The 57,671-nt window shown below is 52.9% G+C and carries 59 protein-coding genes, 1 tRNA gene and 1 pseudogene (2 of these 61 cut by a window edge); 22 read left to right on the forward strand and 39 right to left on the reverse strand.

The annotated features are described in order from the left end of the window. The 4 genes in view from G7K71_RS00680 to surE are tightly spaced (at most 29 nt apart) and all read left to right on the forward strand, a layout consistent with a single transcriptional unit that may run on beyond the window. Positions 1-65, forward strand: the end of a protein-coding gene (locus G7K71_RS00680) for a 7-carboxy-7-deazaguanine synthase QueE (protein WP_013822518.1). Its footprint begins 676 nt before the window's first position; only the last 65 of its 741 coding nucleotides appear in the window; its start codon lies beyond the left edge, outside the window; it ends in the stop codon at positions 63-65. Positions 66-83: 18 nt separating this feature from the next. Continuing rightward, positions 84-644 (forward strand): GTP cyclohydrolase I FolE, encoded by a 561-nt coding sequence (gene folE / locus G7K71_RS00685; protein WP_013822517.1) that lies wholly within the window; start codon positions 84-86, stop codon positions 642-644. Positions 645-673: 29 nt separating this feature from the next. Then, positions 674-850, forward strand: a complete 177-nt coding sequence (locus G7K71_RS00690; protein ID WP_013822516.1) for a YpmA family protein — start codon at positions 674-676, stop codon at positions 848-850. Between the two features lie 11 nt (positions 851-861). Next, positions 862-1,629, forward strand: coding sequence for a 5'/3'-nucleotidase SurE (gene surE / locus G7K71_RS00695; protein WP_013822515.1), 768 nt, complete (start codon positions 862-864; stop codon positions 1,627-1,629). Here surE and spoVB read toward each other — a convergent pair. Further along, positions 1,626-3,182 (reverse strand): stage V sporulation protein B, encoded by a 1,557-nt coding sequence (spoVB, locus tag G7K71_RS00700; RefSeq protein WP_013822514.1) that lies wholly within the window; start codon positions 3,180-3,182, stop codon positions 1,626-1,628. The two genes, surE and spoVB, sit on opposite strands and share 4 nt — an antisense overlap. 302 nt (positions 3,183-3,484) lie before the next feature. On the opposite strand from spoVB, the gene fusA reads away from it, so the two are divergent. The 3 genes from fusA (at position 3,485) to G7K71_RS00715 (ending at position 6,442) form a co-directional block, all read left to right on the forward strand. Then, positions 3,485-5,506 (forward strand): elongation factor G, encoded by a 2,022-nt coding sequence (fusA, locus tag G7K71_RS00705; protein WP_166342794.1) that lies wholly within the window; start codon positions 3,485-3,487, stop codon positions 5,504-5,506. Positions 5,507-5,802: 296 nt separating this feature from the next. Further along, positions 5,803-5,997: a type II toxin-antitoxin system HicA family toxin gene (locus tag G7K71_RS00710; RefSeq protein WP_313884855.1), complete on the forward strand. Its 195-nt coding sequence runs from the start codon at positions 5,803-5,805 to the stop codon at positions 5,995-5,997. Between the two features lie 31 nt (positions 5,998-6,028). Then, positions 6,029-6,442: a type II toxin-antitoxin system HicB family antitoxin gene (locus tag G7K71_RS00715; protein ID WP_013822511.1), complete on the forward strand. Its 414-nt coding sequence runs from the start codon at positions 6,029-6,031 to the stop codon at positions 6,440-6,442. A gap of 109 nt (positions 6,443-6,551) precedes the next feature. Here G7K71_RS00715 and G7K71_RS00720 read toward each other — a convergent pair. Further along, positions 6,552-6,627: transfer RNA gene (locus tag G7K71_RS00720), tRNA-Trp, on the reverse strand. Between the two features lie 308 nt (positions 6,628-6,935). Between G7K71_RS00720 and G7K71_RS00725 the strand changes: the two genes are divergently transcribed. From G7K71_RS00725 to G7K71_RS00775, 11 genes are all read left to right on the forward strand, one after another. After that, positions 6,936-7,961, forward strand: a complete 1,026-nt coding sequence (locus tag G7K71_RS00725; RefSeq protein WP_013822494.1) for a hypothetical protein — start codon at positions 6,936-6,938, stop codon at positions 7,959-7,961. A 402-nt stretch (positions 7,962-8,363) separates the two neighbouring features. Beyond that, positions 8,364-11,102: a UPF0182 family protein gene (locus G7K71_RS00730; RefSeq protein WP_166342796.1), complete on the forward strand. Its 2,739-nt coding sequence runs from the start codon at positions 8,364-8,366 to the stop codon at positions 11,100-11,102. A gap of 60 nt (positions 11,103-11,162) precedes the next feature. Then, complete coding sequence (locus tag G7K71_RS00735; protein ID WP_165613189.1) at positions 11,163-11,318, forward strand: hypothetical protein; 156 nt, start codon at positions 11,163-11,165, stop codon at positions 11,316-11,318. 83 nt (positions 11,319-11,401) lie between these two features. Continuing rightward, entirely contained in the window at positions 11,402-12,175 is a 774-nt protein-coding gene (locus G7K71_RS00740; RefSeq protein WP_166342798.1) for an alpha/beta fold hydrolase, read from the forward strand. Positions 12,176-12,258: 83 nt separating this feature from the next. Next, a complete protein-coding gene (locus G7K71_RS00745; RefSeq protein WP_166342800.1) occupies positions 12,259-13,359 on the forward strand; it encodes a 6-phosphofructokinase in 1,101 nt (366 codons plus the stop codon). A 47-nt stretch (positions 13,360-13,406) separates the two neighbouring features. Next, positions 13,407-13,868 carry an ATPase P gene (locus G7K71_RS00750; protein WP_313884917.1) on the forward strand — a complete coding sequence of 154 codons (462 nt, stop codon included), beginning with the start codon at positions 13,407-13,409 and terminating at the stop codon, positions 13,866-13,868. A 27-nt stretch (positions 13,869-13,895) separates the two neighbouring features. Continuing rightward, positions 13,896-14,183: a late competence development ComFB family protein gene (locus tag G7K71_RS00755; protein WP_013822487.1), complete on the forward strand. Its 288-nt coding sequence runs from the start codon at positions 13,896-13,898 to the stop codon at positions 14,181-14,183. A gap of 16 nt (positions 14,184-14,199) precedes the next feature. Beyond that, positions 14,200-15,075, forward strand: coding sequence for a radical SAM protein (locus G7K71_RS00760; protein WP_166342804.1), 876 nt, complete (start codon positions 14,200-14,202; stop codon positions 15,073-15,075). A gap of 156 nt (positions 15,076-15,231) precedes the next feature. Then, a complete protein-coding gene (locus G7K71_RS00765; RefSeq protein ID WP_166342806.1) occupies positions 15,232-15,693 on the forward strand; it encodes a hypothetical protein in 462 nt (153 codons plus the stop codon). 93 nt (positions 15,694-15,786) lie between these two features. After that, complete coding sequence (locus tag G7K71_RS00770; protein WP_166342808.1) at positions 15,787-16,953, forward strand: glycosyltransferase family 4 protein; 1,167 nt, start codon at positions 15,787-15,789, stop codon at positions 16,951-16,953. Positions 16,954-17,012: 59 nt separating this feature from the next. Next, positions 17,013-17,561 (forward strand): DUF2179 domain-containing protein, encoded by a 549-nt coding sequence (locus tag G7K71_RS00775; protein ID WP_013822483.1) that lies wholly within the window; start codon positions 17,013-17,015, stop codon positions 17,559-17,561. A gap of 25 nt (positions 17,562-17,586) precedes the next feature. On the opposite strand, the gene G7K71_RS00780 is transcribed toward G7K71_RS00775, so the two are convergent. Both G7K71_RS00780 and G7K71_RS00785 read right to left on the reverse strand, forming a co-directional pair. Continuing rightward, positions 17,587-17,919 carry a hypothetical protein gene (locus G7K71_RS00780; protein WP_013822482.1) on the reverse strand — a complete coding sequence of 111 codons (333 nt, stop codon included), beginning with the start codon at positions 17,917-17,919 and terminating at the stop codon, positions 17,587-17,589. Between the two features lie 434 nt (positions 17,920-18,353). Continuing rightward, positions 18,354-18,635: a hypothetical protein gene (locus tag G7K71_RS00785; protein ID WP_166342812.1), complete on the reverse strand. Its 282-nt coding sequence runs from the start codon at positions 18,633-18,635 to the stop codon at positions 18,354-18,356. Positions 18,636-19,003: 368 nt separating this feature from the next. On the opposite strand from G7K71_RS00785, the gene G7K71_RS00790 reads away from it, so the two are divergent. Both G7K71_RS00790 and G7K71_RS00795 read left to right on the forward strand, forming a co-directional pair. Then, positions 19,004-19,528: a cation:proton antiporter regulatory subunit gene (locus G7K71_RS00790; protein WP_013822479.1), complete on the forward strand. Its 525-nt coding sequence runs from the start codon at positions 19,004-19,006 to the stop codon at positions 19,526-19,528. Then, positions 19,518-20,687, forward strand: coding sequence for a cation:proton antiporter (locus G7K71_RS00795; protein WP_166342814.1), 1,170 nt, complete (start codon positions 19,518-19,520; stop codon positions 20,685-20,687). The genes G7K71_RS00790 and G7K71_RS00795 overlap by 11 nt, the downstream gene beginning before the upstream one ends. Positions 20,688-20,887: 200 nt before the next feature. Here G7K71_RS00795 and G7K71_RS00800 read toward each other — a convergent pair whose 3' ends face one another. The 3 genes from G7K71_RS00800 to G7K71_RS00810 are packed head-to-tail and all read right to left on the reverse strand — an operon-like array spanning position 20,888 to position 23,852. After that, positions 20,888-21,784: a glycine betaine ABC transporter substrate-binding protein gene (locus G7K71_RS00800; protein ID WP_166342816.1), complete on the reverse strand. Its 897-nt coding sequence runs from the start codon at positions 21,782-21,784 to the stop codon at positions 20,888-20,890. A 2-nt stretch (positions 21,785-21,786) separates the two neighbouring features. Further along, positions 21,787-22,626: a proline/glycine betaine ABC transporter permease gene (locus G7K71_RS00805; RefSeq protein ID WP_166342818.1), complete on the reverse strand. Its 840-nt coding sequence runs from the start codon at positions 22,624-22,626 to the stop codon at positions 21,787-21,789. Beyond that, on the reverse strand, positions 22,623-23,852 hold the full coding sequence (locus tag G7K71_RS00810; RefSeq protein WP_166342820.1) for a glycine betaine/L-proline ABC transporter ATP-binding protein: 1,230 nt from the start codon (positions 23,850-23,852) through the stop codon (positions 22,623-22,625). Before G7K71_RS00810 ends, G7K71_RS00805 begins: the two co-directional genes overlap by 4 nt. A gap of 174 nt (positions 23,853-24,026) precedes the next feature. Here G7K71_RS00810 and G7K71_RS00815 point away from each other — a divergent pair, with 174 nt between their 5' ends. Further along, positions 24,027-24,308: a DUF503 domain-containing protein gene (locus tag G7K71_RS00815; RefSeq protein WP_013822473.1), complete on the forward strand. Its 282-nt coding sequence runs from the start codon at positions 24,027-24,029 to the stop codon at positions 24,306-24,308. A gap of 74 nt (positions 24,309-24,382) precedes the next feature. Here the strand turns inward: G7K71_RS00815 and G7K71_RS00820 are convergent, their stop codons facing one another. The 18 genes and pseudogenes from G7K71_RS00820 to G7K71_RS00905 all read right to left on the reverse strand — a co-directional run bounded on the left by G7K71_RS00820 (position 24,383) and on the right by G7K71_RS00905 (position 41,351). Beyond that, a complete protein-coding gene (locus G7K71_RS00820) occupies positions 24,383-25,057 on the reverse strand; it encodes a zinc dependent phospholipase C family protein (protein WP_166342822.1) in 675 nt (224 codons plus the stop codon). A gap of 112 nt (positions 25,058-25,169) precedes the next feature. After that, the gene (locus G7K71_RS00825; RefSeq protein ID WP_166342824.1) at positions 25,170-25,481 is read right to left on the reverse strand and encodes an STAS domain-containing protein; all 312 of its coding nucleotides are present in this window, start codon (positions 25,479-25,481) and stop codon (positions 25,170-25,172) included. A 113-nt stretch (positions 25,482-25,594) separates the two neighbouring features. After that, positions 25,595-26,479, reverse strand: coding sequence for a phosphate ABC transporter permease PstA (gene pstA / locus G7K71_RS00830; protein ID WP_166342826.1), 885 nt, complete (start codon positions 26,477-26,479; stop codon positions 25,595-25,597). Beyond that, entirely contained in the window at positions 26,476-27,435 is a 960-nt protein-coding gene (gene pstC, locus G7K71_RS00835; RefSeq protein WP_207712565.1) for a phosphate ABC transporter permease subunit PstC, read from the reverse strand. The genes pstA and pstC overlap by 4 nt, the downstream gene beginning before the upstream one ends. Positions 27,436-27,532: 97 nt before the next feature. Next, a complete protein-coding gene (locus G7K71_RS00840; RefSeq protein WP_166342828.1) occupies positions 27,533-28,429 on the reverse strand; it encodes a phosphate ABC transporter substrate-binding protein in 897 nt (298 codons plus the stop codon). Positions 28,430-28,689: 260 nt separating this feature from the next. Then, positions 28,690-30,081, reverse strand: a complete 1,392-nt coding sequence (locus tag G7K71_RS00845; RefSeq protein ID WP_166342829.1) for an oxaloacetate decarboxylase subunit alpha — start codon at positions 30,079-30,081, stop codon at positions 28,690-28,692. A gap of 29 nt (positions 30,082-30,110) precedes the next feature. Next, on the reverse strand, positions 30,111-31,043 hold the full coding sequence (gene mdh / locus G7K71_RS00850) for a malate dehydrogenase (RefSeq protein ID WP_166342831.1): 933 nt from the start codon (positions 31,041-31,043) through the stop codon (positions 30,111-30,113). Between the two features lie 34 nt (positions 31,044-31,077). Then, the gene (locus G7K71_RS00855; protein ID WP_166342832.1) at positions 31,078-31,518 is read right to left on the reverse strand and encodes a biotin/lipoyl-containing protein; all 441 of its coding nucleotides are present in this window, start codon (positions 31,516-31,518) and stop codon (positions 31,078-31,080) included. A gap of 30 nt (positions 31,519-31,548) precedes the next feature. Further along, positions 31,549-31,743, reverse strand: a complete 195-nt coding sequence (locus G7K71_RS00860) for a hypothetical protein (RefSeq protein ID WP_166342834.1) — start codon at positions 31,741-31,743, stop codon at positions 31,549-31,551. Between the two features lie 23 nt (positions 31,744-31,766). Next, positions 31,767-33,302: an acyl-CoA carboxylase subunit beta gene (locus tag G7K71_RS00865; protein ID WP_207712566.1), complete on the reverse strand. Its 1,536-nt coding sequence runs from the start codon at positions 33,300-33,302 to the stop codon at positions 31,767-31,769. An 18-nt stretch (positions 33,303-33,320) separates the two neighbouring features. Beyond that, positions 33,321-33,731 (reverse strand): methylmalonyl-CoA epimerase, encoded by a 411-nt coding sequence (gene mce / locus G7K71_RS00870; protein ID WP_084061984.1) that lies wholly within the window; start codon positions 33,729-33,731, stop codon positions 33,321-33,323. Further along, on the reverse strand, positions 33,728-34,153 hold the full coding sequence (locus G7K71_RS00875) for a cobalamin B12-binding domain-containing protein (protein WP_166342835.1): 426 nt from the start codon (positions 34,151-34,153) through the stop codon (positions 33,728-33,730). The genes mce and G7K71_RS00875 overlap by 4 nt, the downstream gene beginning before the upstream one ends. Positions 34,154-34,171: 18 nt before the next feature. Beyond that, on the reverse strand, positions 34,172-35,842 hold the full coding sequence (locus G7K71_RS00880; protein WP_166342837.1) for a methylmalonyl-CoA mutase: 1,671 nt from the start codon (positions 35,840-35,842) through the stop codon (positions 34,172-34,174). Positions 35,843-35,862: 20 nt separating this feature from the next. Further along, positions 35,863-36,729, reverse strand: coding sequence for a succinate--CoA ligase subunit alpha (gene sucD / locus G7K71_RS00885; protein ID WP_013822459.1), 867 nt, complete (start codon positions 36,727-36,729; stop codon positions 35,863-35,865). 32 nt (positions 36,730-36,761) lie between these two features. Then, complete coding sequence (gene sucC, locus G7K71_RS00890; protein ID WP_013822458.1) at positions 36,762-37,877, reverse strand: ADP-forming succinate--CoA ligase subunit beta; 1,116 nt, start codon at positions 37,875-37,877, stop codon at positions 36,762-36,764. 78 nt (positions 37,878-37,955) lie between these two features. Further along, positions 37,956-38,510, reverse strand: a complete 555-nt coding sequence (locus tag G7K71_RS00895; protein ID WP_013822457.1) for a Fe-S-containing hydro-lyase — start codon at positions 38,508-38,510, stop codon at positions 37,956-37,958. Between the two features lie 29 nt (positions 38,511-38,539). After that, positions 38,540-39,382: a fumarate hydratase gene (locus G7K71_RS00900; protein ID WP_013822456.1), complete on the reverse strand. Its 843-nt coding sequence runs from the start codon at positions 39,380-39,382 to the stop codon at positions 38,540-38,542. Positions 39,383-39,645: 263 nt separating this feature from the next. Beyond that, positions 39,646-41,351, reverse strand: a pseudogene (locus G7K71_RS00905) (sigma 54-interacting transcriptional regulator). 155 nt (positions 41,352-41,506) lie between these two features. Between G7K71_RS00905 and lexA the strand changes: the two are divergent. Beyond that, positions 41,507-42,115 carry a transcriptional repressor LexA gene (lexA, locus tag G7K71_RS00910; protein ID WP_013822454.1) on the forward strand — a complete coding sequence of 203 codons (609 nt, stop codon included), beginning with the start codon at positions 41,507-41,509 and terminating at the stop codon, positions 42,113-42,115. A gap of 25 nt (positions 42,116-42,140) precedes the next feature. On the opposite strand, the gene G7K71_RS00915 is transcribed toward lexA, so the two are convergent. From G7K71_RS00915 to G7K71_RS00980, 14 genes are all read right to left on the reverse strand, one after another. After that, positions 42,141-42,779: a DUF1847 domain-containing protein gene (locus G7K71_RS00915; protein WP_166344947.1), complete on the reverse strand. Its 639-nt coding sequence runs from the start codon at positions 42,777-42,779 to the stop codon at positions 42,141-42,143. Between the two features lie 64 nt (positions 42,780-42,843). Next, positions 42,844-43,497 carry a succinate dehydrogenase/fumarate reductase iron-sulfur subunit gene (locus G7K71_RS00920; protein WP_166342838.1) on the reverse strand — a complete coding sequence of 218 codons (654 nt, stop codon included), beginning with the start codon at positions 43,495-43,497 and terminating at the stop codon, positions 42,844-42,846. A 2-nt stretch (positions 43,498-43,499) separates the two neighbouring features. Further along, positions 43,500-45,182 carry an FAD-dependent oxidoreductase gene (locus tag G7K71_RS00925; RefSeq protein ID WP_166342840.1) on the reverse strand — a complete coding sequence of 561 codons (1,683 nt, stop codon included), beginning with the start codon at positions 45,180-45,182 and terminating at the stop codon, positions 43,500-43,502. Positions 45,183-45,217: 35 nt separating this feature from the next. Then, entirely contained in the window at positions 45,218-46,435 is a 1,218-nt protein-coding gene (locus G7K71_RS00930) for a Coenzyme F420 hydrogenase/dehydrogenase, beta subunit C-terminal domain (RefSeq protein ID WP_166342842.1), read from the reverse strand. A gap of 36 nt (positions 46,436-46,471) precedes the next feature. Then, positions 46,472-47,878, reverse strand: a complete 1,407-nt coding sequence (locus tag G7K71_RS00935) for an MmgE/PrpD family protein (RefSeq protein ID WP_166342844.1) — start codon at positions 47,876-47,878, stop codon at positions 46,472-46,474. Positions 47,879-47,918: 40 nt separating this feature from the next. Beyond that, positions 47,919-48,815, reverse strand: coding sequence for a CoA-binding protein (locus tag G7K71_RS00940; RefSeq protein WP_166342846.1), 897 nt, complete (start codon positions 48,813-48,815; stop codon positions 47,919-47,921). After that, positions 48,816-50,042, reverse strand: a complete 1,227-nt coding sequence (locus tag G7K71_RS00945; protein ID WP_166342848.1) for an ATP-grasp domain-containing protein — start codon at positions 50,040-50,042, stop codon at positions 48,816-48,818. Positions 50,043-50,054: 12 nt separating this feature from the next. After that, on the reverse strand, positions 50,055-50,957 hold the full coding sequence (locus G7K71_RS00950) for a CoA ester lyase (RefSeq protein WP_013822446.1): 903 nt from the start codon (positions 50,955-50,957) through the stop codon (positions 50,055-50,057). A gap of 233 nt (positions 50,958-51,190) precedes the next feature. Then, positions 51,191-52,891: a sigma-54-dependent Fis family transcriptional regulator gene (locus G7K71_RS00955; RefSeq protein ID WP_166342850.1), complete on the reverse strand. Its 1,701-nt coding sequence runs from the start codon at positions 52,889-52,891 to the stop codon at positions 51,191-51,193. Between the two features lie 19 nt (positions 52,892-52,910). After that, positions 52,911-54,194: a TRAP transporter large permease gene (locus G7K71_RS00960; protein WP_166342852.1), complete on the reverse strand. Its 1,284-nt coding sequence runs from the start codon at positions 54,192-54,194 to the stop codon at positions 52,911-52,913. A gap of 30 nt (positions 54,195-54,224) precedes the next feature. Continuing rightward, complete coding sequence (locus G7K71_RS00965) at positions 54,225-54,734, reverse strand: TRAP transporter small permease (protein WP_166342854.1); 510 nt, start codon at positions 54,732-54,734, stop codon at positions 54,225-54,227. Positions 54,735-54,855: 121 nt separating this feature from the next. Further along, positions 54,856-55,884, reverse strand: a complete 1,029-nt coding sequence (locus G7K71_RS00970; RefSeq protein ID WP_166342856.1) for a TRAP transporter substrate-binding protein — start codon at positions 55,882-55,884, stop codon at positions 54,856-54,858. Positions 55,885-56,018: 134 nt separating this feature from the next. Beyond that, positions 56,019-57,065 carry a TRAP transporter substrate-binding protein gene (locus G7K71_RS00975; protein WP_166344950.1) on the reverse strand — a complete coding sequence of 349 codons (1,047 nt, stop codon included), beginning with the start codon at positions 57,063-57,065 and terminating at the stop codon, positions 56,019-56,021. Positions 57,066-57,234: 169 nt separating this feature from the next. Next, positions 57,235-57,671 carry the 3' portion of a response regulator gene (locus G7K71_RS00980; RefSeq protein WP_166342858.1) on the reverse strand. 250 nt of this gene lie beyond the right edge of the window, so only the last 437 of its 687 coding nucleotides appear in the window; the start codon falls outside the window, past its right edge — the gene reads right to left on this strand; the stop codon is at positions 57,235-57,237.

Consider the following 57,671-nt stretch of genomic DNA (forward strand, 5'->3'; position numbering starts at 1 on the left):
CTCTGGAAAGACTAACCGACGTCAGGGTCATCCCCCAGACGCATAAATTTTTGGGTCACTTGTAATGTTAGGAGGGAGAGGTAATGATTGATACCGAAAAGATTGAAAAAGCGGTACGCATGATTTTAGAAGCCATCGGCGAGGACCCTGACCGGGAGGGACTAAGGGAAACGCCGGCCCGGGTAGCCAGAATGTACAAAGAAATTTTTTGTGGTTTATGGGAAGATCCGGAATTACACTTAGAAAAAATATTTACCGAGGAACATGAAGAAATGATCCTGGTGAAGGACATCCCCATATATTCTATGTGCGAGCATCACCTGTTACCCTTCTTTGGCAAGGCCCATGTAGCCTATATACCCAGGCGGGGTAAAGTAACGGGGCTTTCCAAGCTGGCACGGGTGGTGGAGGGATTTGCCAAACGCCCCCAATTACAAGAGCGCCTGACCACCCAGATCGCCGACAGCATTATGCGCCGGCTAAATCCGCAAGGTGTGCTGGTTGTAATTGAGGCGGAGCACATGTGCATGACTCTGCGGGGAATCCGTAAGCCTGGCTCAAAAACCATTACCTCGGCAGTTCGTGGTTCTTTTCAAAGAAGCGAGGCCACAAGGGCAGAAGCCCTGGCCCTCATTAAGGACTAGCTAACCAATGCATTTGGAGGTCAAAACCGATGAAGGAAAAAGAAGGCAAGCTGGAGTTAATAGCTACTAAAAGTTTTGCTCCCTATTCGGAAATGTACAAGGTAATTGATTTCCTAAATAAAAACCTGAAGCATAAGAAAATAATGTTTGGTTTAACCAAAGATCCCGAGAAGGGCAAAATGATTATTTCAATTTATGAAATATAGTGGAGGGTACTATGATTGTTTTGCTCAGCAATGATGACGGCATCCACGCCCCCGGTTTAAAAGCCCTGGCCGAAAGCCTGCAGGAACTTGGCGATCTTTATATCGTGGCCCCGGACCGGGAACGCAGCGCTACCGGCCACGGGATTACCGTTCACCGCCCCCTGCGCCTGGAAACGATTAGTATTCCAGGCATTAAGGCCATGGCTTGGGCCGTGGATGGAACACCGGCCGATTGTGTTAAGCTGGCCGTGGAGGATCTGTTGCCCAATCCCCCGGCCGTGGTGGTCGCTGGCATTAACCAGGGACCTAATTTGGGCACCGATGTCCTTTATTCCGGAACGGTTTCCGCAGCCATCGAAGGAACTATCAATGGTTTTCCGGCCCTGGCCATTTCCTTAACCAGCTATGGCAGCCATGATTTTACCACGGCTGCGGAAGTAGCCCGGAAGGTGGTCAACCTGACCATGCAAAAGGGTCTGCCCCGCGGGACATTATTAAATATTAATGTACCGGCGGCTGAGCCACGGGGCATACGCTTTACCCGCCTGGGCAACCGGCGGTATGTGAATATCTTTCATAAACGTACTGATCCCCGCGGGCGCATTTATTACTGGATGGCCGGAGAACCGCTGGACCTGGAAGAAAACGGCGATGACACGGACGTGCAGGCCATAAAACAAAATTTTATCTCCATAACACCCATCCAGCTTGATCTGACCGACTACCAGTCACTGCAAATTCTTCGCCAGCAGTGGGAGGAGATAACTTTTCATTTTTAACGGCGCCAGCCCAGGAAGGAGGCCAGGCGTCGCAAATCATGGCTGTGCACCCCACCGGAAAGAAACAACAAAAGCAAATAGGTCGCACCCCCCAGGAAAAGCACAATCAAAAGGCCCATACGGGATAGATCATCGGAACCCAGCATAAAGTTACGGGCATACCACATAACCACCGCCATGCCAACGGTAGCCACCAGCGGCTTACCCAGGCAATAACCAAAATCCACCTTAAGGGCGATGATTTTCTTTAAGTCCCGGTAATTCAACAGGGACATAATCATATAGGCGGCGCACAGGGAGAGGGCAGTACCCCTGATCCCCAGGGCGGGAACGGCTGTAAGGTAGTAAATGCCGGCCACTTTAAAAGCGGCGGCAATAATCAGGTTGCGCAATGGCCTTTCGGCACGGCCCAATCCCTGTAGGATTCCCGTGGTGGTCTGCTGCAGGTAAAGAAACGGCCCTCCCAGAGCCAGGGTCCCCAGAGCCACGCCGGCGTCGGCATAGCCGAAAATGGCCTGACATAATTCCTTTGGCAAAAGGAAAAAGACCGCGGTGGCGGGTAATCCGGCTAGCATGGTCAGGCGTAAAGCCTCTTCCGTCCGGCCACGTACCAAGGAAAGGTCGTTTTGCGCCAGGGCATCACTTATGGCCGGAACCAGAGCTGTGGCTAAAGAAATGGTTACAATACTGGGAGTAAACAGGAGGGATTCAGCAATCCCAACAAATTGACCGTAAACCCCGGTAGCCTCATTTAAGGTCATTCCTGCCACCTGGAGGCGCCGGGGAATCAGCATGGCGTCCACCGATAAAAAGGCGGTCGAAACAAAACGGGTTAGGGTCACGGGTACGGCCAGATCGAAGATCCGGCCTGTAACCTTAAGTGCCGGTGCCGAACAATAAACGGCAAAAGGCGAAAGGGAAGGGCGTTTTTTGAAGTAAATGGCCAGCATGGACAGAAAACCGACAAATTCCCCCAGTACCACCCCCAGGGAAATGCCCATGGCCGCATACTCGATTCCCCGGGGGAGCATAAACCAGGCAATTCCCAAGCCGGCAATCACCCGGACCAGTTGTTCCACCACCTGGGTCACGGCCGTAGGGGTCATTTGCTGGAGCCCCTGGAAAAATCCGCGAAAGGCCGAGCAAAGGGATACGATGATAATTCCCGGAACCAAACTAAGAAAACAATAGTACACTTTCGGGTTGGGGAAGACGTACTGTTGCAACAGGGGTGCACCCAGAATGAGTACCAGAGTGAAGAATAGACTGCTGGCTACAATCCACCAAAAGGCAATGGAGAAAACCCGGTAGGCTCCCCCCAGGTTGCCCCGGGCCACCTCTTCGGCCATCAGTTTAGCAATAGCCACCGGAATACCGGCGGTAGCCAGAACCAGCACCAGGACGTATATGGGGTAGACCATGTTAAAAAGGCCAACCCCCTCGGGGCGGATCAGCCGGATCATCAAAATCTGATAGACAAACCCGATCAGACGATTGCACAGGCTGGCCAGCAGGAGAATAAAAGCACCATAGACAAAGGATTGCCGGGACATGTTCTGCCACCTCTTGCTATATGTATGTTCGTACCCAGGTACCTATGTGGCCAACCTTGTCAAGCCCGCCAGAATGTCTGTCGAAAAAATTTTCTTATTTCCAAAGGATTTTGTGAGTATGGCGTAGAATAACAGGACCTTAAGCAACGTAATAAAGAGCAAAAAGGCGTTGCATAAAAGGGCACCCGTGGTGGGGCTGTTTTTTGTTGCCTAATCCAGATATGCCCAGTTCTGGCTGCGATAGAGTATATAATGCAGACCTGGGGGAAACCATTATTTACAAAAAAAGGAGGTAAGGGATTTTGAAAAACTACCAGACTTCTCAAATCCGTAACATTGGCGTGGTAGCCCACGGCGGCGCCGGCAAGACCTCTTTAGTAGAGGCAATGCTTTTTAATACCGGGGCCATTACCCGACTGGGCCGGGTAGAAGATGGCACCACCACCGCCGATTACCATCCCGAGGAAATCAATCGCCAGGTAACCATTCATACCAGCCTGGTACCTTGCGAATGGCAAAATTGCAAGTTGAACATTTTAGATACCCCGGGCTACTCCGATTTTATCGGGGAAGTACGTGGTGTACTGCGGGTAGTAGAGACTGCCCTGTTTGTGGTGTCTGCCGTTGACGGGGTAGAAGTGCAGACAGAAGTCATCTGGGATCTGGTAGAACAGGGCAATCAATCCCGGATAATCTTCATTAACAAAATGGACCGGGAAAACGCCAATTTCTACAAAGTACTGGATGATCTGCAGGCCAAGTTTAATGCCAATTTCGCCCCCATTCAACTGCCCATCGGCCAGGCCAATGATTTTACCGGGATTGTAGACCTGGTGGAACAAAAGGCCTACTCTTTTGAAAATGGCAAACCCAAGGAAGTGGCCGTTCCCGACAATCTGGCCTCAGAAATTCCCTCCTACCGGGAAAAGTTGATTGAGGCGGCGGTGGAAGCTGACGATGAACTGATGATGAAGTACCTGGAAGGGGAAGAATTAAGCAGTGAGGAAATTAAACAGGGCCTGCAAAAGGGAGTTATTGCGGGCAAGGTAGTCCCCATTTTATGCGGCTCAGCCACGAAAAACATGGGTGTGACCAACCTCATGGACTTCCTGGTAAAAAACTGCCCAGCCCCGCCGGTAGAGGAAGGAGCTCCCTTCTCCGGCCTGATCTTTAAGACACTGGCCGACCCCTACGTGGGCAAAATGAACTTTATCCGCGTTTTTACCGGAACACTGAAGAGTGATACCGTCGTGCTCAACAGCACCAAGGAAAAACAAGAGAAGATCGGACAGATCCTCTACGTACGGGGCAAAAACTCCACTCCCACCACCGAGGTACCCACGGGCGATATCGCCGTGCTGGTCAAACTGCAGGACACCAGTACGGGCGACACTCTGTGTGATAAGGATCGTCCCGTCAAGCTGGAGGGGATCAACTTCCCCGAACCAACCCTGACGGTAGCCATCCAGCCCAAGAGCAAAGGCGACGAAGATAAACTGGGTGATGCCCTGTCCAAGTTGCTGGAGGAAGATCCCGCCGTCCGGGTGGAGAAAAACACGGAAACAAAGCAGACCCTGCTCACCGGTATGGGAGAGTTGCACCTGGATATCCTGCTTGAGAGGTTAAAGCGCAAATACGGCGTGGATGTAACCATGGATTCCCCGAAAGTGCCCTACCGGGAAACCATTCGCGCCGAAGTAAAGGTGGAGGGCAAGCACAAGAAGCAAACCGGCGGTCGCGGTCAATACGGTCACGTCTGGCTGCGGCTGGAGCCCCTGGCCGATGCACCCTTCGAATTTACCGAGGAGATTTTTGGCGGAGCGGTACCCAAGCAATACATCCCGGCAGTGGAAAAGGGCGTACGGGAGGCCATGCAGGAGGGCGTGCTGGCCGGTTACCCGGTAACCGGCGTGAAAGTGGTACTATACGACGGTTCCTTCCACCCGGTAGACTCCTCGGAACTGGCCTTCAAGATTGCCGCTTCCATGGCCTTTAAGAAGGGACAGCAACAGGCCAAGCCGGTACTGCTTGAACCAATCATGGAAGTGGAAGTCACTGTGCCTGAAAACTTCATGGGCGACATCATCAGCGACTTCAACACCAAGCGGGGACGCATTTTGGGCATGGAAGCGGCCGGAAAGAATTCCCGGGTAAAGGCTCTGGTACCCCTGGCGGAAATGTACCGCTACGCCATCGACCTGAAATCCATGACCCAGGGCCGGGGTTCCTTCCGCATGAAATTCTCCAGCTACGAAGAAGTGCCCGCCCGCTTAGCCGAGGAAATCATCAAAAAGGCCAAAGCGGCAGCGGAGGCAGAAAAATAGGCAGGAGCAAACCTCCTGCCTTACTTTTTTCTCAAAAAAGTTTACGCTAAAAAAGCCTTCCTCATTTGGAAGGCCGCTGTTTTATTGGCTGGCAGGGGAGACAGGACTCGAACCCGCAACCTACGGTTTTGGAGTACGCCTTTATATAATTTAGCTAAGTTTGCAAAGGCTTGATTTACCTTGACGAACCCGCCGAAACGGCAATAAGAAAAGAGCCCCGAAGCTCATTCAGTCATTTACATTACCTGTTGACACGTATTTTTATACGTGTTATAATGCTCGTGAGGTGAGGGTGAGTGAAAACATATTCATCCAAGGAACTAATCCGCATGGTACAGGAATCCGGCTGGGCGCTTGTCAGAGTCAGCGGCAGTCACCACCAATTCAAACACCCAACAAGGCCAGGATTAGTCACTATCCCTCACCCGAGAAAAAGCCTGCCAACTAAAACAGTCACGAGTATCCTTAAGCAAGCAGGTTTAGATAAGTAATAGCGTAATTTCCTGAAAGGAGGCCCTAGTTATGGCCAAAGACAGATATATCTATCCTGCCATCTTTGATTACGCGGACGATGGTATCTCGGTAGAATTCCCCGACTTACCCGGATGCTATACCTGCGGCGACAACGATGAGGAAGCCCTTCGCATGGCTAAAGAAGCATTAGCCCTTCACTTATACGGGTTGGAGGAGGACAGCTATCCCATTCCCGAACCCAGCCCTGTAAACAAACTAAAAGTGGAACCAAATCAAGTTGTCGTTCTCGTCGAAGTCTGGATGCCCCCCTTCCGCGACGAAATGAAGCATCGGGCCGTCAAGAAGACGTTGACCATACCTAAATGGCTTGATGATTTAGCCCGGGAACATAATGTGAATTTTTCTCACTTACTGCAAAATGCCCTGAAAGAGTATTTGGGCATAAACGAAAAGCAGCCATAGGTCTGGCCATACTCAAGTCCGTTGTTGTCGGGAAGGGCGCTTCAGGAACAGCAGATTCAATGCAAAAAGGCCCTTTCCGGCGTTCCGGAAAAGGCCCCAAAAATAAGGCTGGCAGGGGAGACAGGACTCGAACCCGCAACCTACGGTTTTGGAGACCGTTGCTCTACCAATTGAGCTACTCCCCTACAACCACCTATTCTTAGCATTGTTATTATAAAATATTTTCAACGGCCCGTCAAGGACCATTTCAAAATCCATTTCAAAAGGTGTTGTTGCCTGGCCAGAGTGTCGTCAACCAATTTTCCCAGGGAACCATTAAATATATCAACCCGCGAAATACGGGATGACAAGACTGGTGGTTGTTGCTAAAATGAAAGAAACCTGAAAACTTTTGCGAAAGGGGGGAGTGCCCCGGAGCGACCAGATTATCCCGGACAGGTAAATGCAAAAATGACTTTCATTAGCGCCGGGGATAAATCGCACGGGCTTATGTATGGGTATTGAGTTGCGGAAAATAGTAAACGAAACACAATTTCACAACCCCTTTCAGGGGTTTGCCTTAACCAGCACCCCCAGCGAGATACGGTTTGATCCCTTAACCGGCCAGAGGGTGCGCATTCTGCCTTTGCGCAACCGCAAATTACCCCGCCACGATTGGACGCCCTTTGTGGAGGAATCACGGCAGAAGTTTTGCCCCTTTTGCCCCGAAAACCTTGAAAAGGCCACGCCCCGTTTTCCTGAGGATATGGTACCCGGGGGCCGTTTGAATTACGGTCAGGCAGTGGTAGTGCCAAACCTGGCACCTTACGAGATTTATGCCGGAGTGACAGTAATGGGACCGGAACATTATCTGTCCATGACCGAACTAACAACCGGCATTATCGTTGACAGTTTCCGGGCCTCGCTGGATTTTCTCAGGTTAGTGGAAACTTACGATGCGGAGCGGGCCCGGTACGGTTCTGTGAACTGGAATTACATGCCTTATTCCGGTGGTTCCATAATTCACCCCCACTTACAGGTTTTGTGCGGACCTCAGCCCTGCCGCTACGATGCGGAAATGATTGATCACGGGAAGGCTTATCTGGAGAAAAACGGCCGTAACTTTTGGGCGGATCTCCTGGAGTATGAACAGGAAAAGGGTGAACGTTACCTGGGCCGGGTGGGAAACATCCACTGGTTGGCCACCTTCGCCCCCCGGGCCCTGTGTGACGTTACGGCCATTCTGCCCCACAAAACAACCATCGCAGAGGTGGAAAACCAGGATTTGCAAGACCTGGCAGAGGGTTTACTTAAGGTTATTCGCTATTACGATTATATTAATATCGCCAGTTTCAACGCAGCCCTCTATACTGCCCGACAAGAGGACCGGGGGTTCTGGATCACCGCCCGGATCGTGGGACGTTACACCATTTATCCCCTGGTGGGAAGTGACTTCAGCCATCTTCAGGTGCTCCACGATGAACCGTGGACATTACATGTACCTGAAGAAATGGCCCGGGAATTAAAAACATACTTTTGAATAAAACAACACTTTACTTTTGTGAGGCAAAGCCTGCCGATCAATCGGCAGGCTTTAATTATTACCTCCAATAAAACCAGGGAGGAAATCACTACAGGACGGCGAATAGATCATATATAAAAGAAACATGTAGGGGGAGGGTTGCCGGTGGGGGCCCGGTGTATCATATGTGGTCGTATGATAGAGGTTGAAGAGTTTAACCCGGATTCCTACGATGATTACGAGGATGAGGATCTGCAACCTAAAAAGTCCATTTTGATTTGTCAGTTGTGTGAAGCAAAATTACGCCACGAAGCAGATGAGGCGCAAAAAATTCCCAAGCCCATGTAATTTTTCAAATAGCACCCAGGACACCTCGGAGCAAGGGACGCTTCTGGCATCGCAACAGGGGAGGGTTATGTGTTGGAGATAGCTTTAAGATTTTCTAAAACATTGTTAATTTTAGGTCTCTTGATCATCCTGGCCCTGATATACTGGGGGGCGGGTTTTTATACTGACTGGTTGTGGTTTAAATCCTTAAATTTTGAAAAATTGTTTCTAACGATTTTGCTCTCAAAGTGGGCAGTAGGTCTGGTTGCTGGGTTAACGGTCTTTCTGGTCATTTTTATTAACCTATTATTTACCCGCGGCCCGCTGAGTAAGGCAGCCGAGACCAGGCCGATCAGCGATGGCGACATAGTCACCCTTTACCAGCCTCCCTGGAGCAGGTATGTTCAATCAAAGAAATTAACCGCGGTCATGGCCTTTTTAAGTCTTATTCCGGCATTTCTGACCACCCTGGCTGTAACCGATAATTGGAATATAGTCCAGCAGTTTCTGCACAGCACCCCCTTTAACCTGAAAGATCCCATTTTCCATCGTGATGTAGGTTTTTACGTTTTTCAGTTGCCCTTTTACCACTTTATCTACCGGCTTTTATTGTGGACCAGTGTGCTCAGCTTGCTGGCCGTAAGCGGCATCTATGCCCTGATTGGCGGCACCGTTCAAAACGGCTGGAAAAGCATCTTTCGTTTTGAACAGGCCAAATATCACCTGTCGGGCCTGGCGGCGGCATTTTTTCTCCTGCGTGCCTGGGGGTATCACCTGGATCAATACATGTTGCTTTATTCCGAGCGAGGAGTAGTCTATGGCCCCGGCTATACCGATATTCACGCTAACCTGCTGGCTTATAAAGTCCTGTTTGTCCTGGCCCTGGCCTGTACGGCAATTATACTATTGAATATGTTTCTTTCTCGCTTCCGGCTTGTTCTTTATACGATCGGTTTTCTGGTCGTTGGCTCTATAGTCCTGGGAAGTATTTATCCTGCCGCGGTCCAAAAATTTATTGTCGTTCCCAACGAGATGAACCGGGAAAAACCTTATATTGAAAATGCGATTAAATTCACCCGCCTAGCCTATAAACTGGATAGTATCGAAAGAAAGTCCTTTCCTGCCGGCCGGGAGTTAACCGCGCAAGATCTGAAGAATAACCAGGATACCATTAACAACATCCGGCTTTGGGATTACCGCCCCCTGCAGCAAACTTACAGCCAGTTGCAGGAAATGCGTCTCTATTACCAGCTGAAAAATATTGATATTGACCGCTATATCATCGATGGACGTTACCGCCAGGTGATGGTGGCAGCAAGGGAATTAAATCAAAGCCAGTTGCCCCCTCAGGCGCAAACCTGGGTAAACCTGCACCTAAAATATACCCATGGGTACGGTATTGTCATGAGCCCGGTCAATGAGGTAACCAGGGAAGGCTTACCACGCTTCCTCATCAAAGATATTCCTCCCGCCACCCATACGGACCTGAAAATCGAACGCCCGGAAATTTATTTTGGTGAGGTCACGGATAATTATGTAATCGTCAATACCAAGAGCCCCGAATTTGACTACCCCAAGGGAGATGAAAATGCCTGGAGTACCTACCAGGGGAATAAAGGCGTCAAAGTTGGCTCCCTGGTACGGCGACTGCTATTTGCTATCTCTTTCGGGGACTACCGGTTGCTTCTTTCCGGAGATATCACCAATGAAAGCCAGGTGCTTTATTACCGCAATATCTATGAACGCGTACCTAAGCTGGTACCTTTCCTGACCTACGACAGAGATCCCTATATTGTACTGGCCAACGGCAAGCTGTACTGGATGTGGGATGCCTATACAACCACCAACATGTTCCCTTATGCAGAACCCTATAACCACCGGCTGAACTACATCCGCAATGCAGTGAAGGTAGTGGTTGATGCCTACGATGGAAGCGTTGATTTTTATATTGCTGACAAGGATGATCCCATAATCCAAACCTACAGCAAAATATTCCCGGGTGTCTTCCGTCCCCTTGCCGAAATGCCTGAAGCCCTGAGGGCTCACATCCGTTATCCCGAGGACCTCTTTATGATCCAGGCACAAAAATATGCTATTTATCACATGGAGGACTACCGGATCTTTTATAATAAAGAAGATAAATGGGATAGACCCACTGAGATAGTTGAAGACAAGGAAGAGCTTATGGAGGCCTATTACATTATCACCAGGCTGCCCGGGGAAAAAGAGCCCGAATACATACAGATCCTGCCCTTTATTCCCCAAAATAAAAAGAATATGGTGGCCTGGCTGGCAGGCAGGTCGGACGGCCCCAATTACGGCCGGTTGCTGGTATACGAGTTTCCCAAACAGGAACTGGTGTACGGCCCCATGCAAATTGAAGCGCGCATTAACCAGGACACTACCATCTCGCAGCAACTCTCCCTGTGGGACCAGCGGGGTTCCCGGGTCTTCCGGGGTAACCTGCTGGTGATACCGGTCAAGGATTCCCTGTTGTATGTGGAGCCGTTGTACCTTCAGGCAGAACAAAGCAAAATGCCCGAACTGCGCCGGGTAATTGTAGTCCACGGCGACCAGGTGGTCATGGAACCAACCTTAGAGGAGGCACTAAAGCGCATCTTCTCCGATGGCAAAGGGGAAACGGGCCAAACCACACCGGGAGCGCAACCAGCCACCGGTGACCAGTCAGTGGCTGAATTGGCACGGGAGGCCAGCAGGCTTTACGATCAGGCCATGGAAAGGCTCAGAGGTGGAGACTGGGCAGGTTATGGCGAATCTTTGCAACAGTTAAAACGTGTTTTAAACGAACTAACTGCACGAACAAAGGAATAATAAGAAACCCCGGAAATAACGTACCGTCAAAAAGGACCCGGGGCAAAGAGGAGGGGGAAAATGTTTTTCGAACAATGGTGGCAGGGGGTTGTCTTCGGGTTTTTTACTACGCTGGTAATGCTGGTAATTGGCTCTGCATTCACCATCATGTGGAAAAAGTATGAGGATGTGGAAGAGAAGCCAACCCATAGCTGCGACGCCCATGGGCACCACTGAATTTTAGCAGTAGCAGTGTACCTTAAAGTGTTTGATCTTTTACCGGTACTAACACCGGTAATTTTTTCATGGAGGGTTTCCTGATGCCTTTTATAACCCTGGAAGGGCTCAATTATCATTATTCCGCTGGGATGCCCAAAAACAAGGAACCAAGGCAAACCATCCTTTTTATCCACGGAGCAGGGGGAAGCTACCACCACTGGCTTTACCAACTTAACGGTTTAAAAGAAGACTACCTGGTGCTGGCCGTGGATCTACCCGGCCACGGCCAGTCGCAGGGAAAAGCATCCGATGCTATTGCCGCTTACCGCCAATTTGTTTATGCTTTTGCGGAAAGACTAATTGGTCATCCATTTTTCCTGGCCGGACATTCTATGGGAGGGGCAATCACCCTGGATTTTGCCCGCTGTTATCCAGAGAAACTGGCCGGGATGGTCTTGATTGGAACTGGTGCCCGCCTGCGAGTGCTACCGGCTTTGCTGGAGACCTTCCAAAGGGGGGAACACTATGCTGAGCTGATCCAACTGGCTTACGGCAAAAACGCGCCCCCGGCCCTGCTGGAAGTTGCCCGCAGGGAAATGGAATCCGTTTCACCTTCGGTATACCTGGCCGACTTTACAGCCTGTAACGGCTTTGACTTGATGGATGTCCTGCCTTTTATCGAAGTTCCCGCCCTGGTTATTGCCGCCGATCAGGACCTGCTCACGCCGGTCAAGTACGGCCAGTATCTGCAACAGAAACTGCCCCGGGCCCATTTGGAGATTATTCACGGAGCCGGTCATATGATGATGCTGGAACAACCAGGGGAGCTAAACGCGGCAATAAAACGATTCTTAGAAAAATACAGCGCCATTTGAGAGTAAACAGGATCAAAAGGCATGGGAAAAACTATTAATGTTTTTTGCGTAAAATTAGGTTAAACTCACAAGGGGGTTTGAGCATGGCTGCTCCGACTAAAATTAAACGCATTGGTGTATTAACCGGCGGAGGCGACGCTCCCGGACTAAACGCCGTCATCAGGGCGGTGGTAAAAGTAGCTATCAGGGAATATGGACTTTCGGTAATTGGCTTTTTAAACGGTTTTGGGGGATTGATTAAGAACCAGGCCCGGGAGCTTACGGAAAAGGATGTAGTGGGTATCCTGCCCCGGGGCGGAACTATTCTCGGTACCACCAACCGTGATAATCCCTTTCATTATCCAGTGGTTAAGGGCGGGAAAAAGGTTTTTGTAGACGTAAGCGATCGTATTTTTGAAAATATCAGTATCCACGGGGTTGATGCCCTGATCGTTATCGGTGGAGATGGCAGCCTGGCCATTGCTAAAGAGCTGCACGCCAAAGGATTGGCTGTGGTTGGAGTTCCTAAGACCATTGACAATGATTTACTGGCCACGGATCAAACTTTCGGTTTTGACACTGCCCTCACCACCGCCACCGAAGCTCTGGACAAGCTACACACTACGGCGGAATCCCACCACCGGGTTATGGTTCTGGAGGTAATGGGGCGTTACGCCGGTTGGATAGCCCTGGCCGCCGGTGTGGCCGGTGGGGCTGACGTGATCTTGATTCCTGAAATTCCCTATCGCATTGAGAAGGTCATCGATATGATCAACCAGCGGGAAGTACAGGGTAAAAAGTTCAGCATCATCGTGGTGGCCGAAGGGGCTAAACCAGTAGACGGAGAATTAGTGGTTCAAAAAAGGGTGGAGGATAGCTTCGATCCCATCCGTTTGGGTGGCATAGGCCATGTGGTGGCTCAACAGGTGGAGGAAGCCACCGGAAAAGAAACCAGGGTTACTATACTGGGACACCTGCAAAGGGGGGGTTCCCCTACAGCCTTTGACCGCATTCTGGCTACACGCTACGGCACGGGGGCAGTCCGGCTGGTTGTGGAAGGGCGTTTCGGACACATGGTCTGCCTCCGGGGCACTAGCATTGACGCCGTACCCCTCACGGAAGCTACAGGGCAGATCCGCGCCGTACCCCTAGAAAGCGATCTGCTGCTCTCGGCAAGGCAACTGGGGATTTGCCTGGGAGATTAAGTTGTACTGAGAAAACTATTTGGCAGGGAGGGATAGTATTGCTCACCGTGGATATACCGGAGCGGGGGTTACTGCAGCTGCAACACCTGGTTCTGGATTTTAACGGCACCATGGCCAGAGACGGCAGCCTGCTTCCAGGAGTAGAGGAAAGGTTAAATACCCTTGCCGAAAAACTAGTGATCCACGTGCTTACGGCCGACACCTTTGGGACGGGGGAAAAGGCCTGCCGCAATATCAAAGGCTACGTACACGTCCTGAAGCCGGGAAAAGGGGGCAGTCAAAAGCTAAAATTTATTGAAAAATTGGGCCCACAAAATACGGCAGCCGTTGGCAACGGGACCAACGACACCCTGATGCTAAAAAACGCCGCCCTGGGCATCGTTGTTCTGGGACCGGAAGGCGCCTCAGTACAGGCCCTTCTGGCAGCAGACGTGGTGGTCACGGACATCTGCCAGGGCCTGGACCTGTTGCTGCATCCCAAGCGGCTAATCGCTACCCTGCGCTTATAGGGGGCAGGAGAAAGGAGTGACCTTTAAGTGATCCACAATTACACTGAAGTGGCCGTGCAGCGCTTTTTGCCAGAGGTATTGAAAGAATACGTCAAAAACAACCCCAGAACCTGTACCTGCACCCGCTGCCAGGAGGATATTATGGCTCTTGCTTTAAATCAATTACCCCCTCACTACGTGGTATCCGATGAAGGTACCATTTATACTAAAGTAAATTTTGACCAGATAGGCGGGAAGGCACAGGTAATCGCGGCCATTACCAACGCTATCAAGCAAGTGGCAGCCAACCCCAGGCACGACAAATCCCGGCCATGAGCAGGAGGGGAAAAGGATGCAATACGAACCACCCCTTTTCCGGCCACCCAGTGAAGCCAGCAGTTTAATTTTACAGGTTACCCTCGGTTGTTCCCACAATGCCTGTGCCTTTTGCGGCATGTACAAGGGCAAGAAATTTCGTCCCCGAACCCTGGCGGAAGTCATGGCCGACGTCGAGGAAGCGGCCCGTTTTTGCCCTGAGGTGCGGCGGATTTTCCTGGCGGACGGTAATGCCCTGACCATGGATACCCAAGAGCTCTTAAGGCTGTTGCAGCACCTTCATCAAACCTTTCCCGAGCTGGAACGGGTGTCCTGTTATGCCGGGCCCCTGGATCTCCTTAAGAAAGAACCGGAAGAGCTGCGGGAACTGCGGAAAGCGGGCCTGAAATTGCTCTACCTGGGGGTAGAAAGCGGCAGCGACCTGGTATTGAAAAAAATGCACAAAGGGGTTAATGCCGCGGAGATGGTGCGTGCCTGCCGGCGCGCCCTGGATGCCGGCTTCGAGCTATCAGTAACGGTGATTACGGGCCTGGGTGGGAAGGAACTTTCCCGGGAACATGCCCGGGCCACCGCCAGTGTAATCAACGCCATCAACCCTACCTACCTGGCTGCTCTTACCTTAATCGTTGTCCCGAATACCCCCCTTTACAGACAAGTGCAGGAAGGCAAGTTTTCCCTGCTCAACCCACAGGAATCCTTGCAGGAGCTAAAGTGGTTGCTGGCAGGGCTGGAAGTGGATAACTGTATCTTCCGCTGCAATCATGCGTCCAACTACCTGCCTTTGAGGGGCACCCTCAAGAGGGACCGGGAGAAGCTCATCGGGATACTGGAAGAGGCTTTAAGGGAACCCGGCAGCGTTTCCCTGCGTCCGGATTATGCCCGGGGTTTATAATTTAAAATTTTTCCGTTATAGAAGTTGCCTTGGGGCAACTTTTTTATGACTCTAAAAATTTTTCCCTTCTCCCACATAATGCCATTATTTAACAAGGATGTATTTACCTTCAAGTCGTATACTATTCCAATGAGGACGTGGGGGAGGGGAAAAGAAATGAAATTCTGGCATGTTATCATTACGGCCCTGTTTTTTTTGCTGCTGGCAAAAGGGAGCCACCCGGCCGCCAACACCACCATAAAAACTCAACATGAGATATATGCGATCATTAAAGGGGCGGTAGAGGACGATTCCTGGTGGCAGGCACGAAACCGGAATGAAGTTAAGGAAAAGCTGGGAAGATATTACGCCGAGCCCATGTTATCTGAGGTAAGTGAGCGGGCGTGGGATTTTATCGCCCGGCCCACCGACTGGTATTGCCGGGCCACTGTTGCCGATGTTTCCCTTAAGTACCTGACATCGGAAAATGCACTCTTAAGTGCAAGCCTAGTGAACACCGATCTCGTCACCGGCCAAATCCAAAAGGGAACGGGATATTTTAGTTTACATAAAACTTCATCGGGATGGCGTATAGTTTCTGCCAATTACCGCTGGGAGAAAGAAATCAACGCCCATTAAGTTATCAACGAAAGACTTGGAGCCCAAAGGCGATAGCGATATAATGGTAATATAATGGCAGCAGGAAAACTGTCAAAAAGGGGCGTGGGGTTCTTGAAAATCGGTGTTTTTACCGATAGCTACCGTCCATACACCAGCGGTGTGGTGCGGTCCATAGATACTTTTACTGCTGAGCTCACCAAACTGGGACATGATGTCTATATCTTTGCCCCTAATTACCCTAATTGCTCCAGAGAAAAGCGGGTTTTTCGCTTTCCTTCCCTCCCGGCCCCGACAAACCGGGATTTTGCCCTGGCGGTACCCTTTTCTTTTCGTCTGAAACCCACAATCAACCAATGGAAACCGGATATTATCCATGTTCATTCACCCTTTTTGCTCGGGCGAGTTGGTGCCCGTTATGCCCGTAAACTGGGCATCCCTCTGGTTTTTACCTTTCACACTCTTTATGATCAATATGTCCACTACGTACCCTTCGCCCAGGGTGTTACCCGGGAATTGACCAAACGCTTTTGCCGGGACTTCTGCAACAGGTGCGATCTGGTGATTACACCAACCGCCATTATCGAGGAACATTTAAAAAAAATGGGGGTGCGTACAAAAATTAAAGTCATACCCACAGGTATTAATATGGAGGAATTTACTCAAGGGGACAAAAACTGGTTGCGCCGGGAACATGGTATTAAACCGGAAGAAAAGATCCTGCTTTTTGTGGGACGGCTGGGGCAGGAAAAGAACATCGGCTTTTTGTTATCCGCTTTTGCGGAACTTTGCAGGGAAATCCCCAATTTAAAACTGGTTCTGGTAGGTGGGGGTCCGGAAGAGGTCAATTTAAAAAGACAGGCCGTCCACCTTGGCATAAACCAGCAAGTAATATTTACCGGCACGTTAAATAGAACGGAAGTAATTAACTGTTATCAGGGGGCCGATCTCTTTGCTTTTGCCTCAAAAACCGAAACCCAGGGGCTGGTGCTGGCTGAAGCAAAGGCAGCCGGACTTCCGGTGGTGGCCGTTAAAGCTTTTGGTACAAGTGAAATGGTCAGAGACGGAGAAGATGGTTTTCTGATTCCGGAAAATAAGGACCTGTTTGTGGCAAAAATAAAAGAACTCGTCATAGATGATAATCTGCGGCAAAAAATGGCCGCCCGGGCAAAAAGCAACGCCCAACTGCTTTCTTCCCGCCAGTCAGCCTTAAATTTAGTTGCCGAGTACCATGCCCTCCTGGATAAAAAGCATAATCAACTTATACGTAGTTCGATCTAAAGCTCGATGTAGTAATATCGAAAATGCTCACGCAGGTTTTATTTTTGGGGGGAAGAGGATTGGAAACATGGTTGCCGCTGATAGGAGGTTACCTGTTTATTTTCTTTGCCCGGGTAGTAGACATGTCCCTGGACGTAATCAGAGTATTGATGCTGATGCGGGACAAACGGTTGCTGGCGGCTGTAGTTGGTTTTCTTGAGGTTTCCGTGTTCATACTGGCTCTTAATCAAGTACTGGCCGGAGGTTTAAACGACCCCGTTAAAGTAATAGCATACGCCGGCGGTTTTGCAACGGGAAACTACATCGGCAGCCTTATTGAAGGCAGACTTGCCCTGGGCTACCTGTCACTGCAGGTATTCCCGGCACCACAACTGGCCTCGCAGTTTATCGAAAGGTTGCGCCAGGAGGGCTTTGGTGTTACCAGTGTGGAGTGCCAGGGTCAGTGCGGGGTGAGGACAGTATTGTTCGTACTTCTTAAACGGCGCGACCTGCAGCGGGCACTGTCTATTCTGAACAAGCTTGATCCCAATACATTTTTTAATGTGTCTGACGCCCGGCTGATCCATGGAGGGATTTTTCCATCTAAAGGAACTAGATTGGGAAAGTAAATTGTTATTAAAGTATTCATGTGGTCTAACGGGCGGTGCTTAAAAGACCTGGTTCTAGAGATGTAGTCTGCCCACTGGGCTGAGATGTTACACCCGGCTTTTGCAGGGGAACCACGGTAGGGGCACCGTTCAATCCGGTAATGATCAGATACTCGTAACCAGTGGCATTGTCCCGCAGAACGGTAAAACCACCCAAATTTCTAGTTTCGGAATGCTCATAAATAATCTTAAAGCGCTGGGCCTGCCCGTCGGGTACACCAGGGAACTGGGCACGGTTGGCCTCACCGGCATCCCGGGAACAACCGGTCAGGATGATAGTAAAGAAAATAAGAAAACCTAGCACAGCAGTACGCATCATAAAATTGAACCTCCCGCTTAATGATAGCTACTGTTCACTCAAAACTGCTAAAAACCACCTAAATAACCCTTCAACGATTATTATATTTCAGCATGATTAACATTTCAAAGGTTTTCCGGAAAGGAGATACAGAGAAACTCCCCGGCCAGGGAGCCGACGGGAACGGGCACCCGGATCACGGGTACGTCCGGAACAGGTTGCGGACACGGCTACCCGGGGCTTCGTGGAGGGCTCACAGCAAGGCGCGGAGCGAATTGCGAAGAACCGGGCAACGGTAAAGGCGGCCCGAGGATAACGGCACCCGGTACCCCGGCCGCCGGTGCCGCCCGAAGGGCCGCCCCAGCCGTCCGGTCCGGAGCGCAACGAGGCAGCAGGAGTTTTCGGGTTATGGTTGACATAATACTTATTATAGGAACTAGTTTGTGATTCAATAATTAATCTAACCTTTTTCGATTCCGATAATGACCATTGCTCTTCACAGAGTGGCGCTTTATCGATACCTTTGATACTTTTTCCAATGTGTGGATTTCTTCTTTATGAGGTTGCTTTTTAATGAAATGATCAACCCGTTTTAAACAATTTGCACAATTATCACAGATCTTATCCGGGTTCAGCTCGCAAACAAAACAATCACAACAGTTATCACAAATTTTTCCTTCTTCTAATATACACATCTTGGCAACTTGCTTTATTTTATATTTCATAAATTTTTCCATACTGAACCATCCTGTCTTTCATATCTTTTACGTTATTTTTAATTTTTATTTTGTAACATTCCTCCCCGCGACAGATCCGTTACCAGCTACTCATCGACTTTATTTTACTGCATTCCACTGTAAAGATCAGCATTATTTCCCTTAACGGGCTGATCCACCACTTAAAAGGGAAAATAATTAATCTTAAATGATCTATATCAATTTTACTTCTTCCCCGGAACCCACATGGAAGAGTGAATTTTATGTTAACCTTTTTATTTAAGTCGCCCACTGGGTCACCTCCATGGTATATGGTATAATGTTAGTGGATTAATTCAACTCGCGTATAAGAATATCGGGCACAAGAATTATTGAAGGAGGAGTCAACCATGGGGCTAATTAAGGAAGCAGAGCTACCCGGGTTAGGGAAAAAATATCTGCTGGAACTGGAAGGCGGAGAACGTATCGGGGTGGTTGTCTATGACGAAGGTTTGCGGGACCTGTTTTATTTCCCAGCCGGGGAGAGCGAACCTGCGTACACAGTAACGCTTACCGACCAGGAAGCCCGCCAGATAGCCTCTATTCTGGGTGGAGTTTTTTATCAGCCTAAAATGCTGGAAAAATTGGAAATGGCTATTGCCGACCTGCGCATTGAGTGGCTGAAAGTAGCACCACAGGCACCGGCAGTAGGAAAAAGTATTGGTGAGTTAAACCTGCGTAAAAACCACGGGATTACCGTTATCGCCATTATTGAAGACGCCGGCCGGGGCAAAAAGAAATGCACGGCTATAAACCCCGGTCCCAGTTTTGTTTTCCTTCCCGGCCAGATGGTTGTGGCAGCGGGAAAAGCGGGGGACATTGAGGCCTTCGAGGAAATGATTACAGGGGGAGGGGTCCAAAACGGTGCCGTTTGAAACCACGACCAATCTAACCATTATTTTTTTCCTCATCACCCTGGCCATTTTACTAGCCAACAAGCTTCATTTCTCATCCATCCCCTTGCTCATCCTTCTGGGCATCCTTTTTGGCCCCTACGGTCCCCACAACGAATGGTTTGATTTAAGACTGGTGCAGAACTGTGAACTGGTGTCTTTCCTGTCTCATCTGGGGGTCCTGCTGCTGCTTTTCTACCTGGGTCTGGAGTTTTCGGCCAGCCGGGTGGTGCAAAACGGCCCCACCATCCTCAAAGGTGGCACTGTTTATGTGGGGCTGAACTTTCTGCGCGGCCTAATCCTCGGTTGGGTGTTTTTTCATTCCCTGCCTGAAACGCTCATTGTGGCCGGGATCACCACCATTTCCAGCAGCGCCATGGTGACCAAGCTGCTCATGGAACTAAAACGCACCGCCAACCCGGAGACGGAACTGGTTCTGGGTTTTATGGTCTACGAGGACGCTTTCATGGCTGTTTATCTTTCCTTACTCTATACCTACTTTTTAACGGGAGGAACTTCCTTTACAAGCGGGCTCCTTAGCGGCCTGGTTACTCTGCTTTTTATCCTCGCCGTTCTATTCTCAGGTCCGCGATTTAGCCCCTACCTGGAAAGATGGCTGCACATCCGCAGCGGAGAGTCTTTTATTACCATTGGCTTTACCCTTCTCCTCTTTACCGTCCTGGTGGCTGAAAAGCTACACGTGGCTGAAGCAGTAGGCGCTTTGCTCCTGGGCCTGATCCTGGCTGAAACCTCCCATGCCAGACGTCTCGTACAGATGATTGCGCCCATGCGCGACCTCTTTGGAGCCGTTTTTTTCTTCGCCTTTGGTATGGGTATAGACTACCGTGAGTTTTCGGCCGTAGCAGGTATCACTGCCGTGGCGGTACTGGCTACCGTCTTTGGCAACCTCTTCACCGGATGGTTCAGCGCCTGGATTTGTGGCTATCGCGGACGACCGGCCCTCAACGTGGCCAGCATCATGATCCCCCGGGGGGAACTGGCTATATTGGTTGCCGGCATAGCAGCCAGCGCTCAACTTACGGCAGTGTTTCAGCCCTTTGCCGCCCTTTATGTACTGGCACTCGCGTTAGTCAGTCCATCGCTGGCTAAAAAGTCGGGCCGGATACAGCATCGTGACTAATATTTGGTCAAGCCTGCGCCCTGCAAAACAATCCTCCAAGGCCAGTTAGTTAGACCCCTCCTCCCCCCGCTTCCCTACCCGGTATTCAAAAGCACCGATACGGGTAGACACGACGCCACGGACAACAAAAAGGAGTAGTAAGATGATACTACTCCCCTTGCTTCCACGCCGCCGGCTTTTACCCGGAAAAGGCCCCCGGCTTACTTGTTCAGGTCTTCTATGGAGTTAATAGTTACGTAATCCGGTACTACCAGTCCTATTTTAGCCCCCTCCAGGTTGGGACCGAGATTATCCACCTTGTCCTTCACCTGTTTATAATAGTCCCCGTGGGTGTGCGGCAACCAGGCGGCCACAATGGCATCAAAATGACCGGCTCCTATACCCGTCCACATTACTCCCGCATCAACTGCCTTGAGCTCAACGTCATAACCTAATTTCATGAGCACATGCTTCACCACGTGGGTACTGGCAATCTCGGAATCCCACTCCACATAGCCCAGCTTGATTTTCTTCAGGTTACCCTTGGGTACCCCTTCGGGAATCCATTTTTTCACTTTATCCTCATTTTCCCGGATCCACTTTTGGGCCGCTTCATCGGGATCCATTTTGTTCACATTAATATCCAGCATTACCGCTTCCATGTCAGACGGTTGCCAATAAAATGCATCCAGCATTTGATACGCAGCCGGAGCATCTTTCTGCAAACCTTTGCGCGCAATGGTGGCTATGTGCTCTTCCCCTCCATAAACTCCCTTGGGATCTTCCAGGTACTTGAGGTCCCACCTGGCAAACATCCAGTGGGGCGTCCAGCCGGTAACCACAATCCACTTTTTGCTTTCGATGGCCGACTTCAACGCAGCCACCATAGCAGCACTGGAACTATCCTTTAAGGTGTAGTCCAGACTGTATTCCTTGATCGCCTTTTCAGTAGCCTTCATAATCCCTGCTCCAGGCTCAATGCCTATGATCTCCCCGTTAAACTTCTCTTTAACCGTTCCCTGACCGGCCTCCTTTTCACCCGTTGTACAGCCAAAAACGGCAGCCATGAGGAAGACCAGCAATGTCGCCAACGTCAGTGATCGGTATTGCCTGAACATAATTAATTCCCCTTTCGTGTGTTTTTCTGCCCTAAGGTTTGGGTAACCCGGTCTAGAATGATGGCCAGGATAACAATGGCCAACCCGCCCTCAAAGCCCCTGGGAATGTCCAGCCTTTGCAGGCCGCGCAACACCTCGCCACCCAAACCTCCTGCCCCAATCATGGCCGCTATTACGACCATGGAAAGAGACAACATGATACACTGGTTAACACCGGCCATTATCGTAGGTAAAGCCAGCGGTAGTTGCACTTTAAGCAGTTTTTGGGTACGCGTGGAACCGAAGGCTTCCGCAGCCTCCAGAAAATCCACTGGAACCTGCCTGATACCCAAACCCGTTAGCCTGATGACCGGCGGCATGGCAAAGATTACCGTGGCTAGAAGGGCCGGTACCCGGCCAATGCCCAATAGAATTACTGCCGGTACTAAATAAACAAAGGGAGGCATGGTTTGCATAAAGTCAAGAACGGGCATAGTCATCCTGTGCACCAGGTCACTCCACGCAGTTAATATGCCCACAGGCAAACCGACAATCAGGGCTAAAAACGTAGCACAGATTACCAGGGCCAGGGTTTCCATAGCCGGTTCCCATAGATTAAGGTTGTAAATGAGCAATAGGCCAACACCGCTCCACAAAGCCACATTCCTCTTACTGAGGAACCAGACCAGGACAACCAGCAGCGCAATGAGAATAAACGGGTGTACCGCCAGCAACAGGCCGGTTAAGAGACCCATCAGATGGTCAAAGTTGGTATTAATAAAATCAAATGAACCCCCAAAATGTTCCTTTAGGAAATTGATGAGCAACTCCACCCAGTGGCCCAAAGGAATACTGAAAATCACTTCATTCCCCCTTTCCGTACCAGGGCTGCCAGCAATGCCCCGCGCACAATAACACCTAATAGGCGGTTCTGATCGTCGATTACGGCCAGGGGAAATTTGGAATGGGCCAGGAGCGGGATTAGATCATTTAATGGAGTCTCAGGGGTCGCAGTAGGAAAATCATGGCACAAAATTTTCGAGAGATCCTCCTTGTTACTTTCGCTTGCTTCCAAAGCTTCCTCCGCCGTGATCAGCCCTGCTAATTTATAATCACGGGTTACCACAAAGATACTGGAAAAGCCTTCCTTACGCATGCGGCGCAGGGCTACCCGCGGGCCGTCTTTTAAGGATACGGTTCCCGCCGGCCGCATCACATCTTCAGCTGTCAGCACCCTGGTTACATCCACGTCTTCGACAAATTTAGCCACATACTCATCGGCCGGCCGGGTCAGGATTTCCTCAGGGGTACCTACCTGGACAATGCTGCCGTCCTTCATCAGGGCAATGCGGTCGCCAATCTTTAAGGCCTCGTCCAGGTCATGGGTAACAAAAATGATGGTTTTATTCACCTTGCTCTGCAAGGACAGCAGCTCATTTTGCATCTCCCGGCGGATCAAGGGATCCAGGGCACTGAAAGCCTCGTCCATTAAAAGGATATCGGGATTGCTCGCCAGAGCGCGGGCCAACCCCACCCGCTGCTGCATTCCTCCACTCAACTGGTCCGGCAGGGCTATCTCCCATTCGTTTAACCCCACCAGTGCCAGCATTTCCCGTGCCCGGGCATAGCGCTCGTCCCTTTCTACCCCTTGAATTTCCAGCCCGTAGGCCACATTGTCCAGCACCGTGCGGTGGGGGAAAAGGGCAAAACGCTGAAAAACCATGCCCACCTTCTTGCGCCTGATTTCCCGCAGGCGAACATCGTTGGCGGCTGTAACATCTTCATCGTCGATAAACACTTTACCCCTGGTAGGCTCTACGAGGCGGTTAATACAGCGCAAGACGGTAGATTTTCCACTTCCGGAAAGTCCCATGATGACAAAGACTTCCCCTTCACGCACCGCAAAATTGACGTTATTAACGGCAACGGTCTGCCGGGTCTTGGCTAATATTTGTTCTTTACCCCATCCCTGATCGAGCAGAGACAGGGCACTTTCGGGATTAGACCCAAAAATCTTCACCAGTCCCTGAACCTTGATTTTATCCGTATCCGTGAACCTCCTTTCCCAATAAAAACTTTTTGCTTTCATATTTTATCAATGAACAAATATACCAGTCAACCCGTCTATACTTGCTAAGTTGGCGGAAGTGGGATGCTGCTTGCTGAATTGAAGGAAAAACGGTTCCCCACGCCAAATAAAACATCAGAAATGCAGATCAGCACCATGTAGGATACAAATTCGTGGGATCAGGAGGAACGCATATTGGTTGTAGGCATACTGGTAATGGAGTTACGCATGAGCGAAGCTAATTCTCTAAAAGGCAAGCGGCGGGTGTTAAAAAGTTTACTGGACAAGATAAAGGCCCGCTACAACGTTTCGGTAGCTGAAGTAGGTAAACAGGATACCTGGCACTTCTCTACCATAGGGGTGTCTTTTATCAGTAACGATAGCGCCCATGTTCACCAGACCCTAACTGCAGTGGTGCGTTTTGTTGAAGGCTTGGGAACGGTGGAATTGCTGGATGTGCGGATGGAGCTACTGTAAAAAAACGGGACTGACGGTATTGTACCGCAGTCCCTTTATATTGAAGAAGGAGGTAGTGGGCTTTAGGATAAAGGTCACGTAACCCGACTTAAAAAGTAAGCTAAAAAGCCGGCAGTGGTGCGCTGGGCCAGGCCCAGCAGCACACCGGTGACTTCGTGATATTCCTGCCCGGCGCTAACCAGGGAGTAATATTCCCTGGCCAGGCGGGCATTGGCATAAACCCAATCACCGGCCCGGGAAGCAACCTGGTAATAGCCACCGCGGTCAACCCTGAAGAGGCCACAATGTTCCCGCACCCAGGCTTCATATCGTTGATGCCCGTTAAAAGCTACGCCGCGCGCATGATGGGGAACACATAAATCCTGCACCAGGTGAACGGCGGCTCCCAGGTAAAAAAAGGCCAGATCCTTTTTCCCTTGATACCAGCAGGACAGCGCTTTTTGAAAATATTCCTCGCACTCACCGGCCGCATCGGGCCATGATCCGAGGCCCCTACCGGAATGGGGGTCCAGGTAGTGGGCGAAACATTTCCACCCCCGGTCTGCCCAGAGGGTGCCCCGGTTAAATGCTACCAGGTGCTTGCGCAACAATCGGACCAGTTCTTTTAAGCCATCCTGTTCTAAAATGGTTAAAGCCTGCTGGTTACAAAAAGTGTGGGTAACTCCCCCGCGGTCCACCAGGTTTTGCAAAGGATCGGCCACGGCTAAGAACCGCTTGGCTATGGCCCACGTCGAAGGGTTAATCGCCAATGGCAAGTCCTCCCCCGTAAGCGCTCTATTATCATAACCTGATTTTGCAGGAATTAATCAACGCATACGGGGGAAAACTCGACCCCACCTTTTTATCAAAGGGTGGGAATTATTACCCCACCTTAGTAAAGATTTGCTCGTCCAACCAGAGTCGGAGTCCCACTACAAGAAACTTGGAAAGCACCTTGTCCTGAGCATTGATCGGTTCCACCCGGATACCTCGTTGAGAGAGTTGATCAATGAAACTAAAAAGCTGGTATACTCCCGGCTCATCAATAAACTCCAGTTCACGCAAATCCAGGACAATGTGCCCTTCTTCCCGGGCCACATCTGCCAGTACCCTTTGCAATTTCTTAAAATGGTGGTTCACCACAATACCGCTCACGCGAAGGGAATTGCCATCTCGCCAAATCTTAACCAACAAGCCTCACCTCCTGGCCTTTATTATAACGTCCTTTTATTAACCTGCTGGTAAGTTTTAATTAAACCATGGTTAATTGTTTATGAACTTTTAGCATGTTTTAATGTGTGACAAAATTACGTAGCGGTCAACCGGCGGTAGATGCGCCGGCCCAGCCAGCGGGCACAGATATTAAAAAGCAGTACAACCAGAATAAGCACGGCAGACGAACCGTCGGCCACCCGGCGCACATCGGGGATCAGGGCTTCGGAATTGATTTTCCAGATGTGCACCGCCAGGGTTTCGGCTGGACGGAAGGGATTTAGGGGCGAAGTGGAACTCAAGGGATTGAGATCGGAGAAATTTAAAATAGGGCTGCTCATGCCGGCAGTATACAGCAAGGCCGCCGCCTCACCAAAAACCCTACCGGCAGCAATAATGGCCCCAGTAACCAGACCGGGAAAGGCGGAAGGCAATATCACCCGCCACATGGTTTCCCAGCGAGTGGCCCCCAGGGCCAGGCTGGCCTCCCTTAGTTCAGAGGGAACGCTGCGAATGGATTCTTCGGAAATCCGCACCATTAGCGGCAAGTTAATCACCGCCAGGGCCAGCGCCCCGGACATTAAGCTATACCCCCATCCGGTCATGTTGACAAAGATAAGCAGACCAAACAAGCCCACCACAATGGAAGGCAAGGAGGTAAGGGTTTCGATGGACAGGCGGATGTATTCAGTAACACGCCCCTTACCGGCGTATTCGGCCAGGTAAATACCTGCCAGCAAACCGAGGGGGGCGGTAATGAACATGGTTAACAGGAGCAAATAAAAGGAGTTGAAAATCTGCGGTCCCACCCCACCGCCTGCAGCAATGGTCTGGGGGGGCATGGTCAGAAAACGCCAATCAATGACCCGGATGCCGTGCCAGAGAATATAGCCCAAAAGCAAAGCTAAAATAGCCAGAACCGCAGCGGCACCCATCCAGAACATGATGGTAGCCAGACGATCCGCCAACCGGGCATTCATCTAACCATCCCTCCCCGCACGACCACCCGAATAACCATAATAAACAGGAAAGACATGAGCAGGAGAATCAAACCCATGGACCACAGGGCGCTATTCCACTGAGAGCCCATGATGGTATACCCCATATCCATGGTGATGGCACTAGTCAAAGTGATCGTTGGATCCAGCAGGGAATGGGGAATGGTCCGGGTGTTGCCGATCACCATTTGTACGGCCAGGGCCTCACCAAAGGCCCGGGCCAGGCCCAGGACAACGGCCGTAATTAAACCCGAGCGGGCCGCCGGCACCAGCACCAGACGGATGGTCTGCCAGCGGGTGGAACCCAGGGCCAGCGCCGCTTCCTTCCACTGGGGCGGCAGGGCCCGCAAACTGTCGGTAGATACGCTGATTATGGTTGGTAAAATCATGATCGAAAGAACAATAAAGCCGGCCAAAACGGAAAACCCTTCCCCACCTAAATAATTGCGGATAAAAGGCACCAGCAGGCTTAAACCCACATATCCGTAAACCACCGAGGGTATGCCGGCGAGAATCTCAATGGCCGGTTGCAATACTCTCTGTCCCCATACGGGCGCAATTTCCACCATAAAAACAGCAACAACGACGCTCAAGGGTGCGCTTACGGCCACCGCCAGCAGGGAAACCAGGAGGGAACCCAAAATGAAAGTTAATGAGCCAACAGCAGGGCCGCCTTCCTCAAGGGGCCGGTCGGGCCACCATTGGGTGCTGAAAAGGAACTCGGTAACCCTGACTCCGTGTACCGTAAAGGTGGCCAGTCCTTTACTCCCAATGAAATAAATAATAGACACAGTGAGTAACACTACCAGTGCTGCTGCCAGAAAGGCCGCCGAGCGCCCCAAAAATTCCCCGCATCTTTTGCGCTTTTGAATATTCCCTTTATCCGGGACCCGGAAGCTTTTTTCTGCATCCGGCTCCGGGGAAAATTCCTTGTGCATAACTACCTCCTCTTCTGACAACACGAAAGGCAGCGAGGCAGTGCCGGTTCCATAACCGCCGGCTGCCCCGCCACCGTCTAAAGCTGAATCCTAGACCTTATTTCTTGGTTACATTACCCTGGGCATCCCGTTCTACCTGCATCCTGGTGATGGGGATATAACCCATTTTCTCAACCAGTTGACCCTGTACCTCGTCACCGAGCATGTAATCCAGGAAGGCCTTCTTTAAGCCGGTGGGTTCACCTTTGGTGTACATGTGCTGGTAAGCCCATACCGGATACTTCCCATTGGCAATGTTTTCTACAGTCGGTTCCACACCGTCGAGCTTGAGGGCTTTAACACTATCGTCAATGTAAGACAGTGCCAGGTAAGAGATAGCGCCCGGTGTTTCAGCAACCATTTTGCGCACGGTGCCGGAAGAATCCTGCTCCATCCCGGGGGCCGTGTCTTCAACGCCGCCCAGGGCAAATTTCTTGAAGGTGGCGCGGGTGCCGGAACCCTTGGGCCGGTGGATGACCACAATTTTCTGATCCGGTCCGCCGACTTCCTTCCAGTTGGTTATCTTGCCAGTAAAGATATCCACCAGTTGCTGTTTGGTCAGGTTATCCACCGTCACGCCGGGGTTCACCACGGTGGCCATCCCCACCACGCAAACTTTGTGGTCCACTAGCTGGGAGGCATCAATACCGCTCTTTTCTTCAGCAAAAATATCGGAGTTACCGATATCCGCCGCACCGGAGGCCACCTGGGTCAGGCCGGTACCGCTGCCCCCACCCTGGACCACGATTTGGGCCTTGGGATGTTTAGCCATAAACTGGGTTGCTGCCTGCTCAACCAGAGGTTGCATGGCAGTAGAACCAACCGCGGTAAGGTTACCTGCAATCTCTGCTTGTCCACCGGAAGGCTGCTCTCCACCACCGCAACCGGCCAGGGCCACTACCAGCACCAGCACTGCAGCCAGCACCAGCATCCTCTTTGCCCTATTTCCCAACATTTGCTCCCCCTTTTTTCTTTTTCCATGAAAAATCTTTTTTCTATCTCAAGCAGCCGTTCAGGGGCTGCATTATTTTCACCAAGAATATTTTAGATTAGGAGTGTTATGGGTGGGTTATCCTCCGGTTAGCGACAGGTTAAATTTATGTTAATTGGGAATTAATTTACTTTCTCTCCGGTGTTAGACCGAATTCAAAAACAAAAAGCGCCAGCATATTGCCGACGCTCATAAATAACCCCAAGGAGTTTTGTCTAATACATTTAAGCAGGGTAGAATTCGCTGCCCTGGGCAGCCAGTTCCAGGTCTACTTTTAGCTTTTTGGCCAGGCGTTCTTTCAGAAACTGGGGCGCGACCTGCGGGAAAAGGGCCACCGAGAGGACATCCTCTTCCTTTTGCATGTAGGGAGCCGCTTCCTTCCTGGCCGCGGGCAAACCGGGTTCCAGCAAGTCCGCCGGCCGGCAGGTGATGGGCTTTTCGTCGCCAATAATCATCTTGCGCACTTCCTCATCTACCGGTGCCGGTGGCTGACCATAGTATCCCCGCATATATTGTTTAACTTCATTGGTAGGCAATTTATAGCGGCCCAGCAACACATTGAGCACGGCCTGGGTACCTACAATCTGGCTGGAAGGGGTCACCAGGGGCGGGTAGCCAAATTCCTTCCGCACCCGGGGCAGTTCCTCCAGCACCTCGGGCAGCCGGTGGAGGGCGTTTTGCTGGCTTAGCTGGGAAATAAAGTTGGACATCATGCCGCCGGGAATTTGATAAATCATGACGTTGACATCCACGCTCGGTGAGGCCACATCAAATTCCTTATAATGCTTGCGAACCTCCTTGAAATATTCGGCAATTTCCGAAAGCAGCTTGAGATCGAGCCCCGTATCATAGGGCGTACCCTGCAGGGCGGCCACCATGGTTTCAGTGGCCGGCTGGGAGGTTTGCAGTGCCATGGTGGAAATGGCACAGTCGATGACATCCACACCCGCGTCAATGGCCCGCAGGTAGGCCATGGAGGCCATACCGCTGGTGTAATGGCAGTGGAGCTGCACCGGTATCTTCAGCACGGACTTCCATTCTTTAATGATCTCGTAGGCTGGTTGTGGGGCCAGAATACCCGCCATATCCTTCAGGCAAATGGAATCAGCCCCCATCTCCTCCAGAATTTTGGCGGTCTTCACGTAATACTCGAGGTCATGCACCGGGCTGATGGTATAAACCACCGTAGCCTGGGCATGGGCCCCCTCCTGCTTGACCACCTCGATAGCCTTTTGCATATTGCGCACGTCGTTTAAGGCATCAAAGATGCGGAAGATATCCAGCCCATTATAGACCGTCTTTTTAATAAACTCGGTGAGCACGTCATCGGGATAATGCTTGTAGCCCACCACGTTTTGCCCGCGCAGGAGCATTTGCAAGGGGGTCTTTAGGTGGCGGCGCAGGATGCGCAACCGCTCCCAGGGGTCTTCATTGAGAAAGCGCATGCACGCGTCAAAGGTGGCTCCGCCCCAGACTTCCAGGGAATGAAAACCCACCTGATCTATTTTTTCGCAAATGGGCAACATGTGTTCTATGCGCATGCGGGTGGCCAGCAGGGACTGGTGGCCGTCCCGCAGGGTGGTGTCGGTGATTTTTACCTTGCGTGCTTCGGTCATTTCTATCCTCCCCTCGACTGGCATACTTTTTAAAGCTGCGGCAGTACCTCCATCAACTTGCGCACGGAGTTTGCGGACTTATCTAGGGCAGCCTTTTCTTCGGGCGTAAGCTCGATTTCCAGGACCTTTTCCACGCCACCCCCGCCGATAATGGCCGGTACACCCAGGTAAATATCATGGTAACCGTATTCCCCCTGCAGATAGGCGGCTACCGGCAATATCCGTTTCTTATCCTTTAACACGGCCTCCACCATTTGCACCACGGAGGCACCGGGAGCATAAAAGGCACTGCCGGTCTTCAAATAGTTAACAATTTCAGCGCCGCCCTTACGGGTCCGTTCCACCATGGCTGCAATGCGCTCGGCGGGAATCAGCTTTTCAATGGGAATCCCACCGGCGTAAGTGTACCGCACCAGGGGCACCATGTCATCCCCGTGGCCGCCCATGACAAAGGCGGTCACATCCTCAAAGGAAATACCCAGTTCCAGGGCCACAAAGGTGCGGAAGCGGGCGGAGTCCAGGACGCCGGACATACCGAACACCCGGTTGGGCGGGAAGCCGCTGGTTTTTAAGGCCACGTAGGTCATTACATCCAGGGGGTTAGTTACCACAATGATATAGGCGTTGGGTGAATACTTGACCACCTGTTCGGTAACTGACTGGACGATTTTGCAGTTGGTAGCCAGCAGGTCATCCCGGCTCATCCCCGGCTTGCGGGCAATGCCGGCGGTGATTACCACCACGTCCGAGTCCTTTGTATCTTCATAGTTGTTGGTACCGGTAATTATGGCATCAAAGCCTTCCACCGGCGCCGCTTCCATCAGGTCCAGGGCCTTACCCTGGGGAATTCCTTCTACCACGTCAATGAGCACGATATCGCCCAGTTCCTTGGCCGCAGCCCAGTGGGCGCAGGTAGCTCCTACGTTTCCAGCCCCAATAATGGTTATCTTTTTTCTTTTCAAAACTGGTCCCTCCCTAAAGAACTCTTCTCAAAGATTAACCTATGATTACCAGCACATCGCCGTTGTTTACCGTCTGTCCCGGTTTCACCCGTACTTCTTTCACCGTTCCAGCTACCGGGGCAGTAATTTCGTTTTCCATCTTCATGGCCTCCAGGATCACCAGGGGATCCCCCGCCTTGACCTGGTCCCCCACTTTAACCTTGACCGCATTGATATTCCCGGGCATGGGAGCGGTAACCGTTCCTGCCCCGGCCGGAGCTGCCGGTTCAGAGGCGGCAGAAGCGGCAGCCGGTGCGGGCGCCTGTACCGGGGGGGTGGTGGCTGCCGGCGGAGGTGCGGCCTGGGCCGGCGGGGCCGGGGGAGCAGCCGGGCGACTTTGTACCAGCTTCACGCTTGGCGGGGCGGCTGCCTCCTGGATTTCCTGTACCTGAACTTCAAAGGGTTCTCCGTTAACCAGCACTTTAAATTTTCTCATTGCCTTCCCTCCTGTTTACCTAACCAAAAACTAACTGCTTAGATCCCGTCCGAGCATAAGTTCACGCAAACCGGCCATTTTCCAGGCGTTAGTCCGCTTGACGGGGCGAATGGAAGTAATCTGGCTACCGGCGTTCAAATAGCCGGCGGCCGCCAGGGCGGCAGTAATCGCCGCCACAACCTGGGGACGCACACCCAAGGATGTTACTGGTTTGTTCAATGCCATCAAAACCGCCTCCCTTTTCGAACCTATACCGGCATGTTGCCGTGCTTCTTGCGGGGTCTCGTTTCCCGCTTGCCGGCCAGCGACTCCAGGGTGACAATAATCCGCGACCGGGTGTCACGGGGATCAATAACATCCTCTATATAACCCCTGGCGCTGGCTACATATGGATTGGCAAACTTCTCCCGGTACTCGGCAGTCAGCTTGGCCCGCATTTCCATGGGGTTTTCCGCCTCGGCAATTTCTTTCCGGTAGATGATATTGACAGCTCCCTCTGGCCCCATCACGGCAATTTCGGCGGTAGGCCAGGCAAAGACGGCATCGGCCCGCAGGGAGCTGCTGCACATGGCCAGGTAGGCTCCACCGTAAGCTTTTCTCAAGATAATGGTGATCTTGGGTACGGTGGCCTCGGAGTAAGCATAGAGCATCTTGGCCCCGTGCCGGATAATTCCGCCATATTCCTGGGCTGTTCCGGGCAGGAAACCGGGTACATCCATAAAGGTGATTAAGGGAAGATTAAAGCAGTCACAGAAACGGACGAAACGGCTGATCTTGTCGGAAGCGTTGATATCCAGGCAGCCGGCCAGATAGTCGGGCTGGTTTGCTACTATCCCCACCGCCTGGCCATTTATCCGGGCAAAGCCAATTACCGCATTGCGGGCATAGAGGGGCTGCACTTCAAAGAACTGCCCGCCATCCACAACGAGATTGATTATTTTGCGTACGTCGTAGGACATATTCGGGTTATCGGGGATGATCTGCAACAGTTCTTCCGGATTGCCTGCCGGCTCCTGGGGAGCATACAGGGGGGGGTCCTCCAGGTTGTTGGAAGGCAGGTAACTCAACAAAAGGCGAACCATCTGCAGGCATGTTTCTTCATCGGGGGCCATAAAGTGAGCTACGCCGCTGGTCTGGTTGTGGGTGGCTGCCCCGCCCAGGGCTTCCATGGTCACCTCTTCACCGGTTACAGCCTTAATTACCTGGGGTCCCGTAATAAACATCTGGCTGGTACCCTGAACCATAAAAATGAAGTCAGTCAACGCCGGGGAATATACCGCTCCCCCCGCACATGGTCCCATGATCACGGAAATCTGGGGGATTACTCCGGAGGCAATGGTGTTCCGGAAGAAAATTTCACCGTAACCGTTAAGGGCATCCACGCCCTCCTGAATGCGCGCTCCCCCAGAATCATTTAGGCCGACCACCGGAGCACCCGTCTTCATGGCCAGATCCAGCACGTGGCAGATCTTGGCGGCATGAATGCGCCCCAGGGAACCTCCCGCCACTGTAAAGTCCTGGGCAAAGATGTACACCTTACGCCCGTCAACTTTACCGTAACCGGTAACAACACCTTCGCCGGGGTTTTTGAGATTGGAAATGTCGGGATCACCGGCAAAAGTATTTATTTCAACGAAGGTACCGGGATCAAAGAACATTTCAATCCGTTCCCGGGCGGTTCTCTTTCCGGCTTCGTGCTGCTTCTCGATGCGTTTTGGCCCGCCGCCCGCATGGATTTGCTCGCGCAGCTGTTTTAATTGTTCCAGCCTTTCCTGCATACCCAATGGCGTTCCCTCCCTTAATTAATTGTCACGCTCGCACAATTCCACCAGCGTGCCAAATGTGGACTTGGGATGAAGAAAAGCAATCCTGGCCCCCCCGGCACCCCGGCGAGGCTTTTCATCAATGAGCCGCACACCTTTTGCTTTTAATTCCTCCAGCGCCTGCTCCAGATTTTCCACCCGGAAGGCGATGTGCTGGATACCCTCGCCATTTTTCTCAATAAACCGGGCAATGGGCCCGTCAGGGGTAGTGGACTCCAGAAGCTCCACTTCACTGTCGCCGGTAGGCAAGAAGGCAACCTTTACCTTTTGCTCCTCAACCACTTCGGTGCCTGTCACCTTCAACCCTAAAAGGCCCTCGTAAAACTCAATGGCTTTAGCCAGATCCTTAACGGCAATGCCGATGTGATCGATTTTTTTGATCCCGATCACTGTTTTTCCTCCTCCTTCTGGGTCCTTTTCGCCACTTCCTCCCGGATAAAGCGGATAATCTCCGTTGTGGGGGTGCCGGGGCCAAAAATTTCCGCGATCCCCGCTTCCTTCAAGAGGGGAATATCCTCGTCGGGGATGATCCCCCCACCCACCACCAGTATGTCATCAGCTCCCTGGGCCCGCAATCCCTCCACCACCGCCGGGAAGAGGTACATGTGCGCGCCGGAGAGAATGCTCAAGCCCACCACCTGCACATCCTCCTGGAGGGCTGCTTCCACAATTTGCTCGGGAGTCTGCCGCAAGCCGGTATAAATAACTTCCATTCCGGCATCCCGCAGGGCCTGGGCAATAACCTTGGCCCCCCGGTCATGACCGTCCAGGCCCGGTTTGGCCACCAGGACCCGAATGGGCCGTTCACTCATCTATCTCCCCTCCTTGCCTTAAAAGACAATTTGCTGGCGATACTCGCCAAAGACTTCCCGCAGGGTATCGCAAATTTCTCCCAGGGTGGCATAAGCTTTTACGGCGTCAATGAACAGGGGCATCAAGTTTTCCTTGGTGGATGCCGCTTCCCGCAGGTTGTTTAATACCTGCTTCACTTTCTGGTTATCCCGGCGGGCCTTCAATGCCTGCAGCTTGGCCGTCTGGCGTTCCGCTACTGCCGGGTCCACCTTTAACAAATTCTTGGGCTTCTCATACTCCATCTGGAATTTGTTAATACCAATAACCACCTTTTTGCCGCTTTCAATGTCCATCTGATAGCGGTAGGCGCTGTCCTTAATTTCTTTCTGCATAAATTCAATCGCCTCGGGAGCACCGCCCAGCTCGTCAATTTTCTTAATATAAGCCATGGCCTTTTCTTCAATTTCATTGGTCAGGCTTTCAATATAGTACGAACCGCCCAGGGGATCCACCGTATCGGTAACGCCAATTTCATAACCGATTACCTGCTGGGTGCGCAGGGCTATGAGCACCGACTCGTCGCTGGGCAGGGCCAGGGCTTCGTCGTAAGAGTTGGTGTGCAGGGACTGGGTGCCGCCCAGCACTGCACTCAGGGCCTCAAAGGCGGTACGCATGATGTTTACCATAGGCTGCTGGGCCGTCAGGCTGCAACCTGCCGTTTGGGTATGGAAGCGCAGCATCCAGGAGCGGGGATTCTTGGCACCAAACCGCTCCCTCATGATCTTGGCCCAAAGCCGCCTGGCCGCCCGGAACTTGGCAATTTCCTCGAAGAAGTTCAGGTGGGCGTTAAAGAAGAAGGATAGGCGGGGAGCAAAATCGTCCACATTTAAGCCGGCATCAATGGCCGCCTGGACATAGGCAATCCCGTCGGCCAGGGTAAAGGCCACTTCCTGCACCGCCGTGGAACCGGCCTCCCGGATATGGTAGCCGCTGATGCTGATGGTGTTCCAGTTGGGAACATTCTTGGAACAATAGGCAAAGACATCGGTAATCAGGCGCATGGATGGACCGGGCGGAAAAATATAGGTTCCCCTGGCAATGTATTCTTTTAAGATATCATTTTGGATGGTCCCGTTGAGCTTGTCGGGAGTAACTCCCTGCTTTTCCGCCACGGCAATATACATGGCCAGCAGGATGGCGGCCGGGGAATTAATGGTCATGGAGGTGCTCACCTTGTCCAGGGGAATGCCCTCGAACAGGGTTTCCATATCCTCTAAGGAATCAATGGCTACCCCTACCTTGCCCACCTCGCCCCGGGCCAGGGGATGATCCGAATCATAACCAATTTGGGTGGGCAGGTCAAAGGCCACGCTCAAACCAGTCTGTCCCTGTTCCAGCAGGTAGCGGAAACGGGCGTTGGTTTCTTCGGCTGTACCGAAGCCGGCATACTGGCGCATGGTCCACAACCGACCCCGGTACATGTTGGGCTGCACTCCCCGGGTAAAGGGGTAGGAACCCGGAAATCCGAGGTCCCGTTCGTAATCAAGATCAGCTATATCCTCCGGAGTATACAGGGTCTTGATTTCAATACCCGAATCGGTAGCAAACTCGGCCTGCCTCTCCGGTCTTTTTTTCACCTGGGCTTCCAGCCGCTCCCGGTATTCCTTGGCCGACACCCGAATGCTTTCCAGCTTTTCCTTTTCGAACATCCATCTCCCCCCTTAAAGACTCAACCTAGAGCTTCCTTAATCAACCCGGGTACCTCGAAAGGCAGGGTAGCCACCCGAGCACCGGCAGCCGTCAGTGCCTGTACCTTGCCCTCAAAGGTACCCTTCCCCCGCTCAATGATTGCCCCGGCATGGCCCATGCGTTTTCCGGGAGGAGCGCTCTTCCCGGCAATATAAGCCACCACGGGCTTGGTCATTTTCTTGATGAACAGGGAAGCCTCTTCCTCCGCATTCCCCCCAATTTCACCTACCAGCACCACGGCCCTGGTTTCCGGATCCTTTTCGAATTTCTCCAAAACATCCACAAAGGACAAACCAACCACCCGGTCACCACCCAGTCCGACCACCGTCGACTGTCCTAAACCGTTGGCTGTTAGATTGGCCACGATCTCGTAGGTCAGGGTGCCGCTGCGTGCCACCACACCAATGTGGCCCGGCACGAAGAACTGATTGGGTGGAATGCCAATTTTGCACCGTCCCGAGGAAACAATCCCAAAGGTATTAGGGCCAATCACTATTGTGCCCCGTCGCCGGGCAAAAGCAATGATCTCCAGCTCATCATGGACGGGAATATGCTCGGTAATAATGACTACAACCCGCACGCCGGCGGCAATGGCTTCAAAAGCGGCATCTTTGGCAAAGGGAGCCGGAATGAAAAGCACGGAGGCATCAATTTGATGGTTTTCCATGGCCGCAGCCACGGTATCATACACGGGAACCCCTTCCACCTTCTGGCCGCCCTTACCCGGGGAAACCCCGGCAACAATCCGTGTTCCATAGGCCAGCATCTGCTTGGTATGAAACGTGCCCTGGTTACCCGTTATCCCCTGAACCAGAACATTGGTTTTTTCATCAACTATAATGGCCACTCCTGACCGCTCCTTCCTTATCGAGGGTGTCTTTAACCCTGGGCTCTGGCCAGTTCTACAGCCTTGGCCGCAGCCTCATGCATAATTCTGTAGGCTTCAATGCCATTTTCCCTGAGGATGCGTACACCCTCTTCTTCATTGGTACCAACTAGACGAATGACTACCGGAACATTGATTCCCTTCTCCTGCTTCACCTTGACCAGTGCCCTGGCCACATCATCACACCGGGTAATGCCCCCAAAGATGTTAATGAAGATCACCCGTGGGTTGGTGGAAAGAAGGATCTCTAATGCTTTGGCTGTGGCCTCCATCCCGGTGCCGCCGCCGGCATCCAGGAAATTGGCTGGCGCACCGCCGTAATGCTGGATGATATCCAGGGTACCCATGGTAATGCCAGCACCATTTGCCATAACAGCAATATTCCCATCCAGCTGAACGTAAGAGAGCCCCAGGGCGTGGGCCTGCCGTTCGGCCTCGGTACGGTCATCCACTACGGGCAGATCCTTTTGCCGGTACAGGGCCTCGTCATCGATAGTCACCTTGGCATCGGCGGCAATTAATTTTTCGCCGCTCAACACCAGCGGGTTGATCTCTACCAGCTCGGCGTCCTTCTCCCGGAAAATACGGTAAAGGGTAGGCAACAAACGGCCAAATTCCTTGGCCACCGCGCCCGTCAGACCCAACCGGCGGCAAACTTCCCGGCACAAATAGGGCTGGATACCCAGGCAGACATCCAGGTGTTCCTTGATGATAAATTCATCGGGGACCTCTTCAATATCCATGCCGCCCTGGGCGGAGGCAATTAAAACCGGTGCTTTGGCAGCCCCGTCTACGGTAATGGCCACATAAAACTCATGATCGATGGCCAGCTTTTCTTCCACCAGGACCATCTCCACTTTCAGGCCCTGGACCGTCATGCCCAGAACCTGGGCAGCTGCCTCGCGGGCCTCTTCCGGGGTATCGGCAAACTTAATCCCGCCCCCCTTACCCCGCTTACCCGAAAGCACCTGGGACTTGATTACCACCGGTGCCCCGATTTCCGCCGCTACTGCCGCCGCTTCATCCGGGGAGGTGACCATCTTACCCCGGGGTACGGTCAAACCGTAGCGGGCAAAAAGCTCCTTGCCCATATATTCATAGAGTTTCACAATTTTTCCCCCTTTGGCCTGACCCTTTTATTTAGTCCCACGAAAAAATTTTTACTAAATTAAGGAAACTACCAGCCGTTACCGGCCGGCATAAATTTTGACTCCTTCTTCGTACAAATCGCCGCCCAGAATATCATTAACCACAATTACCGGAAAGTCCTCCACCACCAGCTCGTGGATAGCCTCCGGACCCAGTTCCGGATAAGCCACTACCCGGCATGATTTGATGGCCCGGGCCAGCAATGCTGCTGCACCTCCCACGGCAGCAAAATAAACAGCCTTGTATTGCTTCATGGCTTTAATTACTTCCGGAGAGCGTTTCCCCTTGCCAATCATACCCTTCAAACCCAGGGCAATTAAGCGCGGCGCATAGGGGTCCATCCGGCCACTGGTGGTAGGACCAGCCGAACCTATTACTCGCCCGGGTTTAGCCGGCGAAGGTCCCACGTAGTAAATAACCTGTCCCTTGATGGGAATGGGCAGCTCTTCCCCCCGGTCCAGCAACTCCACCATTTTTTTATGGGCCGCATCCCGGGCCGTATAGAGTATACCGTTTAACAAAACCCGCTGACCAATGCGCAGCTTCTCTACCACCTCATCGGTAAGCGGAGTTGTCAACCTGATCTGGAGCAAATTTTTCTACCTCCTACACAATACCCGCGTTAGAGTATTGCTTCTTTGTGCCGGCTGGCATGGCAGTTAATGTTTACTGCCACCGGCAAGCTCGCTATATGGCACGGGAAGACTTCCACGTGCACCGCCAGAGCAGTGGTGCGACCGCCCAGGCCCTGGGGCCCGATGCCCAGATTATTAATGGCCTCCAAAAGCTCCCTTTCCAGGCAGGCAATCTCGGTATCAGGATGGGGTTGTCCCAACGGGCGCAGGAGAGCTTCCTTGGCCAGCAAGGCGGCCTTTTCAAAGGTGCCCCCAATACCCACACCCACCACCACGGGCGGACAGGGATTGGGGCCGGCTGCTCTTACCTGCTCGATGACAAACTTTTTAACCCCCTCCACCCCTTCAGCCGGCTTAAGCATGCGCAGGCCGCTCATGTTCTCACTGCCGCCCCCCTTGGGAGCAACAATGATCTTTAGTTTATCACCGGGGACAATGCGGGTGTGAATCACCGCCGGCGTATTATCCCCCGTATTTTTGCGGCGCAGGGGGTGATCAACGATGGATTTACGCAGGTAACCCTCCTGGTAACCCCGGCGCACCCCTTCGTTTACTGCCTCGTACAGGTCCCCCCCGGTAATGACCACTTCCTGCCCCACTTCCAGAAAAACAACGGCAAAACCGGTGTCCTGGCACATGGGGACCTGCTCCTCCCGGGCAATACGGGCATTTTCCAGCAACTGTTGCAGGACATCCCTCCCCGTGAGGGAAATTTCCTGATCCAGGGCCTCTTTGAATGCCTCCAGTACATCTTCACCCAGCTCGTAGTTTGCTTTCTGGCATAATTCGGCTACCGTGGCTGTAATGGTAGCAGCGTCTACAAGGCGCAAAAAGCCTTTCCCTCCTTCCACCTTTACTGAGCAACTATTTCACAAGTGCAATTTTTATACCAAATGCAGGACAAACCGGCCAATAAATCAAAAAGTGTTTTTACCGCCTACTCCAGGGCAATTCTAAAATAAAAAATAAAAGGGGTGTCACCCTCTTTTTCTAAACTTTATAAAGAGAGACTGGAGATATAGATTACTTCTAGGGTAAAAAGGATAGACACTTTGTTCTAACCTTTAGAATTAGTCTAATAATTATAATCTTGTTAATTGGTGAAATCTTCAGTTCGACTTTTCTTTAGCTTGTTATACAGTGTGGCCAGGGAAATATTCAGCGCCTGGGCGGCCCGCCGCTTGCCTTCCACACTGGTGCCAAATTTGGCGATAGCTTTTCTGATCAGCAATTGTTCCATCTGATCAATGGGGATAAGCTCAATATCCCGTTCCGGGGATGCCTTAAACTGGCTGACATGTTGGATAAAATGTTTCTTGGTAAAAATCTCTTCGTCTACGGTCACCATCACCCGTTCAAAGACATTTTCCAGTTCCCGCACATTTCCAGGCCAATCGTAGCTGTAGAGAATTTCCTCGGCATCCTTGGACAAACCCTTCACTTTTTGCCCAGTTTGCGGTTAAGTTTGATAATCAAGTTGTTGATCAAAATAGGTAAATCTTCCTTGCGCACCCGCAAGGGCGGAATGGTAATTTCGACTACGTTTAGCCGGTAGTAGAGGTCTTCCCGGAACCTGCCCTGGCGGATTAATTCCCGCAGGTTGCGGTTGGTGGCCGCAATAACCCGTACATCCACTTTAATGGTCTGGGTGCCTCCCACCCGCTCAAACTCCATTTCCTGCAAAACCCGGAGCAGTTTTCCCTGCAAGTTCAGGTTCATATCACCAATTTCATCGAGAAAAATGGTTCCACCATGGGCCAGTTCAAACTTGCCGATCTTGGATTTAACGGCTCCGGTAAAGGCTCCCTTAGCGTACCCGAAAAACTCGCTCTCCAAAAGGCTGTCCGGGATGGCGGCACAGTTAACCTTAATAAACGGCTTATCCCTGCGGGGGCTGGCATGATGGATGGCATGGGCAAACAACTCTTTACCCGTACCGCTCTCTCCCAGCAACAGAACGGTGGAGTTTGTACGGGCTGCCCTCTCAGCCACCTGGATACAGCGACGCAATTCGGCACTGTTGCCCAGGATATCGGCAAAAGTGTATTTACTGGTGGTAACCTGGCCGAATTTATCGGAGAGATTCTCGATAATGCTGGTGCTCTGGCGCAATTGTTCCATTAAATTCATGACGTCGGTAAAGTGCTGAAAAACCACCACCGCTCCTTCCATCTTGCCATCCACAAAGATGGGGGCGGCGTTGGAAATGACTTCCGCATTGCTCCCCCCTACCTTTGTACGGTGCCCCACCACGCTGCGGCCGGTGCGCAACACCGTGGCCAGAGCTCCATCGGGGGAAGCTTCAAAAATATTCTGTCCAATCCTTTCCTTTTCGCTGATGCCGGTAATCCGGGTAAAGGCCGGATTGACGTACTTGATCACCCCGCGGGAGTCCGCCACTTCGATGGCCTCCTGGACCGAATCCAGGATGGCGGCCAGTTCTCCCTGCACCCGCCGTGCTTCAAGCAACTTCTCCTTTTCCCTTAATACGGCCAGCATAAGATCCAGCGCCCGGGCCTCCATGATGGACGTTCCCCGCGGCTTTATCCGGTGCAGGTTCATCTGGGTCTCCGGATCTCCGGTAGCTTCGATCAAAACATCCACGCCAGGCAGGCGCACCATTTCCATATAATCGGCAGTGGTAAAAACCCCGTCCGCAGCCGCAGCTTTAATTCCCGGTGATGAAGGATCGGGATCGGCCACCCCCAAAATTTCCACATCTCCCACAGCCTTTAACATGCGGTAAATGGAATAACCGTCTTCATTGCCTCCGATAATGGCTACGGTCAACCTGGGCATGCCGCTTCACCTTCTACGTGGTCCAAATTTACGGGATTATTTCGACGCTTTTTTTCTAATCCCTTCTAAAAAATAAAAAACATTAATTTCGAACAACTGTTTTTTCACCAAGACCTTTATGGTATAATTCAAAAAAAAAGGGAGGTTGACGGGTTATGAACACCGCACTCACTCCCCGGGAGAAGATTATTTTAGAAGTAATTAAAGAAAACATCCGTACCAAAGGCTATCCCCCTTCGGTTCGGGAGATCGGTCAGGTAGTCGGGCTGAAATCCAGTTCTACAGTACATCACTATTTAAAGCGTTTAGAAAACAAAGGCCTATTACGCCGGGATCCCACCAAACCCCGAGCATTAGAACTACGGGAGCATACTTTGCCCTTAAGCCAGCCCGTGCGGATGGTCCCCCTTTTGGGACGGGTGGCTGCAGGTGAACCCATCCTGGCCGTAGAAAACCAGGAAGATGTTTTTCCCCTGCCGGCTAGTTTCACCGGAGAAGGAGAATTCTTCATGCTTACCGTCCGGGGCGACAGCATGATTGAAGCCGGCATCCTGGATGGAGACCTGGTGGTGGTCCGGCGCCAGCCCAGCGCCGACAACGGGGACATTGTGGTAGCCCTTCTGGAAGACGAAGCCACGGTAAAAAGATTCTTCCGGGAGAACGACCATATTCGCCTGCAACCGGAAAACAAGGCCATGTCTCCCATCAGGGTAAAAAACCCGCTAATCCTGGGCAAGGTAGTGGGCTTGCTGCGTAAACTTTAAATTTAAAACCCCTCCCCCCTGTCCCTTAATCTGACTTTTTGTAAGCTGCCAGCTTCGGGGTATAATAATGGGCAGCGTAAACGGCTCCCAGGGGATTATGGGCCAGCACCCGGTCCTTGACTGCCAGAACGGTAACCGGAGCTGCCGAATATTTGATGAATAAACTATCGTGACCGACACAAAGGCCCAATAAAACGTTCAATTCCGTCCCGGCCCGGTTCAATATGTGCGCCTGCGCGATAGGATTGCACATGGGTTCAAATTGACCGGGGCGGACCTTTTGTTCGTCCCGTATACCTAAAAACTCTTTGGGCGTAGAACCGGTCTTGCACATTACCGATTCGACAACAAATCCTGCCTGCTTGAAAATCTTTGCTACCTCGGCTGCTTCCCTGCGCAACCCAACGCAGAAGGCCAGGCCCAATCTGGTAAAGCCAGCCATGCGGCTGAACTGGATGATTTCCTCCAGCCTGGTCCATCTGCGGTAACCGGCAGATTCAGTTAAGGCCGAGTTAAGGGCTAGATTAAATACGCCCGGTTCCTGGTATTCCTTTCTGGCTTCCTCATAAACGCTGCCTTCGGATTTCATGGGACAGTGCTCCGGAATCTTCCCCGCCTGACCCGTGTAGCAAGCATAAATTCCACATTCTGCACACCTGCTCATCATGGTTCACTTCCTTTCTCAAGCGCAAAGGAATGGCACGTTAATGGCCATTCCTTTGTCTGATTTATAAGTGGCATACGTCCTCAGGCACCGTGATTCCTTTGGGACATTTCTCAGGTAAATTTTTAATAAATAGCCTTAAAATGTCACGAGGTACCTTCATCAACTGCAGGCGGGCGGCACCCAGGGCATCCCGGGGATCCAGGGCCAGCCGCAAACCCTTCACCACGGCCGCCGGTTTTACTTCTCCGGGATCGTCCATGGCTGCGTGACAAACCCCACAGAGAATGCAGGTAGCCGGGCTTTCCAGTTTCCGTGCCACCTCCGGCGCCATGCGACCGTCGTGATTGTCCCGGATAACCACCCAGGGAACTACTGCTTTAAGAGATTCAAAGAAGGGGTCCAGATCCACCACCAGGTCTTTCAGCTGCCTGAAATGGGGTAGCGGCTCCAGGGTAATGCGTCCGCCCTCAGTTATGGCGTTACGAATCAGGGTCTGGCAGGCCAGGCCGGGGCGCCCGTTGATACAAAGGGCACAGGAACCACAAATGGCGCTGCGGCAGGAGCGGCGAAAGGATAACCCGGGATCCTGCTGCCAGGCCTGCAGCAGGGCATCCAGCACCGTGTTATGCTCTTCCACCAACACGGTAAATTCTTGAAAGTAGGGTTTTACATCCACTCCGGGGTTAAAGCGGCAGATGTTTAACACCACGTTCATTCCTAGTACCCCCTCTCCTGCGGTGCATAACGGGTGATCTTCACCGGACCGTTACTGAACTCCGGTCCGTCTTTCCCGCGGCGCACAAAAGTATGGCACAGCCAGTTCTGATCATCCCGCTGCGGATAGTCAAGCCGGTAATGGGCTCCCCGGCTCTCGGTGCGGCGCAACGCCCCCCGGGCAATGACTTCACACAAATCTAAAAGGTACCCTACCTCAAGATAATCCATCAGGGCGTAGTTAAAGGGTTGCATTCCGCCGGGGGCCTTAAGCCTTTGGTAACGTTCTTTTAGTACAGCCAGCCGGTTAACCGCATCTTCCAGCTCACTGCCCACCCTGAATACCCCAACCTGGTTGGTCATCAGGTTGGTCATCTCCTGCCGGATGGCAAAAGTGCTGTCCTCCTGAACCCCTTGTCCCCGACCGGCTAACAGGGATGACCAGGATTCATAAGCACGGGTTATGGTTGCTGCAGAAAGGGTTGGCCAGGGCTCCTGGCGGGCCAGTTGGGCAGCCCGGTGACCAGCCCGCCGGCCAAAAACCACCGTCTCCAGCAGGGAATTGCCCCCCAGCCGATTGGCCCCGTGCACGCTCACATTGGCCACCTCGCCTGCGGCCAGAAGGCCGGGCAAACTGGTCATACCCCAAACATCGGTGCGTACTCCGCCCATACTGTAGTGCTGGGCCGGTTCGATGGGCATGGGTGCCCTGGCGGGATCCACCCCGGCATACCGGATGGCCAGATCCCGCACCTGGGGCAGGCGTTCCGCCACCAGGGCCTCTCCCAGGTGGGTTAGATCCAGATGCACGTACTGTCCCTCAAATCCGCGCCCCTCCTTAATCTCCTTGAAAATGGCCCGGGAAACCACATCCCGGGGAGCCAGTTCCATCTTCTGAGGTGCGTAATGAACCATAAACCGTTCACCGTCATAATTGCGCAGGTAACCGCCCTCTCCCCGGGCCGCTTCGGAAATAAGAATGTTGGTACCGTACAAGGTGGTGGGATGGAACTGGACGAACTCCATATCCGAAAGAACTGCTCCCGCCCGGTAAGCAATGGCCATGCCGTCTCCCGTGTTGGCGTGGGCATTGGTGGTTTTGGCAAAGGCCCGGCCGTATCCACCCGTGGCCAGGATGACCGCCTTGCTGCGGATTACTTCCAACCTGGCCCGGGCCAGGTCATAGGCCAGCACCCCGGCCACCTGCCCGTCTTCCACCAGTAATTCCACCAGATGCCATTCCGGATAAATCTTAATTCCCCGTCTGAGAACCTGTTCAAAAAGGGTATGCAGGACTACATGGCCGGAGAAATCGGCGGCAAAGCAGGCCCGGGGAAAGCCGGCACCACCCAGGGAGCGCTGGGCCACCCTGCCTTCGGGGGTACGGGTCCAGGGCACACCCATCCTCTCCAGCTCTAAAATCACTTCCGGTCCCTCGCTGCAAAGTACCTCGATGGCATCCTGATCCCCCAGGTAATCGCTCCCCTTGACCGTGTCAAAGATGTGGGACTCGATACTATCGTCTTCCCCCAGGGCGGCGTTAAACCCTCCCTGTGCCGCTCCGCTGTGGGAACGGGTGGGATAGATCTTGCTCAAAACGGCCACATCGGCCTTTTGCGAGGCCACCAGCGCAGCCATCAGGCCGGCCAGCCCGCCCCCCACCACCAGCACTTCGTGCATGAGCATTCTTCCAAAGCACCTCCTTAAATCCTTTTGCACCCTTACTTTTCAACGTCGCTTTTTGTTTCCGGAGCCAGATGCAGTTCCCGGGCGAATGGGGTATAATTGGTCTGGCGATGATACTCAGGTACCGGCCAGCCAAAACGACGCCGCTGCCTTAACCGGAAGGCTGCCGCGTGCTTTTTTAGCTCGTACCCTATCCCGGCGGCCAGGCGGGCAGCTTCCAGGGGAATTGTTTCCACATAGCCGTTTTTCACGGCCCCATCCAGCAGCTCTTCACCAGCTGGACTGCGCACCAGACAGGAAGATGTTCCTAAAGCATGCCCGGCCCGCACCTGCGGGTCCCAGTAGTCACCTACCGACAGGTCAGCCAGTTCCGCAGCCCAATCCACGCACATCTCGCAGCGATCCCGTTTGAAAGCAGGCATGAGATGGTGGTACATATACTCGTGGCGGTCCAGGAGCAGCCTCCGCCCGTCCTTCAGTTCCACCACCAGGTGGCCCGGCCAATCGCCGCCCCGGTAGCTCAGCGAGGCAATATCTTCCAGCCTGTCCACCCCCAGACGTTCTACCAGCAGGTGGCGGGTACCCTCAAAATAAAACTGGGAAGCGCAGAAAAGCCCCACCATCAGCACCACACCCCGGGTCAGGGAAGCGGGCTGACCGTAAAACTGCATCTTGCGCAAGCCGTGGATATGACAGGGCAAGCCCACCACCGCCAGGCGCCGGTAACCCTGTTCCAGAGCCCGGTTTAAAAGGGTGTTTACCGGTACACAGGCATACTTGCTCCTGGCAGCGGCCAGGAGTTGCTCACGATTAACCGCCAGCCTGGCCTCGGTACGCCAGGGCAGATCCTGCCGGAAACCGGCTACCAGCGCGCCATCGATAATGCCCTTTTCCAGGGCATAAATCAGCAGGGCCGTAACCAATCCCCCGCTGGCACCCAGTTGCCTGGTGACCCGGTCAGTGGCCCAACCAGCCCGGGCTTCCCGGTAAAAACCCAGGTCGGGAATCTGTTCTTCCCTAACCCGGCCAAAAACAAACTGTTCCAGGGCAGGTAAGTTCACCTCTTCCCCGGGGCAGACGGTGGTACAGATATTGCAGCCGGCACATTCCCCGGTTAATTCAGGCAGTGGTTCCTCATCCACATAAGCCCAGCCGATGGCCCCTGCCGGGCACACCCCGGCGCAAGTTCCACAGGCAGTACACAGCCCCCGCTGGATAACCCGGTTTTGCAATTCGGTAAAGGAACCTTTCATTAATACTGGCCTCCCCGGCTACACCGTGTTTCGTGTTCACCTTTCGTGCTGTGTTATTCCGCAGGAGGAGTGCCATACCCTCCCATAGTGGTTTGGCGAAAGTACCTGGAACAAATCGGCCACATCTACCACGTTCTCCAGATCCAGAACCGCCTGCGCCAGAACCCGCGACCTCTGTTCTCCCCAGGGTCCGGCAGCCAGAGCATGGAACTTGGTCACCAGTTCTTCGGCAGTAACCGGATTTTCCGGGTCGCCCCGGGGAAAATCCATCCGTCCCCGGTATGCCTGGCCGGACGGAGTGCTTATCTCCACCACTGCCGGCCAGCGGGCAGGATGGAGGGCGTCAAGCTCCTCGTCCATCACCAGGGTTACCCGGGACATCAGTTCCCGGATTTCCGGATCAAAAAGATTGGCCGGGGTAAAGTCCTCTGGACCACAATGTCCGGTTTTCAGGGCCAGGGCCACACAGAAGGGCAGGCTGAACTTGGCCGCATAAACCGTGGTCGGCTGGTGATTGGCGGTAATGTCCAGGGCCGTGCGGTATGTACGGACGGTGATAGTTGCTATATTAGCTGGTTTAAGACCATAGCGAGTGGCCAGCTCCAGAGCTACATCCACCGCCGGATGGGTATGACGGCAGGAGGCGTGGATTTTAAAGGAGTTTTCTTCCACTTTGTAGGGAGGCTTGCCCAGGCCGGCGGTAATCTTACTCAGGTCAAACTGGGGAGCCGTAGCCCGGCAGAACCCCCTTTCCCCTTCTAGAATACGCATGGCTCCAGTAAAACCTTCTCTGGCCAGCAAAGCGGCCAGCACGCCATTCTGGGCGGCCTTACCCGGGTGGAGGTGTTTGGACATGGCCCCGTCGACCAGAAATTCCCACAATCCGGCAGCCTGGGTACCGGCATTGCCCAGTGCCCAGACCAGCTGTTCTTTATTTAAACCCAAAAGCTTTCCGGCCGCAGCCGCCGCACCAAAGGTACCGCAGGTACCGGTGGTGTGCCAGAAGTAATAGTGTGACGGGGTAACGGCCTCGCCAACCCGGATGGCCACTTCATAACCCACCACAATGGCCTCCAACAACTGGCGGCCGCTCGCCCTGATCATCTCCGCCACGGCCAGGGCAGCCGGTATCACTGCCGCCCCGGCATGGATGATGGCGGCCCGGTGCACATCATCCAGTTCCATGATATGGGAAGCAATGCCGTTGGCCAGGGCCGCATTGAGGCAGGAGATCTTCTCCCCGGTCGCCAGCAGGGTGGCCTGGGGAGAGCCCCCCTGCTGCTTTACAACCGCCTGGACCTTTTGAGCAGGCGCCTGCTGACCGCCGGCCGCAGCCGAACCCAGCCAGTCCAGAAAAGCCAGCCTGGCCATATGCACTGTGGCCGCGGGAAGCATATCATATTGGATCTGGCCAATAAAGTCGGCCAGCCGGTGGGATAACATGGAAAATCACCTTACTTTCTTCATTGAGATTCCCTTGTCCTTACCCCAGGATCTGTTTTAAAGTGGGAATCAGGTCATCGAAATTTTCCAGGACATGGGCACCGGCTTCCCTCAACCTGGCAGCCTTGATGGAAGGACGACCGTAATTGCCGGAAATCAGGGCTGCCGCGTGTCCAAAAACAGTCCCTTCGGGCATGTCCTCCGTAAAGCGGCCGGCAATGTAAGCAATTAGCGGCTTGGTAAATCCTCTTTCCTGGATGAAGGCTGCCGCTTCCTCCTCCTGGGAAGTACCCGGTTCGGAAAAAACGACCACGGCGCGAGTCTGTGGGTCGGCTTCAAAAAGAGCCAGCAGGTCTTTAATGGTACTACCAATAAGGGCATCCCCGCCAATGCTAACACTGGTGCTCACCCCGTAACCGGCACGCTTGATCATCCAGGAGGTTTCGGCAGTCATCCCACCGCTTCTGGAAATCACTCCCACCGGGCCGGGCACAAAGCAGCGCTCCACATTATCTCCCCCAATGGCCCCCAGTTTCACCCGTTCCCCGGGATTGATCATGCCCACGGAATTGGGGCCTATCACCCGCACCCCGGCCCGACGGGCCAGATTTAAGAATTTCACCGCGTCCTTTTGCGGGACGTTTTCGGTGGGAATAAGAATCAGCTTGATCCCGTTGGCCACCGCTTCAGCCACGGCATCGTAAACAAAGGCAGGAGGGACGTAGATCAAGGACGTATCCGGTTGATGTTCCCGGCAAGCCGCCTTTAAGGTATCGTACACCGGTACGCCGTGGACCTCCTGCCCACCCTTCCCCGGTGTCACCCCGGCCACGATACGGGTACCGTAGGCCAGGGTGTGCCTGGTGACCATACTGGCCTCCCGGCCGGTGATCCCCTGAATCACAATGCGGGAATGGCGATCAATAAGAATGCCCATTTATGGCCGTCCCCCTTCCCCGTAAACTTCCTTCATCCGGGCCACCATCCGGGCACATGCCTCGGTGAGAGTTACCTCATCACCGTAATACTCCACCCCGGCTGCCGTAAAGAGCTCCCGGGCTACGGCATCATTGACTCCGGCTTCCCGCACCACCACCGGGAAGGTAACCGGATCAATGTTTAGATCTTTTAACGCCCGGATTATCCCCCGGGCCAGCACATCCACCTGGGTATTATTGGTAATGTTATGGGCGACAAATAACCCTTTCACTCCAGGTTTGGAAAGAATTCCTTTAGTCAGGCCGTATACCTTTGCTTCGGGCGGGTTACCACCTACTTCTGAATAATTGGCCGGTCGCCCCCCCAGGGACACCAGGGTATCAAAGCACAGGAGGCTGCCGCCACCACCCCCGCACATGAATCCAATATCACCGCCGGGCATCTCGGTATAGCGGGCCGTACCCCGGTAGGGGTCGGATTCATTTACTTCCACCATTTTCTTTTCCAGTTCCGTAAGGGGACGCCAGGCACGTTCACTGCCCAGCTGGACCATGTCCGCAAGACGGGGCTGGCGATACATGGCGCTATCATCCACGCTCATCACCGCCGCCGCGGCTACCAGTTCTCCCCCGGTGGTTACCACCAGCGGGTTGACCTCCAAAAGATAGGCATCATAACGGTCAAAGGTGGCATAGAGTTTGCTTAACAGCGCCCCTGCGGCACCCAGCAGTTTGCCCCCTACCCCAAGGTCCGCCCAGATCTCTCTGGCCCGAAAGCCGGGCAGGCCTTCAAAGGGATCCACCTGGTGAATAACCATCTCGGCCGGGTAGGAACGGCTCAATTCCTCCACATCCACCCCGCCCCTGGTGCTGGCGATGATCACCGGCAACTGTTTGTTCTTATCGTAGGTAATGGAAAGGTACCATTCCTGGGCCACGTCCAGTTTTTCTTCCACCAGGACCTTTTCCACGGGGAAATGCCGCACCGTGATGCCCAGCAACTCCCCGGCCCTTAAAGCTGCTTCCTGTGGCGTGTCGGCAAATTTAATAGCTCCGGCCTTACCCCGTTTGCCCACGGGCACCAGCGCCTTAATGACCACGGGTTTACCTATACGCCGGGCGGCCTCCTGAGCTTCGTCTTCGCTGGTGGCCACCTCGTAACTGGGCACCGTTATGCCCATCTCTTTGAACAACTGCTTGCTGTGATGTTCCAGCAGACGACCCACTGTTTTCCCCCCTCAAACTCTTTGTTCTTCCGACCCTTTTTCCCCCGCCAGACCTAAAGCCCGGGCAATGGCCAGCGTCCGCCTGGCCCAGGCTGCCACGGGGTAATCAATAAACTTACCCTCCAGCTGCACTGCCGCAATGCCTTCAGCTTCGGCCTGTGCAAAGGCCTGTGCCACTTTAGCCGCATAATCAATTTCCCTGGGCGTGGGAGAAAAGATTTCGTTCACGGGTCCCAGTTGCGCCGGGTGGATCACCAGCTTACCGGCAAAGCCCAGACTGCGTACCAGGCGGCATTCCTCTGCCAGCCCTTCCTCATCTTTAATGTTGGGGTAAACTGTATCGATGGGCCCTTCAATGCCGGCCGCCCGGCTGGCCACCACCAGATGGGAGCGGGCATAAAAGATCTCCGTACCCTGACCGGTCAGCGATATGCCGATGTCCAGGGTGTAATCCACGGCCCCGAAAGCCAGCCGCTTTACCCGCGGGCAGCTGGTGGCTACCTCATACGCATTCATCACCCCCCGGGCCGTTTCCACCAGGGGAATGAGTTCCATCTCGCCGGCCGGCAAGCCGTATTCCCTTTCCAGCTGGCCAATGAGCCAGTCCACCCGCCTGACTTCTTCGGCATCTTCAGCCTTGGGCAGCATGATGCCCGCCGGCCGGCCCCCCACCACCGCCATCAGGTCACCCACAATCCAGCGGGTGTTGACCCCGTTCACCCGCACGTAAATACCCTCGCGGTTCATACGTCCAAGAACATCCAGCACCAGGCTCCGTGCCCGTACCTTTTCGGACACCGCCACGGCATCTTCCAGGTCCAGGATCACCGCATCGGCATCAAGGGACAAGGCCTTGTCTACCTTGCGCAAGTCGCTGGCGGGAGCAAAGAGAAAACTGCGTAACGGCTTTTCCATTCAACCTCACCTCCTGCTTCCAGTGAGAAGCAAATTCCTTGCCAAGCAAGAAGACGACCATAAAGGACTCGGAAGTGCAGCAATATGCGCAGGTCTGAAGGCAGAAGACGTACCGGTGGTTATTTTAAATGTTTCACTTTTGCAATGGCGTTTGAGATTATGCAATGACAAACATTGCAAATATGAAAAGCCACGGCTCCACAGGCCATGGCCACAAAGGGGAAAAGGTTTTTTTAAGAACCCGTTGTCGACCCTGACAGCAGCCCGAGTCTCTTCATCTTGCGCCACAAAGTGGTGGTGCTGATACCCAGCTTCTCAGCAGTTCGCCGGCGGTTGTAACCCGTTTCTTCCAGTGCCCGCAGGATGGTTGACCGTTCCACGGCCTGGGTAGTTCCTTTCAACACGCAAAAACTTGGTGTTTTAAAAAAAGATCCATCGTGATCGGTCTTTGGCAGATGCCCTTGGGAATTCAATTTTGCAAAGGAATATACCGGTACGATTTGTCCGGATTGGGCAGCTGTTGCTGTGTTTTCCGGCAGCCGACAGGAGCAGTTGCGAATAAAGGCGGGAAGATCCGCCGGCTGGATCACTTCATGGGTGGCCAGGTTCATGGTTCTTTCAATGCAGTTCTGCAATTCCCTTACATTACCCGGCCAGCCGTAACCCATGAGGCATGCCAGGGCCTCATCAGAGATGTCCCGGACAAAGGTACCGAAGGTATCACGGAACTGTTTGATAAAGTGCCGCACCAGCAGGGGAATATCTTCCACCCTTTCCCGCAGAGGGGGAATGCGCAGATCCACCACATTGAGGCGGTAAAACAGGTCCTGCCGGAATTTACCGCTGACTACCATTTGCCACAGGTCCTTATTGGTGGAAGCAATTACCCGTACATCCACGGGAACCGGTTTCTTACCCCCAATGCGCACCACTTCCCGTTCCTGCAGTACCCTCAATAAACGGGACTGCAGTTCCAGCTCCATTTCACTGATCTCATCCAGGAACAGGGTGCCCCCGCTGGCCTGTTCAAAAAGACCCTGCTGGCCTTCTCTGCGGGCACCGGTAAAAGCCCCGGCTTCATAACCAAAAAGCTGGCTCTCCACCAGGCTGGCCGGAATGGCCCCACAGTTTATGGCCACAAAGGGGCCGCCGGACCGCTGGCTGGCATTGTGAATGGACTGGGCAAAGAGTTCCTTTCCGGTACCCGTTTCGCCGTAGAGCAATACCGTGGAGTTGGTTACAGCCACCTGGCGGGCCTGCCGGATACATTGCTGGATGGCCCGGCTGGTACCAATAATATGGGCAAAGGTATAGCGGGGGTAGCCCTGCCGGTGGGAAGCAGCCAGCATTTTCTTTTGTTTTACCGCCAGGACATTGTTAAAACCCATGCCAAACTCCGCGGTGACCGGAATGCGCACGGCCATGGCCCCTTCCTCCAGCAGGGACGGCCCGATTACCGGCCGCCCCAGTTCCATGGCCTGCCTGCCCAGGTAGGTAAATTCCCCCATCCCCCTGACCGATTCCTTTCCATCCGACCCCACGCTGAAAAAGCGCATCCCCTGGCGATCAAAGAGCACCGCCTCGCCCCCGGCCACCCGGGCAATCAAAGGGAGGGCCTCCCGAAAGGTTGCCTTTAAACCGGCCTCCCGGCGGGCACGCAGCAAATTGTTTACTGCCAGAAGGCAACCCTCCAGGGGCAGGAAGAAATGCAGTACCCCTTCTTCCCTGCGGGAAGGAAACAGCAGGGGACCACTGCTTTGCCGGGCCTCTTCCAGACCCTCATAGTTTTCCAGGGGGTAATGGGGAACCTCCTGGCCCGAGGCATCCACGGTTTTGGTGTTGCCACTGCACAAATCAATAACCGTGGCATAGCCACCGGCCAGCCGGGCAATCATACCAAGAGCGGTACAAAGGGTTTCAAACAAGCCGTCCATGCTTTCTCCCCCCAGCCGGTTAACGTTCCATCAGCACCCGGGGAATGTACAGGGAAATATCAGGCCAGAAGATAAAGATAACCAGTCCGGCAATGAGAATTAAGATAAAGGGCAGCACACCCCTGACTACCTCTTCAACCCGCTGTTTAGCCATGGCTGAAACCACAAAGAGGTTCAGGCCCACCGGCGGGGTAATCATGGCCAGCTCCATATTCACCGTCATGACCACGGCAAACTGGATCAGATCTATGTTCAGCGCCTTGATGATGGGCAGCAGCAGGGGCAGGGTAATCAGGGTAATGGAAACGGCCTCCAGGAAAGTGCCCATGATGAAGAACATCAGGTTGGTGGCAAAAAAGAAGGCATAACGGTTCAGGTGGCTGTCGGCAATCCATTCGGCTATCTTATTGGGCACCTGTTCTGAGGTCAGGAACAGGCCGAAAACCATGGCAGCGGCAATAATCAGGTAGATCATTGAAGAGATATTGATGGCCTCCCGGAATACTTTACGAATGTCCGGCAGCTTTAACTCCCGGTAAATAAAAGCGGAAACGATGATGGTATAAAATACGGAAAGCACTGCTGCCTCAGTGGGGGTAACGATGCCCATGTAGATGCTGCCCAAAATAAAGAAGGGCAAAAAGGCACCGGGCAGGGCCTTGATGGTGGCCGTCCAGCGCTCCCGCCATGAGGCCGGTTCACCAGCACCGTAACCTTTAACTCGGGCATAAATGATGGCAAAGACAACCAGCATGCCGGCCAGGAAAAGACCGGGCAGCAGCCCGCCCATAAACAGCTTGCCTATGGATTCTTCCGACACGATGCCGTAAACCACCATGGTCACACTGGGCGGGATGAGAATACCCAGGGTACCCGAGGCGGCAATAAGGCCCATGGCGTAGCGCTTATCGTAACCCCCTTCAATCATTGCCGGAAGCATGATGGCACCGATGGCCGCAGCCGTAGCCGGGCTGGAACCGGAAATAGCGGCAAAGATGGCACAGGCCAGAATGGTAACCACCGACAGACCTCCAGGCAGGTGGCCGAACCAGCTGCGCAGGGCGGCAATGAGGTACCTGGCAATACCCCCGTGGGACATGAGCACTCCGGCAAAGACAAAGGCCGGAATGGCCATGAGAGGCGGGGATAAGAGGGAGGCAAACATGCGCTGGACGATCATGTACATGGTAAAGTCGGTGGTGGTAGCTAAAACGATTAGGGCAGCCACCGCCAGGCTGATGGCAACGGGCACGTTGATCAGGAAGAGTAGCACGAATATACAAAACAGCAACGCCGTCTCCATCGGCGGCACTCCTTTCCATATTCATTCTTTTTAGTCTGGGCGTCTACTCTGGGCAGCTAACCAGTCTTTTCCGCCATTTTTAAAATGAAATAAAAGTTTCTCTATAAAACGGACGGTAAACATTACCCCACTGACGGGCATAACCAGGTTGACAATCCATAAGGGAAACTGGCTGTCGGTTGAACGTTGCCCGGAAATGATGTAAGTATGTACCAGCTGGTACCCGTAAAAGGTGTAAAACAGGGCAAAACCCACCCCAATCAAATGGGCCAGAATACTCACCCGGTAGCGAATGCCCAGGGGCAGCAACCTGAAGACCATATCCACCTTAATGTGGTGGTCATTCCTCAAAGCTACGGCAATGCCGCATAACGTCCCCCATACCACAAAATAAACGGAAAACTCATCCAGGAGGGACTGGGGACGCCCCCAAATATAACGCAACAGGACGTTGACAAAGACCAGTGTCAGCCCGGTAAACAAAAGACCTCCAGTAAAGTAGTCCTCAAAGGCCGCATAAGCTTTCTTGAATCGCTCCACACTAAACCCCCCTCAAAAAGGCAGGTGAATGTCATATTTTTTCGCAATTTGGCGAAGCAAGGGGTAAAAAGGGGGACGGGCTGGTGAATCATACCGGGGCCCGCCCCCGGTGAAAAGCTATTTATTTAGTGTTCCGGGCCGCTTCAATGTACTCCTTACCGATCTTATCGGTATACTTGTCATACACCGGCTTCATGGCTTCGACAAAAGCCTTGCGGTCTTCCTCGGTCAGGGTATAGATTTGAAGCTTGCCGCTGTTCTTCAGGTTCTCAAAGCTTTTCTGGTTCAGTTCATCGGCCAGCTGGCGCTCAAAGTCGGTAGCCTCTTTCATGCATTCCACAAAGAGCTTCTTCTGTTCATCGGTCAGGCTGTTCCAGAAGGTGGTGTTGGTCAAAACCACGTAGTCAATACGACCATGGCCGGAGACGGTCATGTATTTCTGTACCTCGGCATACTTCTGGGTCTCTATGTTGTTGAAGGTGTTTTCCTGGCCGTCCACAGTCCCATTTTGCAGGGCCACATACACTTCACCAAAGGCCAGGGTCTGGGAACCGGCACCTAAAGCCTTAAACTGCTCATCCAGCACGCCGCCGCTCTGGGTCCGGAACTTTAAACCCTTGAAGTCTTCCGGCCTCTTTAAAGGCCGCTTGCTGTTGGTAAAGTGCTTGGAACCGTTGGGCCACCAGGCCAGGCCCAGCATGCCCTGGGGCTCCAGGGAACGCAGCAGCTTCTGGCCGTATTCCCCGTCGTAGAACTTGTAGGCAGCTTCATCGCTCTCAAACAAGAAGGGCATATCCACCAGCTGGAAGGCCGGGTTGAATCCCACCAGCTTGGTCGCCGAGGGAGCAATGAGCTGCACATTGTTGGCCCTCAAGGCCTCCAGCTCTTCCTTATCGCCGTAAAGCTGGGAGGAGGGGTAAACCTCTACCTTGAACTGGCCGTTGGACTTGCTCTCCAACAATTCTTTGAATTTTAAGGCCGCCTGTCCCTTGGGTGTGCTTTCAGCCACGACGTGGGAAAATTTGACCACAATGGGTTCCTTCTCCCCGGTCCCCTGGGAGCTCTTCTTTTCTCCGCCACAACCGGAAGCGGTAAGCGCCAGGCCCAGGGCTAAAAGACCCACCAGAAGGATTTGCCATACCTTTTTCATGTCATTCGACCCCCTTATGATTTTATCAGTCAGTCAACTTAAAAACTTCTGAATACTCAGTATGCCGGTTTCCCTATTATGTAAACAGCACATACCCCCCTTCAGGTCATTTAAAGGCCAATAACCACGGCCCTTCAGGAACCGGCGGCACGGGAGCCCTTTAAACGGAACGCTTCCTCCAGAAGCTCAGCACCGATAACCGGCCTGAATTGCTCGTAAAGGGGTTCCAGAGCCGCCTGCCACTCTGCCCTTTCTTCCGCGGTCAGGATGTGTACCTGGACCTTTCCCGACTCCTTAATTTGCCTGAAGTTTTTGTCATTTATGTGTGCCGCCTGCTCCCGTTCCCACCGGGTCACCTCGGCCATGGTCTCCTCGATAATTTCACGGATGTCCGGGGGCAATGAGTGCCAGAAGGTGGCGTTGATCAGCACCACGTAACCCATATAACCGTGATTGCTAACCGTCATATAGGGCTGTACCTGGTAAAAACGCTGGGAATAAATATTGGACATGGTGTTTTCCTGGCCGTCCACCTGATTTCCGGACAGGGCACCGTAAACATCGCTAAAAGGCATCTGGGTAGCATTTGCTCCCAGGCTACGGAACTGCTCTTCCAGCACCTGGCTGTTAATCATCACCCGGAAAGTTAAACCGGCAAAATCCCGGGGATGCACCAGGGGTCTTTTGCTGTTGGTTATCTGTTTAAATCCGTTATCCCAGAAGGCCAGGGGATGAATATTATGGGGTTCCAGGGTGGCAAAAAGCTTTTTGCCTATTTCCCCATCGAGCGCCCTGTGCACCTGTTCTTCGTTCTCAAAAAGATATGGTAAATCCAGCAACTGCCACTGGGGAGCCAGGCTGCTTAACTTGGATGTGGTAGGGGCAATGATCTGGACCGCACCTTTCTGCAGGGCGTCCAATTCCTCTCCATCCTTATAGAGTACGGAATTGGGAAAAACCTGTACTTCCACCCGCCCCCCGGTCCGCTCCTGCACCAACCGGGCAAACCGCCGGGCCGCCTGCCCTTTAGGGGTATCCTCGGCCACCACGTGGGAAAACTTGATTACAATCTTTTCCCGGGGATCTACCTGTTCCCCGTCGGGCCCCCGCCGGTCGCATCCCGTGGTGATCAAGACCACCGCCATAAAGAACAACAACCATTTCTTTGCCCAATCAAGCATGGCCGACCACTGCAACCTCCTTTACGGAGTGACCCCGGGAAGCAAATCCCAATTCAGTAATATGTTAATTGCTCCAGTTTTCTGACATCTTGCCTTAATTCTACCCCCTTTTACCATCAATCCGCAATATTGCGGCCATAAAGTTAATTTTGGTCTTTATGTTCAGCAGTTAAACTATCTTATATCTTTTGATGGGACGTCCCACTGAACCGTATTGCAATTCCACCGTCACCTTGCCCAGCTGGCTCAAATATTCTAAATACCGGCGGGCTGTCACCCTGGCCAGTCCCAGGGCGACGGCCACCTCCTCGGCCGACAGGGCCCCGCCGTCTTTAATGAGCAAAAGTAAAACCTGCTTTAAGGTTACCCCGTTTAAACCCTTGGGCATCTCTTCTGCCTCTTCATCAATAACCATTGGCACCCTTCCCCGGGCCAGCTGGTCGATATCATCCTGCTCCAGCCGGCCTTCTTTGTTTAAGCGGCTGTACAAAAGGGCGAAACCCTCCAGAGCACTCTTCAAACGGCTGAACTTGAAGGGTTTGATGATGTAATCCACCGCCCCGTAGCGGAAGGCGTTTTGAATCGTCTCCGCATCCTGGGCCGCCG

The sequence above is a fragment of the Desulfofundulus sp. TPOSR genome (genome assembly GCF_011393055.1).
Taxonomy (GTDB): domain Bacteria; phylum Bacillota; class Desulfotomaculia; order Desulfotomaculales; family Desulfovirgulaceae; genus Desulfofundulus; species Desulfofundulus kuznetsovii.

What these genes read in the sequence shown, in the direction of transcription:
- G7K71_RS00955 (WP_166342850.1), bottom strand. Translation starts at nt 52,891, where the DNA reads ATGGACGGCTTGTTTGAAACCCTTTGTACCGCTCTTGGTATGATTGCC.
- G7K71_RS00725 (WP_013822494.1), top strand. Translation starts at nt 6,936, where the DNA reads ATGGGTATTGAGTTGCGGAAAATAGTAAACGAAACACAATTTCACAAC.
- G7K71_RS00920 (WP_166342838.1), bottom strand. Translation starts at nt 43,497, where the DNA reads ATGAACGTGGTGTTAAACATCTGCCGCTTTAACCCCGGAGTGGATGTA.
- G7K71_RS00745 (WP_166342800.1), top strand. Translation starts at nt 12,259, where the DNA reads ATGGCTGCTCCGACTAAAATTAAACGCATTGGTGTATTAACCGGCGGA.
- G7K71_RS00975 (WP_166344950.1), bottom strand. Translation starts at nt 57,065, where the DNA reads ATGCTTGATTGGGCAAAGAAATGGTTGTTGTTCTTTATGGCGGTGGTC.
- G7K71_RS00935 (WP_166342844.1), bottom strand. Translation starts at nt 47,878, where the DNA reads ATGTTATCCCACCGGCTGGCCGACTTTATTGGCCAGATCCAATATGAT.
- G7K71_RS00880 (WP_166342837.1), bottom strand. Translation starts at nt 35,842, where the DNA reads ATGTTCGAAAAGGAAAAGCTGGAAAGCATTCGGGTGTCGGCCAAGGAA.
- G7K71_RS00860 (WP_166342834.1), bottom strand. Translation starts at nt 31,743, where the DNA reads ATGGCATTGAACAAACCAGTAACATCCTTGGGTGTGCGTCCCCAGGTT.
- spoVB (WP_013822514.1), bottom strand. Translation starts at nt 3,182, where the DNA reads ATGTCCCGGCAATCCTTTGTCTATGGTGCTTTTATTCTCCTGCTGGCC.
- G7K71_RS00790 (WP_013822479.1), top strand. Translation starts at nt 19,004, where the DNA reads ATGGGGCTAATTAAGGAAGCAGAGCTACCCGGGTTAGGGAAAAAATAT.
- G7K71_RS00855 (WP_166342832.1), bottom strand. Translation starts at nt 31,518, where the DNA reads ATGAGAAAATTTAAAGTGCTGGTTAACGGAGAACCCTTTGAAGTTCAG.
- G7K71_RS00970 (WP_166342856.1), bottom strand. Translation starts at nt 55,884, where the DNA reads ATGAAAAAGGTATGGCAAATCCTTCTGGTGGGTCTTTTAGCCCTGGGC.
- G7K71_RS00690 (WP_013822516.1), top strand. Translation starts at nt 674, where the DNA reads ATGAAGGAAAAAGAAGGCAAGCTGGAGTTAATAGCTACTAAAAGTTTT.
- G7K71_RS00875 (WP_166342835.1), bottom strand. Translation starts at nt 34,153, where the DNA reads ATGAGTGAACGGCCCATTCGGGTCCTGGTGGCCAAACCGGGCCTGGAC.
- G7K71_RS00940 (WP_166342846.1), bottom strand. Translation starts at nt 48,815, where the DNA reads ATGGGCATTCTTATTGATCGCCATTCCCGCATTGTGATTCAGGGGATC.
- G7K71_RS00740 (WP_166342798.1), top strand. Translation starts at nt 11,402, where the DNA reads ATGCCTTTTATAACCCTGGAAGGGCTCAATTATCATTATTCCGCTGGG.
- G7K71_RS00760 (WP_166342804.1), top strand. Translation starts at nt 14,200, where the DNA reads ATGCAATACGAACCACCCCTTTTCCGGCCACCCAGTGAAGCCAGCAGT.
- G7K71_RS00845 (WP_166342829.1), bottom strand. Translation starts at nt 30,081, where the DNA reads ATGACCGAAGCACGCAAGGTAAAAATCACCGACACCACCCTGCGGGAC.
- lexA (WP_013822454.1), top strand. Translation starts at nt 41,507, where the DNA reads ATGAACACCGCACTCACTCCCCGGGAGAAGATTATTTTAGAAGTAATT.
- G7K71_RS00915 (WP_166344947.1), bottom strand. Translation starts at nt 42,779, where the DNA reads ATGAGCAGGTGTGCAGAATGTGGAATTTATGCTTGCTACACGGGTCAG.
- surE (WP_013822515.1), top strand. Translation starts at nt 862, where the DNA reads ATGATTGTTTTGCTCAGCAATGATGACGGCATCCACGCCCCCGGTTTA.
- G7K71_RS00930 (WP_166342842.1), bottom strand. Translation starts at nt 46,435, where the DNA reads ATGAAAGGTTCCTTTACCGAATTGCAAAACCGGGTTATCCAGCGGGGG.
- folE (WP_013822517.1), top strand. Translation starts at nt 84, where the DNA reads ATGATTGATACCGAAAAGATTGAAAAAGCGGTACGCATGATTTTAGAA.
- pstA (WP_166342826.1), bottom strand. Translation starts at nt 26,479, where the DNA reads ATGAATGCCCGGTTGGCGGATCGTCTGGCTACCATCATGTTCTGGATG.
- G7K71_RS00715 (WP_013822511.1), top strand. Translation starts at nt 6,029, where the DNA reads ATGGCCAAAGACAGATATATCTATCCTGCCATCTTTGATTACGCGGAC.
- G7K71_RS00950 (WP_013822446.1), bottom strand. Translation starts at nt 50,957, where the DNA reads ATGGAAAAGCCGTTACGCAGTTTTCTCTTTGCTCCCGCCAGCGACTTG.
- G7K71_RS00780 (WP_013822482.1), bottom strand. Translation starts at nt 17,919, where the DNA reads ATGATGCGTACTGCTGTGCTAGGTTTTCTTATTTTCTTTACTATCATC.
- G7K71_RS00800 (WP_166342816.1), bottom strand. Translation starts at nt 21,784, where the DNA reads ATGTTCAGGCAATACCGATCACTGACGTTGGCGACATTGCTGGTCTTC.
- G7K71_RS00840 (WP_166342828.1), bottom strand. Translation starts at nt 28,429, where the DNA reads ATGTTGGGAAATAGGGCAAAGAGGATGCTGGTGCTGGCTGCAGTGCTG.
- G7K71_RS00785 (WP_166342812.1), bottom strand. Translation starts at nt 18,635, where the DNA reads ATGGAAAAATTTATGAAATATAAAATAAAGCAAGTTGCCAAGATGTGT.
- pstC (WP_207712565.1), bottom strand. Translation starts at nt 27,435, where the DNA reads ATGCACAAGGAATTTTCCCCGGAGCCGGATGCAGAAAAAAGCTTCCGG.
- G7K71_RS00810 (WP_166342820.1), bottom strand. Translation starts at nt 23,852, where the DNA reads ATGAAAGCAAAAAGTTTTTATTGGGAAAGGAGGTTCACGGATACGGAT.
- G7K71_RS00765 (WP_166342806.1), top strand. Translation starts at nt 15,232, where the DNA reads ATGAAATTCTGGCATGTTATCATTACGGCCCTGTTTTTTTTGCTGCTG.
- G7K71_RS00960 (WP_166342852.1), bottom strand. Translation starts at nt 54,194, where the DNA reads ATGGAGACGGCGTTGCTGTTTTGTATATTCGTGCTACTCTTCCTGATC.
- G7K71_RS00735 (WP_165613189.1), top strand. Translation starts at nt 11,163, where the DNA reads ATGTTTTTCGAACAATGGTGGCAGGGGGTTGTCTTCGGGTTTTTTACT.
- G7K71_RS00925 (WP_166342840.1), bottom strand. Translation starts at nt 45,182, where the DNA reads ATGCTCATGCACGAAGTGCTGGTGGTGGGGGGCGGGCTGGCCGGCCTG.